Source organism: Bacillus cereus (assembly GCF_002564555.1).
Classification (GTDB): Bacteria; Bacillota; Bacilli; order Bacillales; family Bacillaceae_G; genus Bacillus_A; species Bacillus_A cereus_K.
Map to the genome: position 1 here is coordinate 57,672 of NZ_NUVD01000017.1, position 57,671 is coordinate 115,342.

The window sequence follows — 57,671 nt, forward strand, 5'->3', positions numbered from 1 at the left end:
CCAGATTTTGAGCTGCTTTCATATCGATTAGATCCGAGTTAAACCGTCAAGGAGAGGATACGATGACAGAGAATAATGATATAAAAATGGTAATTATTACAGGAATGTCTGGAGCTGGAAAAACAGTAGCTTTGCAAAGTTTTGAAGATTTAGGATATTTTTGTGTAGATAATTTACCACCGATGTTATTGCCAAAGTTTATTGAGCTTATGGCAGATTCACAAGGGAAAATGAATAAAGTAGCACTTGGCATTGATTTACGTGGCCGAGAGTTTTTCGAACATTTATGGGGAGCACTTGATGATTTATCAGAACGTACATGGATCATTCCTCATATTTTATTTTTAGATGCGAAAGATAGTACGCTTGTAACTCGTTATAAGGAAACGAGACGTTCGCATCCACTTGCGCCAACTGGTTTGCCGTTAAAAGGAATCGAAGCGGAGCGTAGTTTATTAACAGATATGAAGGCACGAGCGAATATTGTGCTGGATACATCGGAATTAAAACCGAAAGAATTACGTGAAAAAATTGTTCAGCTGTTCTCAACGGAAACTGAGCAAGCATTTCGTGTCAATGTTATGTCATTTGGATTTAAGTACGGTATTCCAATTGATGCAGATTTAGTATTTGATGTTCGTTTTTTACCAAATCCATATTACATTCCACATATGAAGCCATTAACAGGACTAGATGAAGAAGTTTCATCGTATGTACTGAAATTTAATGAGACACATAAGTTTTTAGAGAAATTGACAGATCTCATTAGTTTCATGCTGCCTCATTATAAAAGAGAAGGCAAGAGTCAACTTGTAATTGCAATTGGATGTACAGGTGGACAGCATCGTTCTGTTACGCTTACAGAATACCTTGGGAAACATTTGAAACCAGAGTATAGCGTTCATGTATCTCATCGTGATGTGGAGAAGAGAAAGGGCCATTAAGGGATGAAAAAAGAGAGAAAACCTAAAATTGTCATCATGGGAGGAGGAACTGGACTATCTGTTTTATTACGAGGATTAAAGCAATATCCTGTTGATATTACAGCAGTTGTTACAATCGCTGATGATGGTGGCAGTTCGGGTAGATTACGTGATGAGCTGGAAATTCCACCCCCAGGTGATATTCGTAACGTGCTTGTTGCGTTATCGGATGTAGAGCCACTGGTGGAAGCTTTATTTCAGCATCGTTTCACAAATGGAGACGGGCTGAAAGGTCATGCGTTAGGAAATCTATTACTAGCAGGTATGACCTCGATTACAGGAGACTTTTTTCATGCGATTACGGAAACGAGTAAAGTATTAAATGTCAGAGGACGTGTATTACCGGCAGCAAATCAAAGTGCGGTACTTCATGCGGAACTAGAGGATGGAGAAATTGTGACAGGTGAGTCAAAGATTCCTTATTACGGAAAGAAGATTAACCGTGTCTTTTTAACTCCAGAAGATGTAGAGCCATTGCATGAAACGTTGGCTGAGATTAAACGAGCTGATTTACTTGTTTTCGGTCCAGGAAGTTTGTATACGAGTATATTGCCGAATTTAGTTGTTAACAAAATTGGGGACGCTGTTCTTGCTGCAAAAGCGAAGAAGGTATATGTATGTAATGTTATGACGCAAGCGGGTGAAACGATGGGGTATACTGCGTTTGATCATGTGCAGGCGTTGCATGATCATTTAGGTAAACCATTTATCGATACCGCAATTGTAAATAATCGTGATATTCCTTGTGAATTACGTGAGTTATATGAGGAAGAAATGTCGGGACCGGTAGTAGTGGATGAAGACCGTTTTGCTGAAAATAATATTGATGTAATTCAAGATAAATTAGCGAAGTATGATGAGCGTGTTGTAAGGCATGATACATTGAAGTTAGCTTCTATTTTATATTCATTGTTATAAATGTGCGTTGCCTCGTTTGAGGTAACGCTCCTCATTCATATAGGACAAGAATTTTGTTCCAGAGTAATAGTATAAGGAGGTGTTGACTGTGTCATTTGCATCAGAAACAAAGAAAGAGTTGACGAATCTTGAAATGAAGGAATGCTGTGAGAAAGCTGAATTATCAGCGTTACTTCGAATGAACGGATCGCTTTCTTTTTCAAACCGTCGTCTATCTATCGATATTCAAACGGAAAATGCAGCTATCGCAAGAAGGATTTATACGCTTTTGAAAAAAGGATATGACGTGACGGTAGAATTACTTGTTCGTAAAAAAATGCGCTTGAAGAAGAATAATGTATATATTGTGCGGCTTGTTGAGAAGTCTCGTGAAATATTAGCAGATCTTCATATCGTCCGCGACGACTTTTCATTTATTCGAAATATATCACAAGAATTAATTGAGAAGAAATGTTGTAAACGATCATATTTACGCGGTGCATTTTTAGCAGGTGGTTCAGTAAATAACCCAGAAACATCATCTTATCATTTAGAAATCTTTTCGTTATATAAGGAACATAATGATGCTATATGTGAACTGATGAACGGATTTGATTTAAATAGTAAGACGTTGGAAAGAAGAAAAGGGTATATTACGTATTTGAAAGAAGCTGAGAAAATTACGGAATTTTTAAATATTATAGGTGCTCATAATGCGCTTTTAAGATTTGAAGACATTCGAATTGTTCGTGATATGCGTAATTCAGTAAATCGTTTAGTGAACTGCGAAACAGCCAATTTGAATAAAACAATTGGTGCAGCGCTAAGGCAGATTGAAAATATCCGCTATATTGATGAGACGGTTGGTCTTGATATTTTGCCGGATAAACTAAGAGAAATTGCACAACTACGAAGAGATTATCAAGATGTAACATTGAAAGAGTTAGGTGAGATGGTATCCGGGGGGAAAATTAGTAAATCGGGTATTAATCATCGTTTGCGTAAAATCGATGAAATTGCAGAGAAATTACGCGCGGGGGAAACGGTAGCAAAAAAATAAGAGGGTAAAGGGGAGAGGGAGCTGTGGTTCAAAAACAGGTTAAAGTTTCATTAAAAAACGGCTTACAAGCACGTCCGGCTGCGTTGTTTGTACAAGAGGCAAATCGCTTTCATGCGGATATCTTCATCGAGAAAGATGGAAAGACAGTAAATGCAAAGAGCATAATGGGGATTATGAGCTTAGCAATTGGAACTGGTAGCATGATAACAATTACAACAGAAGGTTCAGATGCAGAAGAGGCTTTAGAAGCATTAGCTGCATATGTACAATAAAATGGCTATCGCATATGTGCGATAGCTTTTTTATTTTGCTGTTTGTGGGTAATTTGGTTAGTGGGGGCAATCGGTGGGGTATGTGGATGGAGGTACATAATCATAAAAAAGCGCCCTGTTATAGGGCGCTTCTGCTTTTAAATGTATCCAGCTCCAGCGGCTAGCTCTTCGTGTCTAAGAACCTTCCGCATAAGAAGGCAAAAAGCGCCTTTTATGCGAAAGAACCTTAGCCAGTCAGAGCTGAACGAGCCGCTTCTGCTTTTAAGTATTAACGATTTGTAAAGATTTTATCGATTAAACCGTATTCTAGAGCTTTTTCAGCTGTCATGAAGTTATCGCGGTCTGTGTCGCGTTGTAAAACTTCAATTGGTTGACCTGTGCGGTCAGCTAGAATTTGGTTTAATTTTTCACGTAAGAATAAGATACGTTTTGCAGCGATTTCGATTTCAGTCGCTTGACCCTGTGCCCCACCAAGTGGTTGGTGAATCATTACTTCACTGTTAGGAAGTGCATAACGTTTTCCTTTTTCACCTGCTGCAAGTAAGAATGCACCCATAGATGCAGCCATACCGATACAGATTGTTGATACTTGTGGTTTAATAAACTGCATTGTATCATAGATTGCCATACCCGCTGTGATAGAACCACCAGGGCTGTTGATGTAGATGTGAATATCTTTTTCTGGATCTTGAGATTCCAAGAATAAAAGCTGGGAAACGATTGAGTTAGCTACGTTGTCATCAATTGCACTACCAAGCATAATGATGCGGTCTTTTAATAGTCGAGAGTAAATATCGTAAGCGCGTTCTCCACGATTTGTTTGTTCAATTACTGTAGGAATTAAATTCATCTGTTATTTCCTCCTTCTAAAGCTTTCTTAGTCTTATAATACAATTATGGTCAATAAAGGTCAAACGAAACCACTTTAAATCAAAAAAATATGTAGTTGTATCATGAATTATTCGCTATATTTTTGAAATTCCCTGCTTATGTATCTTCAACATCTTAACCGAATTACATAAATTTAAACGTCATAAAAGCTTTAGAAAAAAAGAAAAGAACGCCTTGTGGCTGAAGCGTCCTTTCGAGATCTATTCTTTTAAAAGATAGGTTACTTTATTTAAAATATTTTCGATTTGTTTCGCGTTTTTACTATACATTTCGCTTGCCGATTTCGACTTTGTTTCTAAAGAAAATAGCTCAAGATCAGCGTGACATTTTTTTAAAGATGCAAATAATAAAGGCTTGTTTTGAGGAGAAGGCATTTGGAGTTTATCGTTGTAAATGTCGATAGTAAGTTGTCCGTATGAATCAACTTGACCGAGAAAGACATTTTCGATGACAACGCCAAGTTTTTCTAATTCTGCATGTAACCAAGCACGGTTATGTCCACTAGAGGAAAGAGGTTCATCTAATACATTTCCATCCATAATAACAGTTTGTGGTTCTTTTTCATTCGGTACTTTTAAACCGATGTCTTTTGCTGTGAGTGGTTGGCGATCTTTCTTCAGTAATACATTTAACTCTCCGCTCGGTTCTAATACTGCAAATTCAACATCAGCTACGCTGAACGCATCTTTTCCTCGGAGTAGTTCAAGTAATTCGTCACTTGTATATTTTTCTTTCTTTAAGTTATCTTCGAGTATTTTTCCATCTTTTATTAATACGGTAGATTTCCCTTCAAAGAAGTCCCGAGCTGTTTTGTTCTTTAAGGAGAGGATTCCTGTGAAAAAAGGTACCACAGCGAAAATGAGTATCGCAAAGACGCCGTGGAAAAATTTTGAATCGAGCCCTGTAGATACTTGGGCAGCGATGTCACCGATTGTCATTCCGGCTATGTATTCAAAAAAGGAGAGCTGAGAGATTTGTCTTTTCCCTAACCATTTCGTAATAGCGAATAAAATGATTAATATGAATACAGAGCGAAGAATAACGAGTGTCCATTCGGGCAGGTGAGACATAGTCATTTCCTCCAGTCTACTTAAAACCCTTTATATTGAGGTTCTTCACGTTCTAATACTGAAACTCTATCTTTTAAATCAGCGATGACGCTGTCCATTTCTAGCATACATTCATGAAATACGCGTTTTGATTCTTCATCTGCTGAATTTAACGAAAGGGAGCTTAAGCTTGCTTGAGCTCCCCTTAGACTAGCGAGGCATGTTTTTACACTAGCGATTACAGTCATATAAAAACCCCTTATCCTTTTGGTTTAAATAGTAATGCTCCGATGAAGCCGAAAATGATAGCTGCTGATACACCAGCGCTCGTTACTTTAAACATACCGGTAATTACGCCAACGATTCCGTGTTTTGCAGCTTCTTCCATCGCGCCATGAACGAGGGCATTACCGAAACTCGTAATAGGTACAGTTGCACCGGCGCCTGCAAAGTCGATTAATGGTTCATAAAGGTTGAAGCCGTCTAGTATAGCACCGACAACAACGAGTGTTGCCATTGTATGAGCAGGAGTAAGTTTACCGACATCAAACATAAGTTGACCAATTACACATATGAGTCCACCAATGACAAAAGCCCAGAAAAAAATCATTGCGTTGCACCTCCAAATTCAATCGAAACGGCATGAGCAATACACGGAATCGTTTCTTCTTGTTGGAATGTAATCGGAGATAGTAAAGCGCCTGTCGCAACGACAAGTATTCTTTTGAATTCTCCTCTTTTCATTCGGTTTAATAAGTGACCGTACACGACAGTTGCGGAACATCCAGGGCCACTAGCACCAGCTATGACAGGCTGTCCTTCTCTATAAATAATAATCCCGCAATCTTGAAACTGTTCGCTCGTTACTTTTGTTCCATGTTTATGTAGTAAATCGTAAGCAATTTCACGACCAACATGTCCAAGGTCTCCTGTTACGATTAAGTCGTAATAAGAGGCATCGATTTGGCGCTCACGCAAATGGGCTTCAATTGTATCGACGGCAGCTGGGGCCATCGCACCTCCCATGTTAAAAGGATCTGTTAGTCCCATGTCAATAACCCGACCGATTGTTGCCGATGTTACTTGTGGACCATATCCAGTTTCACTTAAAATAGCTGCGCCTGCACCGGTCACTGTCCACTGTGCAGTAGGAGGCTTTTGACCACCATATTCAGTTGGATAGCGGAATTGTTTTTCCACAGCAGCGTTATGACTTGATGCACCGGTTAATAAATATTTTGCACCTTTTGCATTTACAATACTTGCACCGAGCGCTAAACCTTCCATAGAAGTAGAGCAAGCTCCGAATAATCCGAGATAAGGTGTTCCGAGTGTACGACATGCAAAGCTCGTTGGAGTTATTTGATTAATTAAATCTCCTGCGAGTACGAATTGAATATCGTCTTTACGGAGCTGTGCCTTTTCGGTAGCGCGGCTACAAGCTTCTTCAAATAAAATTTTATGTGCCTTTTCATAAGAATCTTGTCCGAGCCATAAATCTTCATGGAGGATGTCGAAGTCTTCGGGGATATTGCCATTTGCTTCAAATGGTCCACCGACCACCCCGGTTGAGATAATGACTGGTTTGTTTTCGAATACCCATGTTCGGTGTCCTTGTAACATTTATAGCCCTCCCCATTGAAAGAGAATCGTTTTAATAAGTGCGATGACGAAAGCGGAAAATACACCAAACAAAATAACAGATCCGGCTAATTTAAACATATTTCCACCAACACCAAGGACAAATCCTTCCGTTCGGTGTTCGATACACGCAGCAATAACTGAGTTCCCAAACCCAGTAACAGGTACAGCTGTACCTGCGCCAGCGAATTGTCCAAGGCGATCGTATACACCGAATCCAGTCAGTAACATTGAGATGAAAATAAGAGTTGCGACTGTTGGATTTCCTGCTGAGCGCTCAGTAAAATCAAAATATGTGATGTAAAACGTAGAAATCAGCTGTCCGATAAAGCAAATAAACCCGCCGACGAAAAAAGCTTTTATACAATTTTTTAAGACGGGGCGCTTTGGTTCGCGTTCTTGCGCGAATTTTTTATATTCTTGTTGTACAGGGGTTAAATTTTTATCTTTACTAGACATTTCAATCCTTCCTTTTCTATTTGAAAGCTTTAAGTGTTAGATTCCATTTCTGATCCGATAAGTTTTAATTGTTTCTGGATTTCATCTTTATTTACTTCTTTTTTCTTGATTTTGTTCTCAAGTTTCTCGAGTAGCATGAAGATTTTTTTATCTGTACTAACACGAACATCGAAAGTGGGATATTCATCACTTAGTTGCTTTTGAAGTTTCTTGCGCAAAGGTTTTAGACCAAATCTTTCATGATGCTCAGGCTTAACTGCTATGTAGAGGTCTAAATTGGAATTCACTGCTGCGCTTTTTATAATTTCATCCATGGCGAGAGCTTTTTTCTTTGCTCCTTGCGATATAGATTGATTAAAGGATTCTGTGCTCATCTTTGTTAATTTAGGGCCTTTTTCTTTCTCGGTTCGCTTTGCTTCTTCTTTCTTTACTTTCTTATCTAATGGGCTATGATCACAGCCGGTAAAAGAGCTAAATAGAAGTACAAATAACGCGGTTATCAGTCCGATTTGTCGCATAATCATCATTCCATTTCTATTGCATTATGTAATGTGAGAGAAAAAGGATGACTGCATATCATCCTTTTTCTGTTTCACAGCATAACTGGTTTGTTATTGCTGTGTGTATTGTGGTTCTTCTTGTTGGACTTCTTCAACGCGCGGGTTTAAAGAATCGATAATTGTTTGAGTTTGCTGCGCAGCTGTTTCGAAAAGTTGCTTTGCTTGTTGGTTATCCGTATCAAGAGCGAATCCCTCTAAGCTAGCTTGTGCACTTTTTAATCCAGAAACAGTTTGCTTTAGTTTTGTAATTACAGTCATTGAATGAAGCCCCCTTTGGAATATCAATTCAAAGGTTATAATTTGTGAATTGGGGTGAATTTATGATTGGAAAATTTAGGGGAATGATATGTTTTTATATACTCCTAGTTAAGGGGCATAAGGGATTAAGGGGATATTTTTATTGATTTAGATGGATTTTATTGCTATTATTATGAGAAGAAAATGAAGTATATTTTATAATCATGCGCCCATAGCTCAGTCGGATAGAGCGGTGGTTTCCGGTACCACGTCTGTCGGGGGTTCGAATCCCTCTGGGCGCGTCAAAAAGTCCTAACTTACGTTTTGTAGGTTAGGACTTTTTTTATTTCCCTCTTGTTATATCTAGTAATAAGATTTACTATTAGTACTTGATAATAATTTTTGTACCTTATTATTTTCTTTCAATATTATTCAAATTTCGGTTGTAAGTTGTAAATCTCATTAATACATATAAATTAATAATATTTTGGAATGGGTGTCTGTGATAGCATTCTCCTTTTACCAAACTTATTGTACAATAGAAACAAGGGGGAGATTAGTTTGAAGGCAAGTCTTTTACAAGAACAAAGCTTACGTTTGGCAATGACACAAGAGTTAAGGCAAGCGATTACAATGCTCCAGTATAATGTACAAGAATTATCGGAGTTTTTGTATGAGCAATCGTTAGAGAATCCCCTTATTGAGTTAGGTGGTTTTGAGAGGGAGAAGAAAAAGAGCTCTAACACAAGTAAAAGTACCGGCAAACAAGTCGAGAATCAGATGGAGATCTACAGTGTGGATTCAACAACGATTCAGCAACATTTATTAAATCAAATACAGTATTATAAAATAGATGAAGAAGAGCGAAAGGCAGCTTCTTTCATTATTATGAACATGGATGGAAATGGGTATTTACAAGAAACGAATGAAGAGCTAGCAGAGCTTCTTTCTGCGCCAATTGATGTAGTGGACCGTTCTGTAGAACTTGTCCAATCACTCGAGCCAGCGGGGGTAGGAGCACGTAATATTCAGGAATGTCTTATTTTACAATTGAAGCGCTTACAAAGACGGGATGGTTTAGCAGAAGAAGTTGTAGAGGAACACTTTGCTTATTTCGTGAAGAAAGATTGGCGAAAGCTCGTTCAAGTGCTGAAGTGTAGTAATGAGGAATTACAGCAGGCGGTAAATTGTATTACGTCATTACAACCAAAACCAGGTCTTGCATTTTCTTCCGATAAACCACTTTATATCGTGCCTGATATGGCTGTGAAAAAAGATGGGGATCATCTCGTTTTACAGATGAATGAGAGAAATATGCCGAGAATTGAAATTCATTCAGAGTATAGTGCGCTTCTAAATAATAGTGAAAGTGAAGTTGCTTCTTACGTATCCGAGAAGTATCAGCATGTACAATGGATTATGCGCAGTTTGAAACAAAGAAAACAAACACTCTTACAAGTAATGGGCATTATAATGGAAAAACAACGTGATTTCTTCTGGCAAGGTCCAGCGTATTTAAAACCGCTTGCGTTAAAAGAGGTAGCGGAAGAGTTAAGTGTGCATGAATCTACAATTAGTCGTGCAACGCGAAATAAATATGTGCAAACACCACATGGTTTATTTGAGATGAAATCGTTCTTTAGCAATGCTATTTCGACGACAGAAGATGAGGCCGTTTCAACGAAGCGGGTGAAACAGTTTATTCAAACGCTTGTGGAGGCGGAGAATAAGAAAAAGCCACTTTCAGATCAAAAGATTTCAAAATTATTAGAAGAAGAGCACGAAATCGTTATTTCTCGAAGAACAGTTGCGAAATATAGAGAACAAATGCATATTCCAGCTTCGTCTCTAAGAAAAACAATTGGATAGGTGAAGAAGATGAAAGTTGTACTATATACAAAAAAAGATTGTGGTCTTTGCGAAAAGGCGAAACAAGTTTTAAAGGAAGTACAATGTGAATATTCTTTTCAAATTGAGGAAATAGATATATATGAAGATAATGACCTTTTAGAAAAATATCACTTAATGATTCCGGTTGTAGAAATAGGCGGAAAACAGGTGGAATATGGGAACATTCACAAAGGCGTCATAATAAACTATATAAAGAATTCAGTTAATAGTTGAATAAGTTTCTATCTCCTGTTACAATAATACACGTAGCAGGGATTATTTTTTTAACCTATGTGGGACACAAAATGTCACTGCGGGACATAAAGTGACCACAAAGAAAAATGAACCAATGTAGTGAGGAGAAAAGATATGCGCTCATGGATTCAGAACACAAAAAAATTATTACCTGATCTGCTACCTGTTATGCAAACGAGAATGCAAGTACTTCAGCACATTAGGCTTATGCAGCCGATTGGAAGAAGAAACTTATCAGCAAGTCTCGGTATGACAGAACGAGTATTGCGAAGTGAAATTCAAGTTTTGAAAGAACAAAACTTAGTTCACGTCGCTTCTTCTGGAATGACTTTGACAGAAGAAGGAACAGCTTTAGTTCTTGCTTTGGAAGACTTTATGAAAGAAATTTCCGGGTTAAAGGTTTTAGAGAAACAACTTAAGGAAACATTAGACTTGGATGAAGTTTTCGTTGTCCCTGGTGATAGTGATGAATCACCTTGGGTCAAACTGGAGATGGGCCGTGCTTGTGTGACTTGTATAAAAGACCGTCTGACAGCGAATAATATCGTTGCTGTGGCTGGAGGAACTACGCTAGCTGCTGTTGCGGACATGATGCAGCTTGATTGCAAAGATTTACATATGCTATTTGTCCCAGCTCGTGGTGGAATTGGAGAAGGTGTTGAATTAGAAGCCAATACCATTTGTGCCAAGATGGCGCAAAATACGATGAGTAATTATCGCTTATTGTATGTTCCGGACCATGTTAGTAGCGAAGCATATGCGTCTATTGTTACAGAGCCTTCCGTGAAAGAAGTTCTTGAGTTGATTCGATCTTCCAATATCGTCATTCATGGAATAGGTGATGCGTTAACAATGGCACGTCGCAGAAATACTTCAGAAGCAGATTGGTTAAAGATTCAGGCAGGCGAAGCAGTTGGCGAAGCTTTCGGTTACTACTTTAATGAACAAGGCAATGTTGTTCATAAAGTAAGAACAGTTGGTATGCAACTAGAAGATTTACAAAATGTATCTCATGTTGTTGCAGTCGCTGGAGGTTCTTCAAAGGCAAAGGCAATACAGGCTGTAATTAAGCAAGGGCACACTTCAATTCTAATTACAGATGAAGGTGCAGCAAAACAATTAACAAAGGGTATTACCCTTTAATATAATCCCCCAAGGAGGAAATTCAAATGACTAAAATTGGTATTAATGGATTTGGACGTATCGGACGTAACGTATTCCGCGCAGCTCTTAACAACTCTGAGGTAGAAGTAGTAGCAATCAACGACTTAACAGATGCTAAAACATTAGCTCACCTTTTAAAATATGACACAGTTCACGGAACTTTAAATGCAGAAGTATCTGCTAACGAAAACAGCATCATTGTTAACGGTAAAGAAATTAAAGTTATCGCTGAGCGTGACCCAGCTCAATTACCATGGAGCGACTACGGAGTAGAAGTAGTAGTAGAATCTACTGGCCGTTTCACTAAAAAATCAGACGCTGAGAAACACTTAGGTGGATCAGTTAAGAAAGTTATCATCTCAGCTCCAGCTTCTGACGAAGATATCACTGTAGTTATGGGTGTTAACCACGAACAATACGATGCAGCTAACCACAATGTAGTATCTAACGCTTCTTGTACTACAAACTGTCTAGCTCCATTCGCTAAAGTATTAAACGAAAAATTCGGCGTAAAACGCGGAATGATGACAACAATTCACTCTTACACTAACGACCAACAAATCTTAGACTTACCACACAAAGATTTACGTCGTGCTCGTGCAGCGGCTGAAAACATGATCCCAACATCTACTGGTGCTGCTAAAGCTGTAGCATTAGTATTACCAGAACTTAAAGGTAAATTAAACGGTGGCGCTGTACGTGTTCCAACTGCTAACGTTTCTCTTGTTGATTTAGTTGTTGAACTTGACAAAGAAGTAACAGTTGAAGAAGTAAACGCAGCATTCAAAGCAGCAGCTGAAGGCGAATTAAAAGGTATCCTTGGATACAGCGAAGAGCCATTAGTATCTATCGACTATAACGGATGTACAGCTTCTTCTACAATCGATGCATTATCTACAATGGTAATGGAAGGTAACATGGTTAAAGTACTTTCTTGGTACGATAACGAAACTGGTTACTCTAACCGCGTAGTAGACTTAGCAGCATACATGACTTCTAAAGGTCTTTAATTCTTAATTATATAAGTAATCAATGACAAAACGAGGGAGAGGGTTTGTTCCCTCTCTCTCTTCTTTAATTTTAGAAGCAAATGTGTTAAGCTTTTGAATGGGTTTTGTCAATCCTAACTAGTAGTCGGAGGGAAATCCAATGAACAAAAAATCAATTCGTGATGTAGATTTAAAAGGTAAGCGTGTATTTTGCCGCGTTGATTTCAACGTACCTATGAAAGAAGGCAAAATTACAGATGAAACTCGTATCCGTGCAGCTCTTCCTACAATTCAATATTTAGTAGAGCAAGGTGCGAAAGTTATTTTAGCAAGCCACTTAGGCCGTCCAAAAGGTCAAGCAGTAGAAGAATTACGTCTTACTCCAGTAGCAGCACGTTTAGGCGAGCTTCTTGGTAAAGATGTTAAGAAAGCGGACGAAGCATTCGGACCAGTTGCACAAGAAATGGTTGCAGCAATGAACGAAGGCGACGTATTAGTTCTTGAAAACGTACGTTTCTATGCGGGCGAAGAAAAGAACGATGCAGAACTTGCGAAAGAATTTGCAGCTCTTGCTGATATCTTCGTAAACGATGCATTCGGTGCAGCTCACCGTGCTCATGCTTCTACAGCAGGAATCGCAGACTACCTACCAGCAGTATCTGGTTTACTAATGGAAAAAGAGTTAGATGTACTTGGTAAAGCACTTTCTAACCCAGAACGTCCATTCACAGCTATCATCGGTGGTGCGAAAGTAAAAGATAAAATCGGTGTAATTCGTCATCTATTAGACAAAGTAGATAACTTAATCATCGGTGGCGGACTTGCTTACACATTCGTTAAAGCTTTAGGTCATGAAATTGGTCAATCTTTATGTGAAGATGACAAGATTGAACTAGCTAAAGAATTTATGCAACTTGCAAAAGAAAAAGGCGTAAACTTCTACATGCCAGTTGATGTTGTAATCACTGAGGAATTCTCTGAAACTGCAACGACTCAAATCGTTGGTATCGACTCTATTCCTTCTACATGGGAAGGCGTGGACATCGGTCCTAAAACACGTGAAATTTATGCAGATGTAATTAAAAACTCTAAGCTTGTTGTATGGAATGGACCAATGGGTGTATTCGAAATGACTCCATTCGCAGAAGGTACAAAAGCAGTAGGACAAGCATTAGCAGATGCAGAAGATACATACTCTGTTATCGGCGGTGGTGACTCTGCAGCAGCTGTTGAAAAATTCGGTATGGCTGATAAAATGAGCCACATTTCTACTGGCGGCGGTGCGTCATTAGAATTCATGGAAGGTAAAGAACTTCCAGGTGTAGTTTGTCTTAACGACAAATAAGTAGCAGCCAAAGAAAAAGGACGGTGCAAAGCATGCGTAAACCAATTATCGCAGGTAACTGGAAAATGAATAAAACTCTATCTGAAGCAGTTAGCTTCGTAGAGGAAGTTAAAGGTCAAATCCCAGCAGCTTCAGCTGTTGATGCAGTAGTTTGCTCTCCAGCTCTATTCTTAGAGCGCCTTGTAGCAGCAACTGAAGGAACTGACTTACAAGTAGGTGCACAAAACATGCACTTCGAAAAAAATGGTGCATTCACTGGCGAAATTAGCCCAGTAGCACTTAGCGACTTAAAAGTAGGCTACGTAGTACTTGGCCACTCTGAGCGTCGTGAAATGTTTGCTGAAACAGACGAGTCAGTAAACAAAAAGACTCTTGCAGCATTTGAGCATGGTTTAACACCAATCGTATGTTGTGGTGAGACTTTAGAAGAGCGCGAAAGCGGAAAAACATTTGATCTAGTAGCAGGTCAAGTGACAAAAGCACTTGCAGGTTTAACAGAAGAGCAAGTTAAAGCAACTGTTATCGCTTATGAGCCAATCTGGGCTATCGGTACAGGTAAATCTTCTTCTTCTGCAGATGCAAACGAAGTATGTGCGCACATCCGTAAAGTTGTTGCAGAAGCTGTTTCTCCAGAAGCTGCAGAAGCTGTTCGTATTCAATACGGCGGTAGCGTAAAACCAGAAAACATTAAAGAGTATATGGCACAATCTGACATCGACGGCGCTTTAGTTGGCGGTGCTAGCTTAGAGCCTGCTTCGTTCTTAGGTCTTCTGGGGGCGGTAAAATGAGAAAGCCAACAGCTTTAATCATTCTTGATGGTTTCGGACTACGTGAAGAAACTCACGGGAATGCTGTAGCACAAGCTAAGAAACCTAATTTTGATGGTTACTGGAACAAATTCCCTCACACAACGCTTACAGCTTGTGGTGAGGAAGTGGGTCTTCCAGCAGGTCAAATGGGTAACTCTGAGGTTGGTCACTTAAATATCGGTGCAGGCCGCATAGTATATCAAAGCTTAACACGCGTAAACGTTGCAATTCGTGAAGGTGAGTTCGATCAGAACGAAACTTTCCAAAATGCAATTAAAAGCGTAAAAGAAAAAGGTACTGCTCTTCATTTATTCGGTTTACTTTCTGACGGTGGTGTGCACAGTCACATGAACCATATGTTTGCTCTTCTTCGCTTAGCAGCAAAAGAAGGTGTGGAGAAAGTTTATATCCATGCATTCTTAGATGGCCGCGATGTTGGACCACAAACAGCAAAAGGTTATATCGATGCAACAAATGAAGTAATTAAAGAAACAGGAGTAGGACAATTCGCGACTATCTCTGGTCGTTATTACTCCATGGACCGTGACAAGCGTTGGGATCGCGTAGAAAAATGTTACCGTGCTATGGTGAATGGTGAAGGCCCTACTTATAAATCAGCAGAAGAGTGTGTAGAAGACTCTTATGCAAATGGTATCTACGATGAATTCGTATTGCCGTCTGTAATTGTTAACGAAGATGACACGCCAGTTGCAACAATCAATAATGATGATGCAGTTATCTTCTATAACTTCCGTCCAGACCGTGCAATTCAAATTGCTCGTGTATTTACAAACGAAGACTTCCGTGAGTTCGATCGTGGTGAAAAAGTACCTCACATTCCTGAATTCGTTTGTATGACACATTTCAGTGAAACTGTAGATGGTTACGTGGCATTCAAGCCAATGAACCTTGATAACACTTTAGGTGAAGTTGTTGCGCAAGCGGGATTAAAGCAACTTCGCATCGCGGAAACTGAAAAGTATCCGCACGTTACATTCTTCTTTAGCGGTGGTCGTGAGGCTGAATTCCCAGGAGAAGAGCGTATTTTAATTAACTCACCGAAGGTTGCAACTTACGACTTGAAACCTGAAATGAGCATTTACGAAGTAACGGACGCTTTAGTAAATGAAATCGAAAATGATAAACATGATGTTATCATTCTTAACTTTGCGAACTGTGATATGGTTGGCCATTCTGGGATGATGGAACCAACAATTAAAGCAGTAGAAGCAACTGACGAATGTTTAGGAAAAGTTGTAGAAGCGATTCTTGCAAAAGATGGTGTAGCACTTATTACTGCTGACCATGGTAATGCTGATCAGGAGTTAACTACTGATGGCGAGCCGATGACAGCTCATACAACTAACCCGGTTCCTTTCATCGTTACAAAAAATGATGTAGAGCTTCGTGAAGGTGGTATTTTGGGAGATATCGCTCCAACAATGCTTACACTTTTAAATGTGGAACAACCGAAAGAAATGACAGGTAAAACAATTATTAAATAATTTGCTTATATAAAAAGGAGAGAATTTATTATGTCAACAATTATTGATGTTTATGCTCGCGAAGTCCTTGACTCTCGTGGTAATCCAACTGTAGAAGTAGAAGTTTACACAGAAAGCGGCGCATTCGGACGCGCTATCGTACCAAGTGGTGCATCTACTGGTGAGCACGAAGCAGTAGAATTACGTGACGGTGACAAATCTCGTTACCTTGGTAAAGGTGTTGTTAACGCAGTAAACAACGTTAACGAAATTATTGCTCCAGAAATCGCTGGTTTCGATGTAACTGACCAAGCTGGTATCGACCGTGCTATGATCGAATTAGACGGCACTCCAAACAAAGGTAAACTAGGTGCTAACGCTATCCTTGGTGTATCTATGGCAGTAGCTCACGCAGCAGCTGACTTCGTAGGTCTTCCATTATACCGTTACCTTGGTGGATTCAATGCAAAACAATTACCAACTCCAATGATGAACATCATCAACGGTGGTTCTCACGCTGATAACAACGTAGACTTCCAAGAGTTCATGATCTTACCAGTTGGTGCTCCAACATTCAAAGAATCAATCCGTATGGGTGCTGAAGTATTCCATGCACTTAAAGCTGTATTACATGACAAAGGTCTTAACACTGCAGTAGGTGACGAAGGTGGATTCGCTCCAAACCTTGGTTCTAACCGTGAAGCTCTAGAAGTAATCATCGAAGCTATCGAAAAAGCTGGTTACAAAGCTGGCGAGAACGTATTCTTAGGAATGGACGTTGCTTCTTCTGAGTTCTACAACAAAGAAACTGGTAAATATGACCTTGCAGGCGAAGGCCGTACTGGCTTAACTTCTGCAGAAATGGTTGATTTCTACGAAGAGCTTTGCAAAGACTTCCCAATCATCTCTATCGAAGATGGTTTAGACGAAAACGACTGGGATGGTCACAAATTATTAACTGAGCGTATCGGTGATAAAGTACAATTAGTTGGTGACGATTTATTCGTAACTAACACTCAAAAACTTGCTGAAGGTATCGAAAAAGGTATCTCTAACTCAATCTTAATTAAAGTTAACCAAATCGGTACTTTAACTGAGACTTTCGAAGCTATCGAAATGGCTAAACGTGCTGGTTACACAGCAGTTGTATCTCACCGTTCTGGTGAAACTGAAGATGCTACAATCGCTGACATCGCAGTTGCAACTAACGCTGGCCAAATCAAAACTGGTTCTATGAGCCGTACGGATCGTATTGCTAAGTACAACCAATTATTACGCATCGAAGACGAGCTAGGCGAAATCGCTGTTTACGATGGTTTAAAATCTTTCTACAACATCAAACGATAATTGTAGAAAATAACGACAGACCGTGAGAAATCACGGTCTGTTTTTTTGTTAAAATTTTTCACCTGTCATAAGCGACATAAAATGTTTAAAGAAACGGTTATAATCAAAATCAATAAATGGCTTTGGCTGCACTAAAGAGCGAAATTCTCCATTTCTCCATTTTGTAACTTTTCATTTGGGATAATTGGTCCCAATCCTTCTTTCCCGTGAATATTGGTAAAAAAAGCGGGCGTATCTCCATTAAGAGGACCTTCTGAACCACCGAATATTTTCATATCTCTATTTCTTGATTTTCGTTTAAGAAAATGAGCATTTTGTACGGCCATTTCTTTTGGAACATTGCCGTAATCAGCGACAATCCCAACGATTTCAATTTCATCGATAAAGAATGCAAGGAGGAGGGCTATCGTATCATCGATTCCAGGATCACAAAAGATGAGAACTTTTTTAGACATATGTTCACCACCTATCTTGTTATATATATGTGTGCTAGATAGAAGGCAGAATATAAACTGAGTAAAAGGATTTATTTTATTAAAATAGTAACGATTAAAATTCAGAAAATATAAACTTTACATAATAGGTCAAGGTTTTTGACGTAAAATTAGTTCGAAAACGCAGTCATATCAAGGGTGTAAGCGCATAATGTGATGCGTTTTTGCTGTCAAGTTGATAAATTGCAGCTTTTTACAATTTATACTATGATAAAGATATTAACAGAAGATCGTATAAACATGAGGGATGATGAACATGAAATTTACAAAGATTCTTGTCCAAATTGCTGCTCTTTATGTGCTTTATATGGTTGGAACTTGGCTGCAAGAAATGTTAAATATTCCGATTCCAGGAAGCTTAATTGGGATGTTTCTTTTACTTGTTTTACTTAGCCTAAAGGTTCTTCCAGTGAAATGGTTTGATTTAGGAGCAGAAACACTCGTTGCTATTATGCCGTTTTTATTAATTCCGCCAACGCTTGGCCTAATGGATTACGGTGCCTTTTTTATGAGTAAGGGAATTTCTCTTTTTATTACAGTTGTAGCGAGTACGTTTTTAATTATTATTGTCGCAGGGCATACAGGACAGTATCTTGCGAATAGAAAGGAAAAAGAGACACAATGAGCCAAATATTAATCGGAATTGGTTGGGTTCTTTTTACGGTGCTATTATATCAATTATCTAAAAAAATCTATAAATTATTTCCAACGCCATTTACGATTCCAATGCTTGTAGCGACAGGGTTAATGGCATTCTTATTTATCGTGCTTGATATACCATATCAAAATTATATGGAAAGCGGTGGTGGCTGGATTGAGAAGTTACTCGGACCAGGTGTTGTAGCATTTGCAATCCCGCTTTATAAGCAGCGCCACGTTCTGCAAAAATATGTTGTACCAATTGCTGGTGGTGTACTAGTAGGTACAACAGTTGCGATTGCAAGTGATATGGCTATCGCCACACTTATGGGAACAGATAAAAGTTTAATTTTATCTTCATTACCAAAATCAGTGACAATGCCGGTTGCGATGAGCGTTTCTGAACAAGTTGGTGGAGTTCCATCCTTAACAGCCGCTTTCGTTGTTATTGCAGGTATTACTGGAACGATCACGGGGCCAATTTTGTTAAAATGGAGCCGCGTTACAAACTCAGTTGGTAGAGGTATTGGGTTTGGATGTGCTTCTCACATTATGGGTGTTATGAGGGCGATGAAAAATAACGAGCATGAAGGTGTTATTGGATCGGTAACAATGACATTAACAGCAATTTTAACATGTGTGCTCGGGCCGTTATTTGCAATGATGTTCATGTAATAGAAGAAAAGCGAGAGCGACTCTATAGCTCTCGCTTTTCTATAGGATTTATGCTAACATTTAAACTAACTGAATCTTTGTAGGAGGTACGCCAAGTGCATACGTTTTTATCAGTTTTACTTATTATTGTATCGATTTTAATGATTGTTATGGTACTTATGCAGTCTAGTAATAGCTCAGGACTTTCAGGCGCTATTTCAGGTGGTGCAGAGCAATTGTTTGGTAAGCAAAAAGCACGCGGAATTGAAGCGGTATTAAACCGTATTACAATTATTTTAGCTGTGCTATTCTTCACGCTGACAATTGGTGTTACGTACTTAAATTTATAAAGTGAAGGCTTTTACGGGCGGTTATCTCCCATTTAACTTCCTCGTATTAGCTGAATTACTGCCCGTTAAAGCGGGATAAAATGAAAAGAAGAAGCATTGGCTGATTGTGCTAATGCTTCTTCTTTTTTTATTTTGTTATTTGAAAAAAGTTTCTAATTAGATTATAGAAATATAAATATGGTACACTAGGATATAGAAAGAATACGACTAGATTACAGAAGAGAAAGAGGAGAAGTACATGATGAAATTAGCATCTCCGAAACCATTTACATTTGAAGGTGGAGACCGCGCTGTTTTATTATTACATGGATTCACAGGGAACTCAGCTGACGTACGCATGCTTGGACGTTTTTTAGAGAAGAAAGGCTATACTTGTCATGCGCCAATTTATAAAGGGCACGGTGTACCACCAGAGCAGCTTGTTCATACAGGTCCTGAAGATTGGTGGAAAGATGTAATGAATGCCTACCAGCATTTAAAAGATCAAGGTTACGAGAAAATAGCTGCGGTCGGATTATCTTTAGGCGGAGTATTCTCATTAAAACTTGCTTATACATTACCAATTTTAGGTGTTGTACCAATGTGTGCACCGATGTACATTAAAAGTGAAGAAATTATGTACCAAGGTATATTGGCATATGCCCGCGAATATAAAAAGCGTGAACAAAAATCACCAGAGCGAATTGAGCAGGAAATGTTTGAATTTAAACAGACGCCGATGAATACATTAAAAGCATTACAAGAGTTGATTCGTGACGTACGCAATAATGTTGATATGATCTATGCACCAACATTTGTTGTACAAGCACGCCATGATGAGATGATTAATACAGATAGTGCTAACATTATTTATAACGGTGTAGAATCAACTTTAAAGGACATTAAATGGTATGAAGACTCTACGCATGTCATTACACTTGATAAACAGCGTGAAGAGCTACATGAGGATGTATATAACTTCTTGGAGCAACTAGATTGGTAAGATCTAGTTGCCTCTTTTTTTCATAAGGAATTTTTTGTCCCGCTTTAACGGACGGGCAGGAGATTAACTCCCGTAAAACCAGTGGGATGGACAAAAAAACACTGATAAAAGTTTCACTTTATGAAAACTGTAAAAATCATTAGGGGAGGATTAAAGTTTCGCTTTATACATCCCCCATCTTTCGGATACACTAAATAATATAAGGGTTTAAAGGAGGTATTTTTGCTTGGAAGAAATCATACAAGAACATATTGATAAGTTGTTATTATTTATGAGAGAAGAAGCGTATAAACCGTTAACGATACAAGAATTAGAAGCGGCATTTGGAATTGAAGGTTCTGAAGGCTTTAAGGATTTTGTAAAGGCACTTGTAATGATGGAAGAGAAGGGGCTTGTTATTCGTACACGTAGCAATCGCTATGGTCTTCCTGAAAAGATGAATTTAGTGCGCGGTAGGTTAATCGGACACGCACGTGGCTTTGCTTTCGTCGTGCCAGAAGAGAAGAAAACAGGGGATGATGATCTTTTCATTCCGCCTACAGAATTAAACGGCGCACTTCATGGTGATACAGTATTAGCGCGTGTTAGCTCACAATCAAGTGGATCACGTCAAGAAGGCGCGATTGTTCGTATTTTAGAGCGTGGAACGAAGGAACTAGTTGGTACATATACAGAATCAAAAAACTTTGGATTTGTTATACCTGATAATAAACGCTGGACAAGTGACATTTTTATCTTGAAAAGTGCATCTATGGGCGCTGTAGAAGGTCATAAAGTAGTTGTGAAAATTACGAGCTACCCAGAGAACCGTTTAAGCGCAGAAGGTGAAGTTATTCAAATTCTAGGTCATAAAAATGATCCAGGGGTAGATATTTTATCTGTTATTCATAAACATCATTTACCTTTAGCGTTCCCTGAAGAAGTGATGGAACATGCAAACAGTGTACCAGAAACGATTTCAGAAGAAGATTTAAAAGATCGCCGTGATTTGCGTGATCAAATGATCGTTACAATTGACGGCGCAGATGCGAAGGACTTAGATGACGCAGTTACAGTAACGAAGCTTGAGAACGGAAATTATAAGCTTGGCGTTCATATTGCGGATGTAAGTCATTACGTTCAAGAAGGTTCTCCAATTGATGTGGAAGCAGCAGAGAGAGCAACGAGTGTATATCTTGTTGACCGTGTAATTCCGATGATTCCGCATCGTCTATCTAACGGTATTTGTTCATTAAATCCGAAAGTAGACCGTCTGACACTATCTTGTGAAATGGAAATCAACAATTTAGGTGATGTTGTCAAACACGAGATTTTCCAAAGTGTGATTAAAACGACAGAGCGTATGACGTATGCTGACGTAAGAAGCATTTTAGAAGATGAAGACGAAGAATTAATTAAGCGCTATGAGCCGTTAGTACCGATGTTCAAAGAAATGGGCCAACTAGCTCAGATTTTACGTGAGAAGCGTATGAGACGCGGTGCGATCGACTTTGACTTTAAAGAAGCGAAAGTATTAGTAGATGAAGAAGGAAAACCGACTGACGTTGTAATGCGTGATCGTTCTGTTTCCGAGAAATTAATTGAAGAATTTATGCTTGTTGCGAACGAAACAGTAGCAGAGCACTTCCACTGGATGAACGTACCATTCATGTACCGTGTCCATGAAGATCCGAAAGAAGATAAGCTGGAGCGTTTCTTCGAGTTTGTAACGAACTTCGGATACGCAGTAAAAGGACGTGCGAATGAAATACATCCACGTGCGTTGCAGCAAATTCTTGAAATGGTTCAAGGGCAACCAGAAGAAGTAGTAATCTCAACAGTTATGCTTCGTTCAATGAAGCAAGCACGTTACGATTCGGATAGCTTAGGACATTTCGGTTTATCAACGGAGTTCTATACGCACTTCACATCACCAATTCGTCGTTACCCAGATACGATTGTTCATAGATTGATTCGTGAATACATCATTAACGGTAAAGTCGACAACGAAACACAAGCAAAATGGCGTGAAAACTTACCTGAGATTGCAGAGCACTCTTCTAATATGGAGCGTCGTGCTGTTGAAGCTGAGCGTGAAACAGACGAAATGAAAAAAGCAGAGTATATGGTTGATAAGATCGGTGAAGAGTATGACGGTATGATTAGCTCTGTAACAAACTTCGGTTTATTCGTAGAGCTTCCAAATACTATTGAAGGTCTTGTACACGTTAGCTACTTAACGGATGATTATTACCGCTATGACGAGCAGCATTTCGCAATGATCGGGGAACGTACAGGTAACGTATTCCGCATCGGTGACGAAATTACAATTCGTGTTATTAACGTAAACAAAGACGAGCGCGCAATCGACTTTGAAATCGTTGGCATGAAAGGTACACCGCGCCGTAAGTTCAAAGATCGTCCGGTCGTTATCGAACAGCCAAGAACAGGCAGAAAGAAACGCGGTGGACGTAGCGAACGTAGTAATGAGCGCGGCGGTGAACGTGGCACAGGTAGAAAATTTGACCGTGATGGCAAAGGAAAAGGCAAAGGAAGAGGATCAGCATCCGCATCCGCATCCGCATCCGCTAGTCAGCCAGGGAAAAAAGATGGTAATGGTAAGAAGAAAAAAGGCTTCTTCGAAAATGTACCAGGATTCAAGAAGAAAAAGAAAAAGCGTAAGTAAGAAGAGAGTGGCTTCGCTTTGATGAAAAGCGGGGCTTTTTCTTTTTTGTTGGAATCCAGCTACAGTGGCTAGAATGTTCGGCGGCTTCGCTTCTTCCCCAGAGGCAAAGAGCGCCTCAAGGTCAGAAGCTCCATCCCCCTCACATTCTGAACGAGCCACTTTCGCTTTTTATTGGAATCCAGCTACAGTGGCTAGAATCTATTGGCCATTTCACTCCCTCGTATGAAGCAAAAAGCGCTTCTCTGTCGGGAGCTAGGGTGTCCAAAGATTCTGAGCGAGCCACTTTCGCTTTTTATTAACATTTGTTACAATAGTAAAAATAGAGGAGGGACGTTATATGCCAAAAGGTTCAGGTAAGGTTATTGCACAAAATAAAAAAGCATTTCATGATTATTTCATCGAAGAAACATACGAAGCAGGGCTTGTCCTTCAGGGAACGGAAATTAAGTCGATTCGCGCTGGACGCGTGAACTTGAAAGATGCGTTTGCACGTGTACATAACGGTGAAGTATGGGTTCATAATATGCATATTAGTACGTATGAACAGGGGAATCGTTTCAATCATGATCCACTTCGTACGAGAAAATTACTTCTTCATAAAAAAGAAATTGATAAGCTAGCGGGAGCTGCAAAAGAAACAGGATATTCATTAGTTCCACTTAGAATCTATTTGAAAAATGGATTTGCTAAAATGGCACTTGGTTTAGCAAAAGGTAAGAAGCAATTTGATAAGCGTCACGATTTAAAAGAGAAAGAAGCTAAACGTGAAATTGCACGCGCGTTCCGCGATCGTCAAAAGATGTAATACAGATATTTACATTTGTAAAACGGCACGCGTATGTTATAATAACTTATGTAAGATTGTTGCACATTGAAAAACAGCTCTTAGTAGCTATCACGATATTTCTTCGTATGCTCCATTTCTATCATGGGGACGTTACGGATTCGACAGGGATAGTTCGAGCTTAGGTTGCGAGTCGAGGGGATCGGCCTCGTTAAAACGTCAAAGCCTATAATTGGCAAACAAAACAATCTTTCTTTAGCTGCTTAATTGCACTAAAGGTTCCTCCCTCCATCGTCCATGTGGTAGGGTAAGGGACTCAAACTAAGTGGACTACGCCGGAGTTCGCCGTCTGAGGGCGAAGGAAGAGAACAATCAGACTAGCAACTTGGAAGCCTGTCGATAGGCCGAAGAGTTCGCGAAATGCTAATATATCGACTACACTCGTAGAAGCTTAAGTGCCGATATTTTTGGACGTGGGTTCGACTCCCACCGTCTCCACCAATACATATTTGGTGGTTTTTTTATTTTTGTATATAACAAGAAGCATAAGATGGCCGTTTTGGCCAACTTATGCTTCTTTTAGTTTATGGCCAACTTATGCTTCTTGATTTGGAAATTTAAGATAATTCCAATATCTCGGCTGTCCCCCTAAAAAATCGACACAAAAATTAAAGCGCTTGCATAATTAAAAATCCGAGTTATAATACTTGTATACAAGTATACTTGATTAACATGAGAAGGTGACGTTATGACGGAATCAATGGAATTTCTTTATCCTGAAAAATGGCTTTCAAAAGCTTCTACGGGTGATCGTGTTGCGAGCGAACTTAGAATGCGTATTATTGCAGGTAAAATTGAAAACGGTACCATTCTATCAGAAAATAAATTAGCTGCCGATTTTTCTGTAAGTCGGTCACCTGTTCGTGAAGCATTAAAAGTACTGGCCTCAGAAAATATCATTCGCTTAGAAAGAATGGGCGCAGTTGTCATCGGTTTAACCGAAAAAGAAATTGAAGAAATATACGATGTTCGTTTACTCATAGAAACGTTTATCTTTGAACGGCTTGTAAAAATGGACACGAATGAGTTAGTAAAGGAACTGAATAAAATTATAGAAATGATGAAAATCGCCATTAAATATCATGATGCTGATGAGTTTTCTTATCAAGATGTCTTATTCCATGAAACGATTATTCGCACTATTCATCATTCCCATATCCTGATGATGTGGAATAATTTAAAGCCTGTTATGGAAAGCTTAATCCTTTTATCAATGCGTACCCGTTTCAAGGAAAAATACGAAGACTTTGAACGGATTATCAAAAATCATGAGCTTTATATAAAAGCGATTGAATCAAAAGATCGAGCCCTCATGATTGAGGCCTTACATCAAAACTTTGATGATGTTCAAGGGAAAGTTGAAGATTTCTGGATGTCACAACAAATGTTATCTAAAGGAGTAGAGTAAGAACATGAGTAGCTATATGTTAGGTATAGATATCGGTACAACAAGTACCAAAGCAGTATTATTTACTGAAAAAGGCGAAGTCGTCCAAACAGAGAATATTGGTTACCCACTTCGCACACCGGATATATCCACAGCGGAACAAGATCCAGAAGAGATTTTTCAAGCTGTTTTGCGAGCAATTTCAAATATAACGAGACATCATTCAGATAAAAAACCATCGTTTATTTCATTTAGTAGCGCCATGCACAGTGTCATTGCCATGGATGAAAATGACCATCCGCTGACACCTTGTATCACCTGGGCAGATAATCGCAGTGAGGCATGGGCACATAAAATCAAAGATGAACTGAATGGCCATGAAGTTTATAGACGAACAGGAACACCCATTCACCCCATGTCACCATTAAGTAAAATTACTTGGCTTGTGAATGACCATCCTGAAATCGCAGTCAAAACGAAAAAATATATCGGAATAAAAGAATATATCTTTAAAAAATTCTTTGATCAATATGTTGTGGATCACTCCCTTGCTTCATGCATGGGGATGATGAATCTACAAACACTAGATTGGGATGAAGAAGCTTTAAAAATTGCTGGTGTAACACCTGCTCAATTATCTGAGCTCGTACCAACCACCCAAATATTTAGCAACTGCAATCCGGATTTAGCTAAAAAGATTGGTATCGATTCACAAACACCGTTTGTCATTGGTGCCAGTGATGGAGTGCTTTCTAATCTAGGTGTGAATGCAATTAGAAAAGGCGAGATTGCAGTCACAATCGGGACAAGTGGTGCCATTCGAACCATCATTGACAAGCCGCAAACAGATGAAAAAGGAAGAATATTCTGCTATGCCTTAACGGAAAAACATTGGGTAATTGGTGGACCGGTAAACAATGGAGGGATGGTCCTTCGCTGGATTCGCGATGAACTTGCTTCATCAGAAGTAGAAACTGCGAAAAGACTAGGAATTGATCCATACGATGTATTAACCAAAATTGCTGAACGAGTGAGACCTGGCGCAGACGGATTATTATTCCATCCATACCTCGCAGGTGAACGTGCGCCATTATGGAATCCAGACGTACGTGGCTCATTCTTTGGCTTAACTATGTCACATAAGAAGGAACATATGATTCGTGCAGCCTTAGAAGGCGTTATTTATAATTTATACACCGTATTTTTAGCATTAATTGAATGCATGGACGGCCCTGTGACCCGCATTCAAGCAACAGGAGGCTTCGCAAGGTCTGACGTTTGGCGACAAATGATGTCCGATATTTTCTCATCTGAAGTCGTTGTTCCAAAAAGCTACGAAAGCTCCTGTCTAGGTGCATGTATATTAGGTCTCTATGCTACAGGAAAAATTGATTCTTTTGAAATCGTTTCGGAAATGGTTGGCAGCACATACAAACACACACCGAAAGAAGAAGCAACAAAAGAATATAGACAATTACTACCGATATTTATCAACCTATCAAGAGTATTAGAAGACGATTATACACGAATTGCTAATTATCAAAGAAATTTAATAAAGTAAAACTTTCATCAGTGATCCCCACGCCTCGTCTCTCTTTACATTTTGAGGTTGGGGGTTACTACCAAAAAAATAGGGGATAAACACAAATACAGCTAATATTAGGGGGGAATTACGATGCCATTAGTCATTGTAGCCATTGGGATTTTAGCATTACTTTTACTGATAATGCGCTTTAAATTAAATACCTTTATTTCATTAATCATTGTATCGTTCGGTGTTGCTTTAGCACTTGGAATGCCGCCAGAAAAAATTGTTAAAACCATTGAAGCAGGATTAGGCGGAACACTTGGTCATTTAGCTCTCGTTTTTGGACTTGGTGCGATGTTAGGTAAGTTGCTTTCAGATTCTGGGGGCGCACAACGCATTGCCATGACCCTTGTGAAGAAATTCGGTGAAAAGAACATTCAATGGGCTGTTGTGACTGCCTCATTTATTATCGGTATTGCATTATTTTTTGAAGTAGGATTAGTATTATTAATTCCGATTGTATTTGCTATTTCAAGAGAATTAAAAGTTTCTATCTTATATCTCGGTATACCGATGGCAGCAGCTTTATCTGTAACACACGGATTTTTACCGCCACACCCAGGACCAACTGCTATCGCTGGTGAGTTACATGCAAACATCGGTGAAGTATTACTTTATGGTTTTATGATAGCGGTTCCAACAGTTATTTTAGCTGGCCCTGTATTTACTAAAATTGCAAAAAAACTAGTACCTGAAGCATTCACAAAAACTGGTAATATCAAATCTTTAGGCGAGCAGAGAGTATTTAAACTTGAAGAAACTCCTGGCTTTGGAATCAGTGTTTTTACCGCTTTACTGCCTGTTATTTTAATGGCAATCGCTACAATTATTACTTTGCTGCAAAAAACAATAGGATTTAAAGATAATAGTTTACTAGCAGCGATCCAGTTTATTGGGAATGCGGATACTGCCATGTTGATATCCTTATTAGTTGCGATCTATACAATGGGATTGGCAAGAAATATTCCAATCAAAAACGTGATGGAATCTTGTACAGCAGCGATCTCAAATATTGGGATGATGCTCTTAATTATTGGCGGAGGCGGAGCCTTCAAACAAGTATTAATTGATGGCGGCGTTGGTAACTATGTAGCCGAATTATTCAAAGGAACTTCATTATCACCGATCTTGCTCGCATGGATTATCGCTGCCATCTTGCGTATTTCATTAGGGTCTGCTACGGTTGCTTCATTAACAACTGTCGGTTTAGTGATCCCGATGTTAGGTCACTCTGACGTTAACCTTGCTTTAGTTGTCCTTGCAACAGGAGCTGGTAGTTTAATTGCTTCACACGTGAACGATGCGGGTTTCTGGATGTTCAAAGAGTACTTTGGTTTAAGCATGAAAGAAACATTTGCAACATGGACCTTGCTTGAGACTATCATTTCCGTAGCCGGATTAGGATTTACTTTATTACTAAGCTTATTTGTATAGACCTTTCTAGACAGTAAAAGGGGTACGGAAGTTGGATGATGTGATTTTTTATGATTAATTGATAAGGATGGAAGTTTCTCTTTATTTTTTAACTTGATGACGATGTGCCGTGTTCCCATGACCTTTTGCACGCATTTTGGCGGAGAATATTGAAATGAATAAGATGGATTATTTGATTAAAGTTTTACTTTAGGTATATATACTATAATATAGACAGAGTAACATGCATAGAAAGGAACGATGAAATATGCCAAAGCAACAAATTGGAGTTGTTGGTGTGGGCGTTATGGGAAAAAGCCTCGCACTTAACTTTGAAAGTAAAGGGTATTCTGTTGCCCTATATGATATTTCAAAGGAAAAAGTAAATGAAATTATTGAGGAAAACCGTGGTAAAAACATGGTTGGTACTCATGTGGTTGAAGATTTTGTTAACTCACTTGAATCACCTCGAAAAATTTTGTTAATGGTTAATGCAGGGGAAATTACAGATAAGGCGATTGATTCTCTGCTTCCTCACCTCGATAAAGGTGATATTTTAATTGACGGCGGTAATACATACTTTGTCGATACAATTCGCCGAAACAAACGTCTTGCCGAAGAAGGAATCAATTTCATTGGAGCAGGTGTGTCAGGCGGAGAAGAGGGTGCATTGAAGGGACCGTCTATTATGCCGGGCGGACAGAAGGCTGCATACGAAAAAGTGAAGGATATGCTTGAAAATATCTCTGCAAAAGTGAATGACGAGCCTTGCTGTTCTTATATCGGACCTAATGGAGCGGGCCACTATGTAAAGATGGTTCACAACGGTATTGAGTATGGAGATATGCAATTAATTTGTGAAGCATATTTCTTCTTGAAACAAACACTTGATTTGACTGCAGAAGAGTTTCATGAAATATTTGCTGAATGGAATAAGGGCGAACTGAACAGTTATCTAATCGAGATTACAGCAGACATTTTCACGAAGAAAGATGAAGAAACTGGAAAGCCATTAGTGGATGTTATTCTTGATACTGCCGGACAAAAGGGCACAGGGAAATGGACAAGTCAAAGTGCACTTGATTTAGGTATTTCTCTTCCGATTATCACAGAATCTGTATTCGCACGTTGTATTTCTGCTTTAAAAGAAGAGCGTGTGCATGCAAGCAAATTATTATCTGGCCCTAAAGATAAACCAGCGCTTGGAATTGAAAAAGCAGAATTAATTGAAGCAGTGCGCCAAGCTTTATATATGAGTAAAATTTGTTCTTATGCGCAAGGATTCACGCAATTAAAGGCAGCTTCTGAGGAATATGACTGGAACCTTGATTTTGGTAGCATTTCTATGCTTTGGAGAGGCGGATGTATTATTCGTGCAGCCTTTTTAGAGAACATTAAAGAAGCTTATGAGAAGAACACTGACTTACCGAATCTTTTACTTGACCCATACTTTAAAGAAATTGTGGAGTCATACCAAGGCGGATTACGTCAAATTATCTCATTGGCTGTACAACAAGGTATTCCGGTACCTGCATTTTCAGCAGCGATTTCTTACTATGACAGCTATCGTACTGCAACACTACCTGCAAACTTGTTACAAGCGCAGCGCGATTATTTTGGAGCACATACGTATAAACGAGTAGATAAAGAAGGTACATTCCATACGAAATGGATATAAAATAAAAAATGGACCAAGATTTCAATCTTGGTCCATTTTTTTATTCTGCATTAACGGGCAGTTTCATTTTATTGAAATAATAACACACGCGCTGGTGCTGCATCTGTACCCATTAGTTTTAATGGGGCTGCGACCATAAAGTATGTTCCTGCTTCTACTTCTTTAAATGTTAATCCTTCGATTACAATAATATCGTGTGCAAATAGTGTTTTATGAGTTGGATGGCCTTCTTGTGCACGTTCAACACCTAATGCATCAATACCAACACCGCGAATGCCTTTTTCAGCAAGTAGCTTCGCACCGCTTTCAGCTAAATAAATAAAATCAAAGTTAAATCCTTCATCAAAGGAGTTCTTTGTTTTAAATAAGACAAAATCACTTTTTTGAATATCAAAATCTTTCAGGTCTTCAGCAGTAATACCGCCTTCAACATGTGTCAGGTCAAAAACCTTTGTTTCGCCCACCAATTTCTCGATATCAAGTGTTTCAAACGTGTCTCCGTCATTGATCATATGTAAAGGCGCATCAATATGCGTTCCTGTATGAGCATCCATTTTTAATGTGGATTCTGTTACATGACCGTTTGTAACTTTAGAAAGTTGAGGTTGTTTTTCCGGTTTATTTTTATATACAGGCATTCCTTCGTAAATAGGTACTGTAATGTCATATACTTTTTTCATAAAAATTCTCCTTTTGCTTTTGCTATGATTAGATTGAGTAGTCACTATCATCTGAAATTGGCCACCAATGGAAGCTGTTTTCTGCAAGTAAATCATCTGAAGCTTGAGGTCCCATTGATCCTGATTCATAAGTAAGTAAATCGGTTGATACATCCTGTTTCCATGCTTTAGAAATAACATCAACAAATTTCCATGATAACGCTACTTCATCCCAGTGAGTAAAGTTTGTTGCATCGCCTTGAATTGCATCATATATCAGCTTCTCATAAGCTTCTGGTGTATTTACTCCGTCTACGCAGTCATTGCAGTAATCAAGTTTAAATGGTTTCGTCTTTTCAGAAGTACCGATTTTCTTACCATTTAAAACAAGAGAAATTCCTTCATCCGGCTGAATATGAATAATAAGCAGGTTCGGATGAACGCTGTTTTCTGATTTAGAATATAAATTCATTGGCAATTCTTTAAACTGAATAACGATTTTTGTTGATTTCTCTTGCATGCGTTTACCTGTACGAATGTAGATCGGCACACCAGCCCAGCGGAAATTATCTATTAATAATTTACCCGCCACAAATGTTTCCGTTCTTGAGTTTGGATCCACTTTATTTTCGCTTCTGTACCCAGGAACTTCTTTTCCGTTGATTGCTCCTGGACCATACTGACTTCGCACAAAATATTGATCCACTTCGTCTACTGCTATTGGTCGAAGTGAACGTAATGCTTTAATTTTTTCGCTTCGGATTTCTTCTGTTGTTAAACGAATTGGCGGTTCCATTGCCAGTAAAGCAACCATTTGTAACATATGGTTTTGTATCATATCTCTTAAGGCACCGGAATTGTCATAGTACCCGCCGCGATCTTCTACACCTAAAGATTCACTGGATGTAATTTGAATATTAGAGATGTATCTATTATTCCACAATGATTCAAATATTGCGTTTGCAAAACGAATAACGCCAATGTTTTGAACCATTTCTTTTCCTAGATAATGGTCAATACGATAAATTTCATCTTCCGCAAATGCGTGACGAAGTTCTTCATTTAATTTTTGTGCGGATGGCAAGTCATGTCCAAAAGGCTTTTCGATAATCAATCGATTCCAGCCGCTTGAGTTTGTCACGCCCTCTGATTTCAAGTAAGAAGCAATTGTTCCAAAGAATTCAGGAGCCATCGCCATATAAAACATTCTGTTTCCTGGAATATTGAATTGTTCTTCAAGGTTAGTAATTAATGCATTCAAATCTTGGTATGAAGCAGTATTCGTAACATCAAACGCTAAGTAGCGGAAATGAGTTAAAAATTCATCTAAATCATTCCCTGGTTCAATTTTTGATTCTTGAATAGAGGTTAATACATTTTCACGAAATACATCGTCACTCCATTCACGTCTCGCTACACCAACAACAGCAAAATTTTTAGAGAGCTGCCCTTTTTTATATAGGCTATATATAGAAGGAAATAATTTTCTCTTCGCTAAATCTCCTGTTGCTCCAAATATAACCATAGTGCAATATGTATTGTTGTTATTGTTCACTGGGTACCCTCACCTTTATTAATGTATATTGAATAGTATCTCACAAAATTTTAACACAATTTGCAAGAAGTCTCCTACTTTTAAGTATGTGTAGGAAAGCAGAAATAAATCTTTTATTAAGGCGAAGGCTATAGAAAATCAAAAGAAAAAGCACGAAATCATCTCTACCATGTAATTGTAAACATAAAGTAACTCCAAAATATACAATAAAAGTTGATTTTGAGGTTATTTTTTGTTTACTTCACTTTTTTCGGCACTCTGCAACTAGATGGTAAATTCTTTGACCAACATGAAGCGTATTTTCAAGCTTCATCATTACATTACGCTCCGCTTGTTTTTTAATGTATTTTTGTGAATGTCTGTGATTAACTTTTAGAGTAATAACATTTTGTTATATAAATTCATATATATTATGATCGGAAGGCATAATTGAATAAATTAGAGAATCCGTAAAGTATGAAATAAACATAAAGTAAACCAGCTACGTTTGTAGCTGGTTTATTTTATGTTGTGTCTGTTTTTTACACTGAATATGAATTAAGAAGTTGTCTTATTTGTTCTAGAAAATAATGATGGTGTATATTATTTTTTGATACTCGACTAGCCATAATAACTCCCTGCATAGAAGAAGAAGAAAATCATTTAGAGAACCCGAAGGAAGAAAAGCCTGAGGTAAAAGAAGAGGTAAAACCTTCAGAGAACCCAAAAGAAGAAAAACAAACACCTGAAAAATCAGAAGGGGCTGGAAAACAGTTACCGCAGACTGGTGGTCATAAAGCATATGAACCATTTTTAGGTGGAGTTTTGATTGTATTTGGATTACTGATGTTAGTGATGAATAAAAGAAGATATAATTAAGGGAAATTGGTTTTTAAAACAGACTGTTATAGGAACATAACGGTCTGTTTTTGTGTTTGGGAGTAATAGAATAAAAACCATAACTTTGCCAAAGTGGCGAGGTTATGGTTTTTTTGTTTGAGGCTTTCCTCAATCGATATATTTTTTAGTAATTATATGATTACTATTACATGTCTGTTGACTCAATTTCTGTTACTTCCTTTGTTTTTGGGTCTATCGCAAACCATCCAATTAACATTGTACCACCAGTGTGACCGACGAATTCTGGATTATTTCTTGCGGTATATTTTTCTCTTCCATCTTTCGTTTTCCCGTAATTTTTTATATTGATTAATTCAGGTGGATTCATACCAAGGAAATTAGCTATTAATTTTCTAGCGTCTGTGTCTGTAATGGTGCTTGTTACTTCCGGTTCAGACTTTTCCACAGGTTTAGACTGGTCTTGTTGTTGCGGCTGTGTAGCTTCTTTTTTGTCAGTAATGTTCCCTGCTTCTTTTGGTTCAGATTTTTCCACAGGCTTAGACTGGTCTTGTTGTTGTGGTTGTGGTTGTGTAGTTTCTTTTTTGTTAGTAATGTTCCCTGTTTCTTTTGGCTCAGATTTTTCCACAGGCTTAGACTGATCTTGTTGTTGCGGCTGTGTAGCTTCTTCTTTGTCAGTAATGTTCCCTGTTTCTTTTGGCTCAGATTTTTCCACAGGTTTAGACTGATCTTGTTGTTGTGTAGCTGTTTCTTCTTTGTCAGTAATGTTTCCTGTTTCTTTTGGCTCAGATTTTTCCACAGGCTTAGATTGATCTTGTTGTTGCGGTTGTGTAGCTGTTTCTTCTTTATTACTACAGGCAACTAATAAACTAACAGATAAAGAAATTGTAATAAGTGCTGTTCCTACTTTTTTTAACATTTATACCATGCCCCCTATAGTATAATTATACATTATTTACATAAAAATGTAAGTCTGAAAAATTTTTATAAATAATAGGATAGGTGAGAATACAGTAATGGTTTTCTCCGCCTTTCTTTTTATCCCGCTATTTGTGGGCAGTAAAACTCCCGCCTCAAAATTCAGTTGGAGCAAAGAAGTTAGGTGGGATTCGGGCTGCCTGTAAACGCCCAATTGGTGTGGGCTAATAATTAGTGGGGATGGACACCCCCCACTGATTATAATTTTGCTATAATAAATAAGTATTTACATGAAGGGAAGTGTGGAAGTGAAATTTAATATCGATCATTATATTGCCAGTGTTTTGCAGTGGATATTGAATATAGCATTAATCATATTATCCATTGTCTTATCTATCTTTTTAATTAATGAGACAATCACATTTATTCAATACATATTTTCAGCGAAGAAATATACATCGTATAAATTAGTTGAAAGTATCATCGTATATTTCTTATACTTTGAGTTTATCGCATTAATCATTAAGTATTTCAAATCGAATTACCATTTTCCGTTACGCTATTTTATTTATATCGGGATTACGGCTTTAATCCGATTAATTATCGTGTCTCACGATGAACCGTTTGAGACGTTGTTATATGCAGGATCCATTCTTGTTTTAGTTATTGCTTTATACATATCAAATTTGAGAGATTTGAGAAAAGAGTAGTAGTGTGGACATAAGTTTGCACTATTTTTTTACATCTTGACCTTCAAGTTGCTTGAAAGTTTACAATGTAAATAGGGCGTTTGAAATTGAAAAAAATTGAGAAATTAAGTGAAGAGGTTTCTTTTACTTGGAGGTTATAGGAATGAATCAGGAGTTGAAATTACGTCCATTAGAACGAGAAGATTTGAAGTTCGTACATGAGCTTAATAATAATGCACATATTATGTCTTATTGGTTTGAAGAGCCGTACGAGGCATTTGTAGAACTACAGGATTTATATGATAAACATATACACGATCAAAGTGAACGCCGATTTATTGTGGAGAAAGATAATGAGATGGTTGGATTGGTCGAGTTAGTAGAAATAGATTATATTCACCGTAGAACAGAATTCCAAATTATTATTGACCCGAATTATCAAGGTCATGGATATGCAGCGGAAGCGACACGTTTGGCGATGGATTACGCTTTTTCTGTGTTAAATATGCATAAACTCTATTTAGTTGTTGATAAAGTGAATGAAAAGGCTGTACATGTTTATAAAAAGGTTGGGTTTGCAGTTGAAGGTGAGCTGCAAGATGAGTTTTTCGTTGACGGTAACTACCATAATGCGATAAGAATGTGTATGTTCCAAAAAGCGTATTTTGGATCCAAATAATTGAGTGAAGAGGCTATAGACAATGATTTGTCTGTAGTTTTTTTTATTGTGATAAACAGTAAATGTTTATTGTAAAACGATAAAAAATTGTTGACTTATAATGTGAATGAATCTATTATGAGGGTAGTAAGAATAGTGAAAAGGAATACAAAAAAATTAATTATGAAATTGAAGGAGAATATATTATGAAAAATAAATTTTTATTAGCCTCTAGTCCAATATTTTTAGGAGTGTTATGTATCATTATGTTTAATATAATTGGTTCCGAAGTGAAGCCGGATGGAACTTTAGTGGAACCATTTTTCTTAATTCCATTAGCTTATTTATTTGTTTTCATTGGAATTATTGCGATTTTATTCGTGGCTATTTTGTCGGTGTTTCGAAAAAATAAAGCATAATAAAGTGAAAAGACCNNGGTCTTTTCACTTTATTATGAAGTAGTCGCTTTTTTATATTCCACCGAGTTTCATTCCAAGGAATGCGAAGAGGATGCCAACTATGTAAGTAGTACTTATATATATAAGAAATGTACCAAACTTTTTACGCTTGAAAAGCTGGATTGACTCTAACTTAAACGTCGAAAATGTCGTAAATGCTCCCATAAAACCCGTACCTAATAAAAGTTGCCAGCCTGTAGATATTCCTACTCCAATTATATACCCGAGTAAAAAAGCACCTGTTATATTAATGAGGAATGTAGCAATTGGAAATGCAGTTGGATAATTATTTTTAAACCAATTGCTAATTGCAAAGCGTGTAATCGCACCGAAGAATCCTCCAGTTGCCACTAAGAAGACTTCTATCATGAGTAATCACCTTCCGTAAGCTGTTTCTTAATTAAGGAATCTCCAAGTGTATAGCCAAGGCCAGACATAATGAGACCACCGAGTATGCTACATGATACATATAAGAAGGCCATGCTCCATTCGGAATGATTGATTAATTGTACAGTTTCTACACTGAATGTTGAAAACGTTGTAAACGAGCCGATAAATCCGGTTCCGATTCCGGTGATTATTTCAGAAGGAAGGATATTTAGACGAGAAATGTAAGTTGTCAGCCATGCCAATAAGAAGCAGCCGATCAAGTTAATAAGTAATGTAGCTAATGGAAACGAATGATGCCAAAATACATGAATATTAAGACCTAAATAATAACGGGAAAGGGCTCCTAATATACCGGCTATACCAACGATAATATAAATCAATTTCCTCACCTCTTACATAGTTTGTTCAAAAAAATAGACTCCTACCAGCAAGTATACTGATAGGAGTCATTAGCTAAATAGCAGTTGTGGCGAACTCCATCGCCTATGATTATTACATATAGTGTACTAAATCTTGCCGTTAAATTTCAATGAAAATTTCGAGGTGATTACAACTTATATAAATTGCTTAAAACCTAAATATAATGATGTGATTTTTTTAGTGTGGTAAAATATTTCTTGCGTTTGTCATTTTGTTATAATTAACTGAAAATAAAGAAGAATGAATTGTGTTTCTAGAAAAGGGGTCGTTTGTTTGAAGAAGTTTTTAAAAGTAATACTTATATTCATTTTAGTAGGAGCAGGCATTTTAGGTGGATTTTTAGGATATATGACACTTACAAAAGAACAGCCGGCTGATGTTATAAGTTTGAAGATGGAAAACAATAAGGAGCGCGTATTAGAGCAAGGAAATGAATTTAAAGTCACGACATTCAATATTGGCTATGCTGGATTAGATAAGGATCAAGATTTCTTTATGGATGGGGGAAAGGGATCTGGTTCAAGTAGTAAAGAACAGACTGAAGTTAACTTAAAGAATATGCTTTCGTTTTTACAAAGTGAGAATAGTGATTTTACTTTATTACAAGAAGTAGATATCAAATCGCTTCGTTCATTTGATATAAATGAACATGAATTTTTGAAAAAAGGATTACCTGATTATGCTTCGTCATTCGGAAAGAACTATGATACAAAATGGGTTCCTGTACCAATTACAAGTCCAATGGGATATGCGGAGGCTGGACTAAGTACGTTTTCTAAATATAAAGTTCAAACAGCGAAGAGGTTCCAATTACCAGGAATGGAGCCTTGGCCAAAGCGTTTATTTGATTTAGATCGAGCGATTGTTGAATATAAAATACCGGTTAATAATGGGAAATATGTTAGGCTCGTAAACTTACATTTGTCTGCTTATGATGAAGGTGGAAAAATTAGAAAGCAGCAAGCAGAGTATTTAAAAGAGTATATGAACAAGTATTATCAAAATGGTGATTATGTAATAATGGGCGGAGACTGGAATCAATTAATTTCTAACGCTCAGCTAAGTGATCCGAAATTTGTGAAAGAACGCCCGGAATGGTTAGTAGAGTTGCCGAAAGGTTTTACTGATGGAGGATTTAAGTGGGCTGTAGACCCTTCTGTTATGACTGTGAGGGATGATGTGAAGAAATATGTAGAAGGCGAAAATTTTGTCACAATTATTGATGGTTTTATCGTTTCGCCGAATGTTGAGATTGTAAATGTAAAAGGGACAGACTTGAAGTTTGAAAATAGTGATCACAACCCAGTGAGTGCGGTATTTAAATTGAAGTAATTGATACGTAGAGATTTATGGAATATTTTAAAGAATGTTCCACAAGGTCAGCTAACAAGTAAAATTGTTAGAAGATATTTTAGAAAAATAATATTGTTTTAAAAGGGCACAAATGATGTGCTCTTTTGCATTTAACGAATACTGGGTAGGAATTTAATTGCTTTTCTCCGCGTTTTCTGCCAAGCTTAAGGAGATAAAATACTTCAAAGAAAGAATTATATAGGTGACTTATATGATCGAAGTTAAGACTTCTGAACTTAGTGATGGAGAATTTAATAGAGGTGTATTTGCAACTCGTGATATTAAAAAGGGTGAGTTAATACACGCAGCACCAGTTATCTCTTATCCGAATGAACAGCATGAACACATTGAGAAAACGTTACTTGCTGACTACGCATTTGAGTATGGGATAAATCATACAGCAATTCTTTTAGGCTACGGTATGTTATTTAATCATTCATATACGCCGAATGCAACGTATGATATCGTTTTTGAGAATCATACGTTTAACTTCTTCGCTTATAAGGATATAAAAGCGGGAGAAGAGATCTTAATCAATTATAATGGTGAAGTTGATGATGATGAGCTGTTATGGTTTGATAAAGAAAAAGAAGAGAACGAAAAGTAAATTAACGAGTATAAAAAGAGCGCATTCTGTTGTTGGATGTGCTCTTTTTTTGTTAAAGAAAATAAAGTAAAGATTACAAAAAAATACCACTTTATTTTCGTATGGTATAGTAAGATACTGAGGGATAGTGCTTTGTATAAGGCATATATTTTACAAATTGTTGTCTTTCTGATGACATGTCAAGTTTAGTGGCCTATTTGGGTTGCTTTATTATGCAATATATATTTTAATATGAGTGGCACCTCTTATAATTTAAGAGGTTTATAGGTGTCTCGAATTGATTTTAGGTACACTGTATCTACCACTTTAGGTTTATGTATGTGGGGATATTATGGGCCCGTATAACGGGATAAAAAGATTATAGAAATAGAGGAATCGTAAAATGAATATGCAAGAGGTTTATAAATATTTAAGTACGGTATTGCCTGAAGGTCATGTGAAGCAAGATGAAATGTTAAAGAATCATACGCATATTAAAGTTGGCGGAAAAGCAGATGTGTTCGTTGCGCCTACAAATTATGATGAAATTCAAGAAGTTATCAAGTATGCGAATCAATATAAGATTCCAGTTACGTTTTTAGGAAATGGATCGAATGTCATTATTAAAGATGGTGGTATTCGCGGGATTACAGTAAGTTTAATTCATATTACAGGTGTTACTGTAACAGGAACGACGATTGTAGCGGGGTGTGGTGCAGCAATTATTGATGTATCACGAATTGCATTAGATCACAATTTAACAGGTCTTGAGTTTGCTTGTGGTATTCCAGGTTCAGTTGGTGGAGCATTATATATGAACGCTGGTGCATACGGTGGTGAAGTAGCGTTTGTATTAACGGAAGCTGTTGTAATGACGGGTGATGGAGATTTATGCACTTTAACGAAAGATGAATTTGAATTTGGATATCGTAAGAGTATATTTGCGAACAATCATTACATTATTCTTGAAGCGAAGTTTGAACTTGAAGACGGTGTGCGTGAAGAAATCAAAGAAAAAATGGATGATTTAACGTATAAACGTGAGTCAAAACAGCCTCTAGAATACCCTTCGTGTGGTAGCGTATTTAAGCGCCCACCAAATAACTTTGCTGGTAAGTTAATTCAAGAATCAGGACTACAAGGAAAACGAATCGGTGGTGTAGAAGTTTCAACAAAACATGCTGGATTTATGGTGAATGTTGATAACGGAACGGCACAAGATTACATCGATTTAATTCATTTCGTACAAAAAACAGTTGAAGAGAAATTCGGTGTGAAGTTAGAGAGAGAAGTAAGGATTATTGGAGAAGATAAAGAATAAAGAATAAAGAAATACGTATGAAGATGTGAATTATTTCAAAATAATATTTAGGTATTGTTGACAATTTGTTTGCAATTCAATATAATGACTAGTAATTTAACATATAATATACGTTGAAAGAGCCCAGTAGCAGTTTGTCACTGTTATCAAAGAGAGCTAGGGGTGCTGGAACCTAGCACAAACAAACTTGTGAATTACACTCTGGAGTATCTTAGGTAACGCTAAGCGGATTAGCAATCGATATTATTGCTAAGAGTGGTATGAATAGCTATGCTATTTATACAAACTGGGTGGTAACACGGTGAATAATCGTCCCTATGTCTATCGTAGACATAGGGGCTTTTTTGTTTTTAAAAAATAAAGGGGATGAAATAAGATGAATATCATTGATGAATTAGAGTGGCGCGGCGCTGTGAATCAGCAGACAGATGAAGAAGGTTTACGTAAGTTAGTAGAAGAGAAAAAGATTTCACTATACTGCGGAGTTGATCCGACTGGTGATAGTATGCATATCGGACATTTGATTCCGTTTATGATGATGAAGAGATTCCAGTTAGCTGGCCATCATCCTGTTATTTTAATTGGCGGGGCAACAGGAACAATTGGTGACCCAAGTGGACGTCAATCAGAGCGTCAACTGCAAACGTTAGAAGTAGTACAGCATAATGTGGATGCGTTAACAGCGCAAATGAAAAAGCTATTTGATTTCGGTGGGAATAGCGAAGTGAAGATGGTAAATAACTACGACTGGACACATGAAATAAACATTATTGAGTTTTTACGTGATTACGGCAAAAACTTTAGTATTAATAGCATGTTAGCGAAAGATATTGTAGCAAGTCGTTTAGATACGGGGATCTCTTTCACGGAATTCACGTACCAAATTTTGCAAGCGATGGATTTCCATCATTTATACACGAAAGAAGATGTCCAACTGCAAATTGGTGGTAGTGACCAATGGGGGAATATTACGAGCGGTTTAGATTTAATTCGTAAGCTAGAAGGACATGAGGCGAAAGTATTCGGATTAACAATTCCGTTATTATTAAAATCAGATGGTACGAAATTTGGTAAATCAGCAGGCGGTGCGGTTTGGCTTGATCCTGAAAAAACGACACCGTTTGAATTCTACCAGTTCTGGGTGAATACGGATGATCGTGATGTAGTTAAATACTTGAAATACTTTACGTTCTTAACGAAAGAACGCATAGATGAATTGGCAGCGAAGGTAGAAACAGAGCCTCATAAACGTGAAGCGCAAAAAGTATTAGCGGAAGAAATGACGAAATTCGTTCATGGAGAAGAAGCATTCCTGCAAGCTGTAAAAATTACAGCAGCGTTATTTAGCGGAGATATTAAATCGCTAACAGCTGATGAAATTGAACAAGGCTTTAAAGAAATGCCGACATTCGATTCTTCAAAAGAGAAGAAAAATATTGTAGAGTGGTTAGTTGATTTAGGAATTGAACCATCTAGAAGACAAGCACGTGAGGATATTAATAACGGTGCAATTTCTATGAATGGTGAAAAAGTAACGGATGTAGCTACGGATGTGACTGTAGAAAATTCATTTGATGGAAGATTTATTATTATCCGTAAAGGGAAGAAGAACTACAGTTTAGTGAAATTGGGATAATAGTTTTTGTGAAAGAGTGGAATTCATCTATTTCCACTCTTTTCATATATAATTTCTGTAAAAAAGTCAGTATATTTCGATAATTAAAAGGATTATATTATTCTTCTGCCGAATACAAGTAAGTAGAGACAATTACGGATAAAAATAGCCCGAATCATGCAGGGCATGATTCGGGCTTATATTCAGATTAGTAAGCTAAGCTGAATAGACCTTTAATGTGTGATAAGTAACGAACGTTACTTGCTTCTTTCATTAATGATGCTGGTAGGCCTTTAAGTGGAGTATTGCTTGCTCCGATTGTAGCAACAGCATCTTTACGTCCTAGACTAGCAAGTGTTCCAGAGTTAACAGGTGCGAACTCTTCGAATGCTTTGCCTTCTAGTGCTGCGTATAAGTTGTATCCAATTAACTCACCCATTTGCCAAGCGATCTGTGCAGTTGGTGGGTATGGACGTCCGTCTGGAGCGAAGACAACAGCGCTGTCTCCAGCAACGAATACGTCTTTGTGAGAAGTAGATTGTAGGTATGCATCAACTGTTGCACGACCACGGTTTACTTCAAGACCTGATTCACCGATTAATGGGTTACCTTGTACGCCGCCTGTCCAAACGAATGTGTTAGCAACAAGTTTTTGACCGTCTTTTAAGTCGATTTCATTGCCAGCAACGTTTGTTACAGGAAGACCAGTTAAGAATGTAACACCGCGTGCTTCTAAGCTAGTAGTTGCACGTTCGATTAAGTGGTCTGGTAATACTGGAAGAATTTTTGGACCTGCTTCAACAAGAAGAAGTTTAACTTCTTTTGGATTTACGCCGTGGCTTTTTGCAAGTTTAGGCATAATGTCAGCAAGCTCACCAACTAGCTCAACGCCAGTTAATCCGCCACCACCGATTACGATTGTAGCATCAGCTTCGTTTTTCGTTTTCGCGTATTCACGAATACGGTCTTCAACGTGTTTGTAGATTTTGTTTGCATCAGCAGCAGATTTTAATACCATGCTGTTTTCTTCTAGTCCTGGAATACCGAAGTAAGCAGTTTTACTTCCTAAAGCAACTACAAGTGCATCGTAAGATAAAGTAGTGCCACCAGCTAGTTTGATTTCTTTGCTATCAACAGAGAATGACTCAACTGTTGCAATTTTAAGATCGATGTCTTTACCTTTGAAAAGCTTTGTAAGTGGCATTGCAATTGCTTGCTCAGCAACGTTACCAGCTGCAAGGCGGTGTAGTTCAGTGATGATTTGGTGTGTTGGGTATTGGTTAATCACTGTAACTTGTGCTTCTGATTTGCTGTAGTATTTACGTACGTTTAAAGCGGCAAGAAGACCGCCATAACCAGCGCCTAAGATGACAATTTGTTTTGACATAGTATGATATCCCCCGTCTTTACTAATTGTTGTTATAATTTTAATTATTTATTGTTACGTTCTGCACTAATTTGAAGATATGCGTTCACAAAGCGGAACATTTTTTGTGCTTGTGGGTCTTTTAGTAATTTTAACAGACCGAATAGGCCGATAACTTCAGTGCTTTCGTCAGCACGATCTTTCGCTTCGATTGCAGTTGCAGCCATGCTTTTTACTGTATCTTTTACAGGTTCTACAAGCTCTGTGATTGCACCAACAGTGTCGCTTTTTAGTACTTCATCAGTAGCAACAGTTTGAGCGAAGTCATAAGATTTAGTTAAAATGTTAACAAGCTCAGTTAATTTTGGAAGCTGTTCTACTAGTGTAGTTAATGATTCTTGTACCTCAGGTTTTAACAACTGATCAAGTACATCAAGTTGTCCTTGGCTAGCAGAAATTTGTACAGTTTCTTGTTCTGGCTTTGTTTGAGTCATAGTTTCTGGCATCTCCAATTCTCCTTTACGATAGCAATACTCTTATTTTTTATAAGTAAGATAGTAAACGTTTACGAAACTTTATACAAAGTTTCACAAAACACAATAAAATGCCTTTAAATTTATGGCAGCAAATATGCTGAAATCATAAATCTAAAACCATAACGTCTTACCTATTATTTATGAACTGTCCAATACATGGCTTGTCCGCATAATGGAAAAGCTCCCTTATCGGAAAGTGTATATAATATATATCCTATATTATATACTATATACACCTATGTTAACATAAAAATGATTCCTAATTATTTGATATTAAACGTATAACCTAGTACTGACAAGGCGTGAAAGCGCATAAAATATTTTGTTTCAGCTCGAAATGTACATATATATAAAGAAAAAAAGGGAAAAATGAACAAATTACTGTTCTTTTTTTCCTTTTTCTTATTGTTCAGCCTCTGTAATGAGCATCGATGAGTTACCGCTTTTTTCAAGATGGCATTCGCCCCAAGTGCAAAGAGAATCAAGAATCGATTCTAATGAACATCCGTAGTCAGTAAGGGAATATTCTACTTTTGGTGGTACTTGGTTGTATATTTTTCTTTGAATAACCCCGTCTACTTCTAACTCGCGTAATTGCTGAGTTAACATTTTTTGCGTAATACCAGGCATTAAACGTTTTAGTTCACTCGTTCTCTTAGTCCCTTTCTGTAAGTGGCAAAGAATAACGACTTTCCATTTTCCACCGATGACCTCTAAAGTTGCCTCTACCGGAATATTGTATTTCTTCATATGAAAATCTCCTTTGATGAATATGGATTTCAATTTTTCAACGAAAGAAGCTAAATAATGTAAATGTTACTTTTTAGTGCCTATAGCACTTTAAAGTACGTACTTTTTATCATGTTGAATATGTTTCATAATAGCATACGTAAGAGGCAAATGAGTAGTACGGTACTAAAAAGTGCCTATGTTACTTTTTAGTGCCTATCGTACTTTAAAGTACGTTCTTTCAAAAAGGAATGAAACCATTCATAATAGCATTTGTAGAGAGTAAATATATTTTTTAGAAGATAAAAGGGCCTTTTTATCGCACTATTATGATTGGATTTCTTGTAATAAGGAGGAATTCAATTGAGTTCATATACAGTAGCTTCTTCAGCAACAGAGACGAATAGAAGGAGTATGTTCGCTTTGTTAGCACTAGCGATTAGTGCATTTGGAATAGGAACGACTGAATTTATAAGTATTGGTTTATTACCATCTATTTCGGAAGATTTACATGTTTCTGTTACAACAGCGGGTTTAACCGTTTCTTTATATGCGTTAGGGGTAGCGTTTGGTGCGCCAGTGTTAACGTCGTTAACAGCTAGTATGTCGCGAAAGACGTTATTAATGTGGATTATGATTATTTTCATTATCGGTAATGGAATTGCGGCTGTGGCAACAAGTTTCACTGTGTTACTTATCGCGAGGGTTGTATCTGCTTTCGCACACGGCGTTTTTATGTCAATCGGATCCACAATTGCAGCTGCACTTGTACCAGAGAATAAACGAGCTAGCGCAATTGCTTTTATGTTTACTGGTTTAACTGTGGCGACGATTACAGGTGTACCAATTGGAACTTTTATTGGTCAACAATTTGGCTGGAGAGCATCGTTTATGGTAATTGTGGTAATTGGAATCGTTGCCTTAATCTCAAACAGTATGCTAATTCCATCTAATTTAAAAAAGGGTACACGAGTATCATTTCGTGATCAATTTAAACTTATCACGAATGGAAGACTATTACTTGTTTTCATTATTACTGCATTAGGGTATGGCGGAACATTCGTAACATTTACGTATTTATCACCACTATTACAAGAAGTAACAGGATTTGAAGCAAGTACTGTTACTATCATTTTGTTAGTATACGGGATTGCAATTGCGATAGGGAATATGGTTGGTGGTAAGTTATCAAATCATAATCCAATTCGAGCATTATTTTATATGTTTTTCATTCAAGCGATTGTATTGTTCGTACTAACATTTACAGCACCATTTAAAGTAGCAGGGCTCATTACGATTATTTTCATGGGACTATTCGCATTTATGAATGTTCCTGGATTACAAGTATATGTCGTTATATTAGCTGAACGATTTGTGCCGAGTGCTGTCGATGTAGCATCAGCAATGAATATTGCCGCATTTAACGCAGGGATTGCTCTTGGTGCTTATTTGGGCGGTATTGTAACGAACTCGTTAGGTTTACTTCATACAGCTTGGGTAGGCGGCATCATGGTAGTAGGTGCTGTTATTTTAACAGCGTGGAGTATGGCATTAGAAAAAAGAGATCAAACAAAATAAAGGAGAGAAAATATAATGAAAAATTTACAACGTACAACAACATTGCATAACGGTGTAGGAATGCCTTGGTTCGGCTTAGGTGTATTTAAAGTAGAAGATGGACCAGAACTTGTAGAGGCTGTAAAGTCGGCGATTAAAGCTGGATACCGCAGCATCGATACAGCTGCAATTTATGGGAATGAAAAAGCTGTAGGTGAAGGAATCCGTGCAGGTATTGAAGCAACTGCTATTTCAAGAGAAGATTTATTTATCACTTCAAAAGTGTGGAATGCAGATCAAGGGTATGAAACGACACTTGCTGCATATGAAGAAAGCTTAAAAAAATTAGAACTAGATTATTTAGATCTATATCTTGTTCACTGGCCTGTAGAAGGAAAATATAAAGATACATGGAGAGCGCTAGAAACACTTTATAAAGAAAAGCGCGTACGTGCGATTGGTGTAAGTAACTTCCAAATCCATCACTTACAAGATGTAATGAAAGATGCGGAAATTAAGCCGATGATTAACCAAGTAGAATACCACCCTCGTTTAACACAAAAAGAATTACAAGCTTTCTGTAAAGAACAAGGTATTCAAATGGAAGCATGGTCACCACTTATGCAAGGTCAATTATTAGATAACGAAACATTACAAGCAATTGCTGAGAAACATGGTAAAACGACAGCGCAAGTTATTTTACGTTGGGATCTGCAAAATGGAGTAATCACAATTCCAAAATCAACGAAAGAACACCGCATTATTGCAAACGCTGATGTATTTAATTTTGAATTAACAAAAGAAGATATGGAAAAAATCGATGCGTTAAACGAAAATCACCGCGTTGGTCCAGATCCTGATAACTTTGATTTCTAAGTTTATAGTGGAGAGAGAAGAGTGCAAAGTGCAAACAGTTTGCACTCTTTTTTATTTTGTCTATGCATAAAAAACATTTCTTACTAAATAATAAAGAGTAGTAAATTTGTTATTTTATAAGGGGTTGTAGACATGAATATAAAACGATCGTTCAAGCTAATGGCAGCTTTTTTGAGTGTTTTATTTGTATTTGCGAACTTATTATTCCCACTTCAAAAGGCATCCGCAGAAGTTATGGATCACACGAAGTATGAAATGAATTGGAGTTATAGTAAGTCAAAGAAAAAACCGATTCGAACAGAGCTTATTAAAACAGCCGATGGCAAAATTGCTTTTTGCTTAAATGTAGATTTGAAATCGCCAAGCGGCCAAGACTTACCGGAAATGGGCAAAGTAGATATTAACGTGTATCGCGTACTATTAAACGGATATCCACAGAAGAGCCCGCAAGAATTAGGCGTTTCTGATTGGAGAGATGCACATTACGCAACGCAGCTTGCAGTGTGGAATGCGTTAAAACAAATTGATATTAATGATTTAGATTTCCGTAATAAAAATGTAGAAAAAGTCACGAAAGACATAGTTGAGAAAGCCAATGCTAGTGAAGAGTTACAAGAAATTACGATGAGTGTAACGCCTACAGAAGAACAAGTAGCTGTATTAAAAGATGAGTTTTTTGAAACAGGTTTATATACTGTACAAACAAACGCGAAAAGCGGAACATATAAAGTACAAGCAACAGGTGCACCAGAAGGCGTGAAGTTTGTAAATGAAAAAGGTGAAGCGAAAGCCGAATTTAATGTGGGAGAGAAATTCCGCATTTTAATTCCGAAACAAACGCCAGCGGGTGGATTTAGCTTTAAAGTATCAGGCAATTTGACGAAATTACAAGGAATTGCGCATAAAGGAACACCGACGATTCAAAATGCGGTTGTGTTACTTGAGCGTAGTGAAGAGAAAACAAGTCCGGAGTTAGCGGTAAGTTGGAAAAAAGCAAATGGTCATGATAATAAACCAAATAAACCTTATACACCAAATGAACCACATAAACCGAATCAATATAACAGATGATGAAAAAAACTCGTAAACACTATGTTTACGAGCTTTTTTATTACTCAGCTTCAGAAACTACTGTGAAGCGTTCGTTTACATGTTTTGGAGTTTCGATTTCATCAAGTGCTGCTACTGCGAAGTCTTCGTAACTTACGTAGCTATCGCCTTTTGAGTTAACAAGAAGATTGTCTTTACCAGCTGTATAAGAGCCAGTACGTTTTCCTAATGCGAATAGTGCAGAAGGGCTGATGAATGTCCAAGTGATATCGTTTGTTTGCTTTAGAATTTCTAAGTTTTTACCTTGGTTTTGAGCAGTTGCAAGGTATTCATTTGGGAATCCTGGTGTATCAAATACACGTGTTGTTTTCTCTTCGTCTACAAATAAGCTACCAGCGCCGCCGACTACAAGTAATTTCGTATTAGGTGCACCTTTCATAGCTTCAATTAGTACATTTCCTGCATCTACATGAAGATGTTCCTGTCCTGCTGGAGCACCGAATGCATTTACAACTACATCAAATGCCCCTAGGTCGTTAGATGTAAGAGAGAATACATCTTTCTCTAAAACTTTTACGTTTTCTTCTGTAATTTTTGCAGCGTTTCTTACGATTGCAGTTACTTCATGTCCACGATCTAATGCCTCTTTTAAAATACGACTTCCTGCTTTACCAGTTGCTCCGATAATTCCGATTTTCATAATGAATCCCTCCAAAGTGTTTTATTAAAGTGTATATCTGAAAGTAAATGAATGTATTGTAATTGGGTTTGTTACAACTTGTTGTAATCATTATAGTTACAGGTTGATATTTTTGTCAATGGGGTTGTTTGTGAATTTATTTTTTGTTTTAGTATGTGTAGTTGAGGAAACGTAAGTCATAAAAAACATAGTTGATCTACAAAACCCCTAGTATTTGGAAAAGGGAAAATTGTCGAAAAATGTTGATTTTTAAATATTTTTTAAATATAATTCGTTTTATGAATAAAAGGAGGGGGTTAATTGTATGAATATTTTAGAACAATTCGTTTCATCAACGAATACAATTCTTTGGTCGTATGTTCTTATTGCAATGTTAATTGGTTTAGGTCTTTATTTTTCTATTAAATTGAAATTCGTACAAATTACTCATTTAGGGGAAATGGTTCGACTAATGAGTGATGGGTTAACTGGTAAGACACGTAAAAAAGGAAGCGTATCATCATTCCAAGCTTTCTGTATGAGTTCAGCAGCTCGTATTGGGATCGGGAACTTAGCTGGCGTAGCGTTAGCTATTTCTATGGGAGGACCCGGAGCTGTATTTTGGATGTGGGTGATTGCGATTATCGGGGCGTCTTCAAGTTTCGTAGAAAGTACGCTTGCGCAAATTTATAAAATAAAAGATGGCAGTGGCTTCCGTGGTGGTCCTGCTTATTATATGGAAAAAGGTTTAAATAAACGTTGGATGGGGATTTGGTTCTCTATTCTAATCACAATTAGTTACGGTTTAATTTTCAACTCAGTACAAGCAAATACAGTTACATTAGCATTTGAAAATGCATTTGGTATTGAGCGTTATGTTGTTGGAATCGTATTAGCGGTATTAGTAGCGGTTATTATTTTTGGTGGCGTGAAAAGTATTGCGCGTATGTCAGAAATGATTGTTCCACCAATGGCACTTCTTTATATTGCAGTAGCTATTTTCGTTGTTATTAAAAATTATTATTTAATACCGGACATGTTTACAGAAATCTTTAAAGGTGCATTTGGTTTAGATTCAGCTGTAGGTGGCGGTATTGGTGCTGCGATGAAATATGGTATTCAGCGCGGATTATTTGCGAATGAAGCAGGTATGGGTAGTGCGCCAAACGCGGCAGCAACAGCGGATGTAACACATCCAGCGAAACAAGGGTTTATTCAAACAATTGGAGTTTTAGTAGATACATTCTTAGTATGTACATCAACAGCGTTTATCGTACTATGTTCTGGTGCATATAAGGCAACAAATTTAGAAGGTATTGAATTAACGCAAGTGGCGTTAAGTTCACAAATCGGTTCATGGGCAAGTAGCTTCTTAGCGATCATCATTTTCTTATTTGCTTTCAGTTCACTTCTAGGAAACTACTATTATGGTGAAACGAATATTGAATTCATTAAACAAAGTAAAACTTGGTTAACAATTTACCGTATTGCGGTAGTGGCAATGGTATTATTCGGTTCTGTCGCGACACTTAAAGTCGTATGGAGTATGGCAGACTTATTTATGGGGCTAATGGTAATTACAAACTTAATTGCGATTACGTTTCTTGGCCGATTTGCGTATGCTGCGTTGGCAGACTATGTAAGACAAAAGAAACAAGGGAAAGATCCAGTTTTCAGTGCAGATTCTATTCCTGGCTTAACGAACACAGAGTGTTGGGATAAGTCAGTGGTAGTGGATAAAGAAAAAGCTGTGTAATGAAAAAAGAGCATCGAGATGAATTCGATGCTCTTTTTTTGTTGTAATAAATGATGTGAAAAACACGCATGTAAGGAATTGTGACATGGTTATGTTAAAAAAACTTACATTTTTGTCGGAAATTCTTGATTGCTAAAAGTTTTTAGAATATAATTTTCTTATTGTAAGGAATAGGGGGCAATACAATTATGGATTTTTTAACTAATGTAATTGGGGATATAAATAATGTCCTTTGGTCATATATCATTATTGCGATGTTAATTGGGTTAGGACTTTACTTTTCATTTCGTGTGAAATTTGTCCAAATTCGTTACTTCGGTGAAATGATTCGCTTGCTTGGGGATGGGGCGAGTTCAAAGACAAGAAAAGCGCAAAAAGAAAAAAGTGGTGTATCATCATTCCAAGCATTTTGTATGAGTACAGCTTCTCGTGTAGGTACTGGTAACTTAGCTGGTGTAGCTATTGCAATTTCCATGGGAGGACCTGGAGCTGTATTTTGGATGTGGTTAATCGCGGTAATTGGGGGTGCTTCTGCATTTGTAGAGAGCACGTTAGCACAAATTTATAAAGTAAAAGATGGGAATACATTCCGTGGGGGCCCAGCGTATTATATGGAAAAGGGTTTAAAGAAACGCTGGTTAGGTATTATTTTCTCTGTTCTAATAACAGTTAGCTTCGGATTAATTTTTAATGCTGTACAATCAAATACTGTAGCGGCAGCCTTTGATGAGGCATTTAAAACAGATGGCAGACTTGTTGGTGTTGTTATGGCTGGTTTACTTGCAATCATTATTTTCGGCGGGGTTAAGCGAATTGCACGTGCAGTTGAAATGATTGTTCCAGTAATGGCAATTATATATGTAGCAGTTGCATTATTCGTTGTTGTAACAAACATTACGGCAATTCCGCATGTATTTAAAGAGATTTTCTTACATGCTTTCGGAATTAAAGAAGTAGTGGGTGGGGGATTAGGAGCTGCGATTTTACTAGGAGTAAAACGTGGATTATTCTCAAATGAAGCTGGTATGGGTAGTGCGCCGAACGCAGCAGCGACTGCAAACGTAACGCACCCAGTTAAACAAGGTTTCATTCAAACTTTAGGGGTATTTACAGATACATTATTAATTTGTAGTTGTACAGCATTCATCATTTTATTATCTGATGTACCTGGTGCAGCTGATTTAAATGGAATTCAATTAACGCAACAAGCGTTAAGTCAACACATTGGACCATGGGCATCTATATTTGTAGCAGTTGCAATCTTCTTATTTGCATTTAGTTCACTAGTAGGTAACTACTACTATGGTGAAACAAATATTGAATTCTTAAATGGAAGTAAAGTGTTACTAAATGTTTATCGAATTGCTGTACTTGGTATGGTTATGTTAGGTTCTGTAGCAACGATTCAAATCGTTTGGGACTTAGCAGATTTATTCATGGGTATTATGGCTGTTATTAACTTAGTTGCGATTGTATTCCTTTCTAAGTATGCTTTCGCGGCACTATCAGATTATGTGAAGCAAAAGAAACAAGGAAAAGATCCAGTCTTTTATGCGGAGTCTATTCCAGGATTGAACAATACAGAGTGTTGGGATAAGCCAGTAGCGGAGAAAGAAAAAGCGGTATAATGAGATGAGCATCAAGTGAAACTTGATGCTCATTTTTTTTATTACATAATGAAAAAGACGAACATTAATGAAGGTTTTATAATAAAATGTAATTTTTTAAAGGAAAGTGCAGATATGAGTTGTGATTTATGTTAGAATGGAAAATGCCTTTGAGACAAGAGGTTTTATGATCTTTTCCATCTAATCAATGGTTTTTGAGGAGAAGTGGAAAGTTCGGATTATTTCTTATTTCGAGTGGTCAGACGTTCAACGTTAATGAAGAGTTAAATGGAGGATTTTATTCATGAAGTTTGTTATGTTTCTTGTAGGATTACTCGTTGTATTCGCACTAGGTTTTCTTATAAGTTCTGATCGTAAGAAGATTAAGTATAAACCAATCGCAATCATGCTTGTTATTCAGCTAGCGTTAACGTATTTCTTATTAAATACGCCAATTGGCTATATTTTAGTAAAAGGAATTTCAGATGGATTTGGAGCACTTCTTGGATATGCGGAATCTGGAATCGTTTTCGTATTTGGTGGCCTTGTTAATAAAGGAGAGGTTTCATTCTTCTTAACAGCTTTATTACCAATCGTATTCTTTGCCGTTTTAATTGGAATTCTGCAACACTTTAAAATTTTACCGATATTTATTCGTGCTATTGGTACTTTGTTAAGTAAAGTAAATGGTTTAGGGAAATTAGAATCATATAATGCAGTAGCGGCTGCAATTGTTGGACAAGCAGAAGTATTTATTACAGTAAAAGATCAATTAAGTAAAATCCCAAAACATCGTTTATATACATTATGTGCATCTTCCATGTCGACAGTGTCGATGTCAATTGTTGGTTCTTATATGAAAATGATCGAACCGAAATATGTAGTAACAGCACTTGTATTAAATTTATTTAGTGGTTTCATTATCATTCATATTATTAATCCGTACGATATTACAGAAGAAGAAGATACACTGCAGTTAGAAAATAAGAAGAAACAATCATTCTTTGAAATGCTGAGCGAATATATTATGCTCGGTTTCACAATCGCGATAACAGTAGCAGCAATGTTACTTGGTTTCGTAGCATTAATTACAGCAATCAATAGCTTGTTTGATTCAGTGTTCGGTATTACATTCCAAGCTATTTTAGGATATATTTTCTCACCATTAGCATTCGTAATGGGAATTCCGCAATCAGAGATGGTAACAGCGGGACAAATTATGGCAACAAAATTAGTATCAAACGAGTTTGTTGCAATGCTTGATCTTGGGAAATTAGCTGGTGAGTTATCAGCTCGTACAGTCGGTATTCTTTCTGTATTCCTTGTATCATTTGCGAACTTCTCATCTATCGGAATTATCGCAGGTGCAACGAAAGGTATCGATGAAAACCAATCAAATGTTGTATCATCATTCGGTTTACGCCTTGTGTACGGTGCGACATTAGTAAGTCTTTTATCAGCGATTATCGTTGGTGTTATGTTATAAAGTGAAACTTTAATCAGTGGGGGTTTTCTTCATCCCCCACTGATTATTAGCCTTCACCAATCGGGCTTTTACGGGCAGTTGATTCCCCACCTAACTTCTTTGTTTTCGCTGAATTTTGAGGTGGGGTCTTACTGCCCGTTAATGCGGGATAAAAAGGATGGTCCTAGCTCCAAGCTAGGACTATTTTTTATGGTAAATTTTCATGAAAAAACCAATTAAGTAGGAATATATTAACATATAAAAATCTTTTAAAATTTATATTGCATTTCGGTTAGATAACGCTTACAATTTGATTTGTAGGTGGTATCAATTTCAGACTTTCGATTATGGTAGGAGAGAAGAAGCTACCTTTTATAAATTGCAATTTATGTAAACGCTTACTGATTTTAGATAACAGTGGAATAGTATTTAGGGGTTTTAAATTTTTTTAACATCAATGGTCAGACGTCATTCGTTATACGACCGATAACTCGTGGGAGAAGTGGAGGATTCACATATGAAAATAGTAATGTTTCTAGTCGGTTTACTTGTAGTGTTTGTACTAGGTTTCCTTATAAGTTCAGATCGTAAGAAAATTAAATATAAACCAATTGCACTTATGCTTGTTATTCAATTGGTACTTGCGTATTTCTTATTAAATACAAAGATCGGATTTGTATTAGTAAAAGGGATTGCAGATGGGTTTGGCGCTATTTTAAAATTTGCGGAAGCTGGGGTTAATTTCGTATTTGGTGGTTTAGCGAATGATGGACAAGCACCATTCTTCTTAACAGTATTATTACCAATTATTTTCTTAGCAGTATTAATCGGGATTCTGCAACATATTAAAATTTTACCGATTATCATTCGTGCAGTCGGTTTCGTATTAAGTAAAATTAACGGTTTAGGAAAACTAGAATCATATAATGCGGTAGCAGCTGCAATTGTTGGTCAAGGTGAAGTATTCATTACAGTAAAAGATCAATTAAGCAAATTACCGAAAAATCGTTTATACACACTATGTGCATCTTCAATGTCAACAGTATCGATGTCAATCGTCGGTTCTTATATGAAAATGATTGATCCAAAATATGTAGTAACAGCACTTGTACTAAACTTATTCAGTGGATTCATTATCGTTCATATCATTAATCCATATGATGTGAAAGAAGAAGACGATATTTTAGAATTACAAGAAGATAAGAAACAAACATTCTTTGAAATGTTAGGCGAATATATTATGCTTGGTTTCTCTATCGCTGTAACAGTAGCGGCGATGTTAATCGGTTTCGTAGCATTAATTACAGCAATTAACGGTGTATTCGATTCTATTTTCGGAATCACATTCCAAAGCATTTTAGGTTACATCTTCTCACCATTAGCATTCATAATGGGTATTCCAACATCAGAGATGCTAACAGCAGGACAAATTATGGCAACGAAATTAGTAACAAACGAATTTGTTGCGATGCTTGATTTAGGCAAAGTAGCTGGTGAGTTATCAACTCGTACAGTAGGTATTTTATCAATCTTCCTTGTATCATTTGCGAACTTCTCATCTATCGGAATTATCGCAGGTGCAACGAAGAGTATCGATGGCAAACAAGCAAATGTTGTATCATCATTCGGACTAAAACTTGTATACGGTGCAACGTTAGTAAGTATATTATCAGCGATTATCGTTGGGGTTATGCTTTAATAAATAAAGAAAAGCAATGAGCGCGGGCTCATTGCTTTTTTTTATTCAGCTGGAGGCGTAAATGTACGTTTCTCTAATTCAGCATCTAACATAAATAGCGCATTTGAATCGCTTGTAATACGTTTTAACTTTTGGATGATGCTATCGAATGAAGCTTCTTCTTCTACTTGCTCGTCAACGAACCATTTTAAAAATGTAATTGTTGCGTGTTCACGCTCATCCCAAGCGATATCAGATAAGTTGTAAATACGTTTCGTTACTTCACGCTCGTGCTCAAGTGCCACTTCAAAAGCGTTCAGTACAGATTCGTATTCGTTGTTAGGATTATCAAATCCAGTAATAATAGCGCGCTCGCCGCGGTCATTAATGTAGTTGTAAAGTTTCATTGCGTGGAAACGCTCTTCTTCAGCTTGTACAAGGAAAAAGTTAGCGAATCCATCATAGCTTTCTGCTGTACAGTAAGCAGCCATTGCCATATAAGCATGAGCGGAATAGAATTCAAAGTTCATTTGATCGTTTAGTGCGTCGTGCAATTTTTTAGATAACATAAAATCCCCCTTATATTGTGACAAGAATATTATACCATAATTGATAATATTCTCATTTGGATACCTCGAACCTTTTTGAAAGCTTTGTGACGTGTGTGTCCATAATGTCTTGCAGGTCTAAATCATATTTTTGCGAAAGAATAATAAGGTTAGATAGTACATCACCAAGTTCTTCTTTTAGTTCTTGTTTTAGCTCTTCTTCTGTTTTCGCGTCTTCATCAGGACGATCACGGCCGATTTCAATTGCGCGAACAACGCGTGAAACTTCCCCAACTTCCTCAGTTAAGAAATTTAAGCGAATAAAGGAGTTATGCTGTGACCAGCTTCGTTTTTCGTAAAATTCCTCAACCCATCTTTGAAATGCAACGATATCCATTTCTTTCTCATCCCCTCAATATGTTGTACAATATCAATTGTATCATGACAATATATAGTTTTGGGGTGTAGGAATGAGAAAGATTTGTGTGTTTGCAGGTTCAAATTTAGGGGAGAGACCAGAGTTTAAAGAGCAGGCAATCCAGCTAGGGAAAATGTTTGTTGAGAACGACTATGAGCTTGTATACGGTGGTTCATGCGTTGGATTAATGGGAGAAGTAGCGAATGAAGTTCTTCGTTTAGGCGGGCGTGTGACAGGGGTTATGCCGCGCGGTTTATTCCGAGGAGAAATTGTACATACAGGATTAACAGAACTAATTGAAGTAGAGACGATGCATGAGCGTAAAGCAAAAATGGCAGAGCTTGCAGATGCTTTCATTGCACTACCAGGCGGATATGGAACGTTTGAAGAATTATTTGAAGTTGTATGTTGGTCACAAATTGGTATACATAATAAGCCAGTTGGTTTATTAAACATTAAAGACTTTTACGGACCGATTTTACAAATGGTTGAACGTGCTGCGGATGAAGGGTTTATGAATCCATCAAATAAAGAGTTGATCGTTTCAGCTGAGACGGCAGATGAATTAATTCATGAAATCCAAAATTATGAGCGTCCTGTTTTGGGAACAAAGTGGAAGCAACTATCATAATACAATTTTATAGAGATTTGCGGAAACACATGTCGTTTTAATTGAAAATGGCATGTGTTTTTAATTTGGTTAAATATGTTAATGTTGAGATGTAATGTTTTTTTGAAAAGGAGAAATAGATGGAGGAGTTTGTATATTTACGACCTGTTTTTAAAAGTATTTTAGCTGCAACTATTCTTGTTTTGCTAATTGTTTTAAGACAGAAGAAAGAGTTAATTAATGAGTTTTCGCTTTGGTTTATTTCGATATTATGTATCGGTGTTTCGGCGATAACACTGTTTATGTCTGGGTTTATTGTTGATGAGTATAATCTCGGTGGAGATGGACAATCATTTTGTATGTTTATAGCGATTGGCTGTATTAGCGGTTTGAATTTCATTATTTATTATAGACGGCATTAAAAATAAGGCATTCCGTATTACTTTGGAATGCCTTTATCATTTTGATTACTTTGTTTTTTATACAGGTACCAGCCACCCCAGCCGCCACCAACTGCTACAACAACGAGGAAAGCATAGTCTTTAACCTCGACACGTATATTGAAAATAGTAGCTATAAGTAAGACAATCCCAACTGTTATTAACGCAAAAAATGCTCTAATTAAGTAGTCTTTCAACTGAACCACTCCCGTCATTTAAGTAGTAAATGATGAATTTGGAAAAGCTTTTTGGATCTAATTACTAAAGGGTGTTTCCTATATTTTAACATAAAAGGGATTGTAATATATTGATAAAAGTAGGGGAGAGGGACGCTATTATTGTCGTTATTTGTTGGTAAATCGATATTCTTTGTCGAATCGTTGATATATTGCGAGTTGTGATCGATATATTTGAAAAATCGTTGATATAATTTCATGTACCGTCATACGGGAACAACCAATAGAAAAAAGCGACTCTGTGTGAGCCGCTTCCGCTTTTAAATATTATCTAGCTTCAGCGGCTAGAATCTCCGGTCATTTCGCTCTCTCGCTCGAAGCAAAAAGCGCTTCAAGGTCGAGAGCTCCAATGCCCTGCGATTCTGAACGAGCCGCTTCCGCATTTAAGTCTATTATTGATTCAAGAACGCACGTAGCATCCAAGCGTGTTTTTCTAGTTCTGTGTAGATGCCTAGTAGTAGGTCAGATGTCATTTCGTCATCAGAATTTTGAGCGATTTCCATGCCTTTTTTCAGTTCGCCTAGCATCATTTCGTAGTCTTTCATGATTGCTTCGACCATCCCTTCTGCAGTTTCTCCGTAAGCTGCTTCTTGAATAGAAGATAGTTCTAAGTATTCTTTCATTGTTCCTACTGG

General features: G+C 37.4%; 61 protein-coding genes, 1 tRNA gene, 1 other RNA gene, 3 pseudogenes, 1 riboswitch and 1 other annotated feature (2 of these 68 cut by a window edge). Of the genes and pseudogenes, 42 read left to right on the top strand and 24 right to left on the bottom strand.

The genetic code is table 11. The features are described 5' to 3' along the window. From COI75_RS09190 to COI75_RS09210, 5 genes are all read left to right on the top strand, one after another. Positions 1-42 carry the final stretch of an NUDIX hydrolase gene (locus tag COI75_RS09190; RefSeq protein WP_001190083.1) on the top strand. The gene continues 417 nt to the left of window position 1, outside the view, so 42 of the gene's 459 nt are visible here — the last part of the coding sequence; its start codon lies beyond the left edge, outside the window; it ends in the stop codon at positions 40-42. 20 nt (positions 43-62) lie between these two features. Next, positions 63-944, top strand: coding sequence for an RNase adapter RapZ (rapZ, locus tag COI75_RS09195; RefSeq protein ID WP_000138466.1), 882 nt, complete (start codon positions 63-65; stop codon positions 942-944). 3 nt (positions 945-947) lie between these two features. After that, positions 948-1,901: a gluconeogenesis factor YvcK family protein gene (locus tag COI75_RS09200; RefSeq protein ID WP_000712171.1), complete on the top strand. Its 954-nt coding sequence runs from the start codon at positions 948-950 to the stop codon at positions 1,899-1,901. An 88-nt stretch (positions 1,902-1,989) separates the two neighbouring features. Beyond that, a complete protein-coding gene (gene whiA / locus COI75_RS09205; protein ID WP_000006563.1) occupies positions 1,990-2,940 on the top strand; it encodes a DNA-binding protein WhiA in 951 nt (316 codons plus the stop codon). A 23-nt stretch (positions 2,941-2,963) separates the two neighbouring features. Beyond that, complete coding sequence (locus COI75_RS09210) at positions 2,964-3,212, top strand: HPr family phosphocarrier protein (RefSeq protein WP_000250298.1); 249 nt, start codon at positions 2,964-2,966, stop codon at positions 3,210-3,212. Between the two features lie 268 nt (positions 3,213-3,480). Here COI75_RS09210 and clpP read toward each other — a convergent pair whose 3' ends face one another. The 8 genes from clpP to COI75_RS09250 form a co-directional block, all read right to left on the bottom strand. After that, on the bottom strand, positions 3,481-4,062 hold the full coding sequence (gene clpP / locus COI75_RS09215; RefSeq protein WP_001049161.1) for an ATP-dependent Clp endopeptidase proteolytic subunit ClpP: 582 nt from the start codon (positions 4,060-4,062) through the stop codon (positions 3,481-3,483). A gap of 241 nt (positions 4,063-4,303) precedes the next feature. Continuing rightward, positions 4,304-5,173 carry a DUF421 domain-containing protein gene (locus COI75_RS09220; RefSeq protein WP_000018903.1) on the bottom strand — a complete coding sequence of 290 codons (870 nt, stop codon included), beginning with the start codon at positions 5,171-5,173 and terminating at the stop codon, positions 4,304-4,306. 20 nt (positions 5,174-5,193) lie between these two features. After that, positions 5,194-5,400: a DUF1657 domain-containing protein gene (locus COI75_RS09225; protein ID WP_000215892.1), complete on the bottom strand. Its 207-nt coding sequence runs from the start codon at positions 5,398-5,400 to the stop codon at positions 5,194-5,196. An 11-nt stretch (positions 5,401-5,411) separates the two neighbouring features. Beyond that, positions 5,412-5,762 carry a stage V sporulation protein AE gene (gene spoVAE, locus COI75_RS09230; RefSeq protein WP_000575922.1) on the bottom strand — a complete coding sequence of 117 codons (351 nt, stop codon included), beginning with the start codon at positions 5,760-5,762 and terminating at the stop codon, positions 5,412-5,414. After that, positions 5,759-6,775, bottom strand: a complete 1,017-nt coding sequence (gene spoVAD, locus COI75_RS09235) for a stage V sporulation protein AD (protein WP_098448331.1) — start codon at positions 6,773-6,775, stop codon at positions 5,759-5,761. Before spoVAD ends, spoVAE begins: the two co-directional genes overlap by 4 nt. Then, positions 6,776-7,252: a stage V sporulation protein AC gene (gene spoVAC / locus COI75_RS09240; protein ID WP_000095398.1), complete on the bottom strand. Its 477-nt coding sequence runs from the start codon at positions 7,250-7,252 to the stop codon at positions 6,776-6,778. It lies immediately after the preceding gene. Between the two features lie 29 nt (positions 7,253-7,281). Beyond that, positions 7,282-7,770, bottom strand: a complete 489-nt coding sequence (locus tag COI75_RS09245; protein WP_001248901.1) for a YhcN/YlaJ family sporulation lipoprotein — start codon at positions 7,768-7,770, stop codon at positions 7,282-7,284. 93 nt (positions 7,771-7,863) lie between these two features. Next, the gene (locus tag COI75_RS09250; RefSeq protein WP_000216159.1) at positions 7,864-8,070 is read right to left on the bottom strand and encodes a DUF1657 domain-containing protein; all 207 of its coding nucleotides are present in this window, start codon (positions 8,068-8,070) and stop codon (positions 7,864-7,866) included. 205 nt (positions 8,071-8,275) lie between these two features. On the opposite strand from COI75_RS09250, the gene COI75_RS09255 reads away from it, so the two are divergent. From COI75_RS09255 to eno, 9 genes are all read left to right on the top strand, one after another. After that, a tRNA-Arg gene (locus COI75_RS09255) sits at positions 8,276-8,351 on the top strand. A gap of 259 nt (positions 8,352-8,610) precedes the next feature. Further along, positions 8,611-9,918, top strand: coding sequence for an RNA polymerase factor sigma-54 (gene rpoN, locus COI75_RS09260; RefSeq protein ID WP_000647975.1), 1,308 nt, complete (start codon positions 8,611-8,613; stop codon positions 9,916-9,918). 9 nt (positions 9,919-9,927) lie between these two features. Continuing rightward, entirely contained in the window at positions 9,928-10,173 is a 246-nt protein-coding gene (locus COI75_RS09265) for a glutaredoxin family protein (RefSeq protein WP_000869724.1), read from the top strand. Between the two features lie 135 nt (positions 10,174-10,308). Further along, positions 10,309-11,337, top strand: coding sequence for a gapA transcriptional regulator CggR (cggR, locus tag COI75_RS09270; RefSeq protein WP_001258191.1), 1,029 nt, complete (start codon positions 10,309-10,311; stop codon positions 11,335-11,337). A gap of 26 nt (positions 11,338-11,363) precedes the next feature. Beyond that, positions 11,364-12,368 carry a type I glyceraldehyde-3-phosphate dehydrogenase gene (gene gap / locus COI75_RS09275; RefSeq protein WP_000161232.1) on the top strand — a complete coding sequence of 335 codons (1,005 nt, stop codon included), beginning with the start codon at positions 11,364-11,366 and terminating at the stop codon, positions 12,366-12,368. 139 nt (positions 12,369-12,507) lie between these two features. Continuing rightward, complete coding sequence (locus COI75_RS09280) at positions 12,508-13,692, top strand: phosphoglycerate kinase (protein ID WP_001036335.1); 1,185 nt, start codon at positions 12,508-12,510, stop codon at positions 13,690-13,692. 32 nt (positions 13,693-13,724) lie between these two features. Further along, complete coding sequence (gene tpiA, locus COI75_RS09285; protein ID WP_001231042.1) at positions 13,725-14,480, top strand: triose-phosphate isomerase; 756 nt, start codon at positions 13,725-13,727, stop codon at positions 14,478-14,480. Beyond that, positions 14,477-16,006, top strand: a complete 1,530-nt coding sequence (gene gpmI / locus COI75_RS09290) for a 2,3-bisphosphoglycerate-independent phosphoglycerate mutase (protein ID WP_001231140.1) — start codon at positions 14,477-14,479, stop codon at positions 16,004-16,006. Before tpiA ends, gpmI begins: the two co-directional genes overlap by 4 nt. A gap of 30 nt (positions 16,007-16,036) precedes the next feature. Beyond that, a complete protein-coding gene (gene eno, locus COI75_RS09295) occupies positions 16,037-17,332 on the top strand; it encodes a phosphopyruvate hydratase (protein ID WP_000103952.1) in 1,296 nt (431 codons plus the stop codon). Between the two features lie 140 nt (positions 17,333-17,472). On the opposite strand, the pseudogene COI75_RS09300 reads toward eno, so the two are convergent. Next, positions 17,473-17,787: pseudogene (locus tag COI75_RS09300) on the bottom strand (nucleoside hydrolase); the annotation flags it as partial. Positions 17,788-18,082: 295 nt separating this feature from the next. Between COI75_RS09300 and COI75_RS09305 the strand changes: the two are divergent. The 11 genes from COI75_RS09305 to gndA all read left to right on the top strand — a co-directional run bounded on the left by COI75_RS09305 (position 18,083) and on the right by gndA (position 30,026). After that, a complete protein-coding gene (locus tag COI75_RS09305) occupies positions 18,083-18,451 on the top strand; it encodes a CidA/LrgA family holin-like protein (RefSeq protein WP_000673226.1) in 369 nt (122 codons plus the stop codon). Then, positions 18,448-19,140 (top strand): LrgB family protein, encoded by a 693-nt coding sequence (locus tag COI75_RS09310; RefSeq protein ID WP_000078305.1) that lies wholly within the window; start codon positions 18,448-18,450, stop codon positions 19,138-19,140. The genes COI75_RS09305 and COI75_RS09310 overlap by 4 nt, the downstream gene beginning before the upstream one ends. Before the next feature lie 95 nt (positions 19,141-19,235). Then, a complete protein-coding gene (secG, locus tag COI75_RS09315) occupies positions 19,236-19,469 on the top strand; it encodes a preprotein translocase subunit SecG (RefSeq protein WP_000556761.1) in 234 nt (77 codons plus the stop codon). A gap of 241 nt (positions 19,470-19,710) precedes the next feature. Next, complete coding sequence (locus COI75_RS09320) at positions 19,711-20,451, top strand: alpha/beta hydrolase (protein WP_000761988.1); 741 nt, start codon at positions 19,711-19,713, stop codon at positions 20,449-20,451. Between the two features lie 226 nt (positions 20,452-20,677). Then, complete coding sequence (gene rnr, locus COI75_RS09325) at positions 20,678-23,116, top strand: ribonuclease R (protein WP_000391074.1); 2,439 nt, start codon at positions 20,678-20,680, stop codon at positions 23,114-23,116. 337 nt (positions 23,117-23,453) lie between these two features. Then, positions 23,454-23,921, top strand: a complete 468-nt coding sequence (smpB, locus tag COI75_RS09330; RefSeq protein ID WP_001123903.1) for an SsrA-binding protein — start codon at positions 23,454-23,456, stop codon at positions 23,919-23,921. 125 nt (positions 23,922-24,046) lie between these two features. Then, positions 24,047-24,401: a transfer-messenger RNA gene (gene ssrA, locus COI75_RS09335) on the top strand. A 247-nt stretch (positions 24,402-24,648) separates the two neighbouring features. After that, complete coding sequence (locus tag COI75_RS09340; protein WP_000140394.1) at positions 24,649-25,368, top strand: GntR family transcriptional regulator; 720 nt, start codon at positions 24,649-24,651, stop codon at positions 25,366-25,368. Positions 25,369-25,372: 4 nt separating this feature from the next. Next, positions 25,373-26,908, top strand: coding sequence for a gluconokinase (gntK, locus tag COI75_RS09345; RefSeq protein ID WP_000100551.1), 1,536 nt, complete (start codon positions 25,373-25,375; stop codon positions 26,906-26,908). Positions 26,909-27,022: 114 nt separating this feature from the next. Next, positions 27,023-28,369: a gluconate permease GntP gene (gntP, locus tag COI75_RS09350; RefSeq protein WP_001131714.1), complete on the top strand. Its 1,347-nt coding sequence runs from the start codon at positions 27,023-27,025 to the stop codon at positions 28,367-28,369. Between the two features lie 247 nt (positions 28,370-28,616). Then, complete coding sequence (gene gndA / locus COI75_RS09355) at positions 28,617-30,026, top strand: NADP-dependent phosphogluconate dehydrogenase (RefSeq protein WP_098448332.1); 1,410 nt, start codon at positions 28,617-28,619, stop codon at positions 30,024-30,026. Between the two features lie 68 nt (positions 30,027-30,094). Here the strand turns inward: gndA and COI75_RS09360 are convergent, their stop codons facing one another. The 4 genes and pseudogenes from COI75_RS09360 to COI75_RS09370 all read right to left on the bottom strand — a co-directional run. Further along, entirely contained in the window at positions 30,095-30,706 is a 612-nt protein-coding gene (locus tag COI75_RS09360) for a cyclase family protein (protein ID WP_000758426.1), read from the bottom strand. Positions 30,707-30,734: 28 nt separating this feature from the next. Beyond that, positions 30,735-32,210 (bottom strand): glucose-6-phosphate dehydrogenase, encoded by a 1,476-nt coding sequence (zwf, locus tag COI75_RS09365; RefSeq protein ID WP_000234253.1) that lies wholly within the window; start codon positions 32,208-32,210, stop codon positions 30,735-30,737. Positions 32,211-32,508: 298 nt separating this feature from the next. Beyond that, positions 32,509-32,592, bottom strand: a pseudogene (locus COI75_RS27630) (GNAT family N-acetyltransferase); the annotation flags it as partial. 169 nt (positions 32,593-32,761) lie between these two features. Continuing rightward, a pseudogene (locus COI75_RS09370) lies at positions 32,762-32,878 on the bottom strand (TetR/AcrR family transcriptional regulator); the annotation flags it as partial. Between COI75_RS09370 and COI75_RS27635 the strand changes: the two are divergent. After that, complete coding sequence (locus tag COI75_RS27635; protein ID WP_368665678.1) at positions 32,862-33,098, top strand: LPXTG cell wall anchor domain-containing protein; 237 nt, start codon at positions 32,862-32,864, stop codon at positions 33,096-33,098. The pseudogene COI75_RS09370 and the gene COI75_RS27635 overlap by 17 nt on opposite strands. Before the next feature lie 166 nt (positions 33,099-33,264). On the opposite strand, the gene COI75_RS09380 is transcribed toward COI75_RS27635, so the two are convergent. Then, complete coding sequence (locus COI75_RS09380; RefSeq protein ID WP_000915086.1) at positions 33,265-33,996, bottom strand: hypothetical protein; 732 nt, start codon at positions 33,994-33,996, stop codon at positions 33,265-33,267. A 289-nt stretch (positions 33,997-34,285) separates the two neighbouring features. Here COI75_RS09380 and psiE point away from each other — a divergent pair, with 289 nt between their 5' ends. The 3 genes from psiE to COI75_RS09395 all read left to right on the top strand — a co-directional run bounded on the left by psiE (position 34,286) and on the right by COI75_RS09395 (position 35,761). Further along, on the top strand, positions 34,286-34,705 hold the full coding sequence (gene psiE, locus COI75_RS09385; protein WP_033657056.1) for a phosphate-starvation-inducible protein PsiE: 420 nt from the start codon (positions 34,286-34,288) through the stop codon (positions 34,703-34,705). Between the two features lie 142 nt (positions 34,706-34,847). Next, positions 34,848-35,363 carry a spermidine N1-acetyltransferase gene (gene speG, locus COI75_RS09390; protein ID WP_001071082.1) on the top strand — a complete coding sequence of 172 codons (516 nt, stop codon included), beginning with the start codon at positions 34,848-34,850 and terminating at the stop codon, positions 35,361-35,363. A gap of 185 nt (positions 35,364-35,548) precedes the next feature. Beyond that, positions 35,549-35,761 carry a DUF3955 domain-containing protein gene (locus COI75_RS09395; RefSeq protein ID WP_000790786.1) on the top strand — a complete coding sequence of 71 codons (213 nt, stop codon included), beginning with the start codon at positions 35,549-35,551 and terminating at the stop codon, positions 35,759-35,761. 51 nt (positions 35,762-35,812) lie between these two features. On the opposite strand, the gene crcB (COI75_RS09400) is transcribed toward COI75_RS09395, so the two are convergent. Next, a complete protein-coding gene (gene crcB, locus COI75_RS09400; protein WP_000573560.1) occupies positions 35,813-36,169 on the bottom strand; it encodes a fluoride efflux transporter CrcB in 357 nt (118 codons plus the stop codon). Further along, positions 36,166-36,570, bottom strand: a complete 405-nt coding sequence (crcB, locus tag COI75_RS09405; RefSeq protein ID WP_000639311.1) for a fluoride efflux transporter CrcB — start codon at positions 36,568-36,570, stop codon at positions 36,166-36,168. Before crcB (COI75_RS09405) ends, crcB (COI75_RS09400) begins: the two co-directional genes overlap by 4 nt. A gap of 53 nt (positions 36,571-36,623) precedes the next feature. Continuing rightward, positions 36,624-36,683, bottom strand: a riboswitch (Fluoride riboswitch). Positions 36,684-36,883: 200 nt separating this feature from the next. On the opposite strand from crcB (COI75_RS09405), the gene COI75_RS09410 reads away from it, so the two are divergent. The 4 genes from COI75_RS09410 to tyrS all read left to right on the top strand — a co-directional run bounded on the left by COI75_RS09410 (position 36,884) and on the right by tyrS (position 41,506). Beyond that, on the top strand, positions 36,884-37,942 hold the full coding sequence (locus COI75_RS09410; protein WP_000714063.1) for an endonuclease/exonuclease/phosphatase family protein: 1,059 nt from the start codon (positions 36,884-36,886) through the stop codon (positions 37,940-37,942). 232 nt (positions 37,943-38,174) lie between these two features. Then, the gene (locus COI75_RS09415; protein WP_000573648.1) at positions 38,175-38,570 is read left to right on the top strand and encodes an SET domain-containing protein; all 396 of its coding nucleotides are present in this window, start codon (positions 38,175-38,177) and stop codon (positions 38,568-38,570) included. Positions 38,571-38,952: 382 nt separating this feature from the next. Continuing rightward, positions 38,953-39,870 carry a UDP-N-acetylmuramate dehydrogenase gene (gene murB, locus COI75_RS09420; RefSeq protein ID WP_001057108.1) on the top strand — a complete coding sequence of 306 codons (918 nt, stop codon included), beginning with the start codon at positions 38,953-38,955 and terminating at the stop codon, positions 39,868-39,870. 104 nt (positions 39,871-39,974) lie between these two features. Then, positions 39,975-40,190: a binding site (T-box leader), on the top strand. 56 nt (positions 40,191-40,246) lie between these two features. Next, positions 40,247-41,506, top strand: a complete 1,260-nt coding sequence (tyrS, locus tag COI75_RS09425; protein WP_001021103.1) for a tyrosine--tRNA ligase — start codon at positions 40,247-40,249, stop codon at positions 41,504-41,506. Between the two features lie 187 nt (positions 41,507-41,693). On the opposite strand, the gene COI75_RS09430 is transcribed toward tyrS, so the two are convergent. From COI75_RS09430 to COI75_RS09440, 3 genes are all read right to left on the bottom strand, one after another. Beyond that, on the bottom strand, positions 41,694-42,872 hold the full coding sequence (locus COI75_RS09430) for an NAD(P)/FAD-dependent oxidoreductase (protein ID WP_000043194.1): 1,179 nt from the start codon (positions 42,870-42,872) through the stop codon (positions 41,694-41,696). Positions 42,873-42,916: 44 nt separating this feature from the next. Next, positions 42,917-43,357 (bottom strand): DUF1641 domain-containing protein, encoded by a 441-nt coding sequence (locus COI75_RS09435; protein ID WP_001115310.1) that lies wholly within the window; start codon positions 43,355-43,357, stop codon positions 42,917-42,919. A 432-nt stretch (positions 43,358-43,789) separates the two neighbouring features. Beyond that, positions 43,790-44,137, bottom strand: a complete 348-nt coding sequence (locus tag COI75_RS09440; protein ID WP_000760466.1) for a winged helix-turn-helix transcriptional regulator — start codon at positions 44,135-44,137, stop codon at positions 43,790-43,792. 393 nt (positions 44,138-44,530) lie between these two features. Between COI75_RS09440 and COI75_RS09445 the strand changes: the two genes are divergently transcribed. The 3 genes from COI75_RS09445 to COI75_RS09455 all read left to right on the top strand — a co-directional run bounded on the left by COI75_RS09445 (position 44,531) and on the right by COI75_RS09455 (position 47,620). Then, positions 44,531-45,694 carry an MFS transporter gene (locus COI75_RS09445; protein ID WP_176535578.1) on the top strand — a complete coding sequence of 388 codons (1,164 nt, stop codon included), beginning with the start codon at positions 44,531-44,533 and terminating at the stop codon, positions 45,692-45,694. A 15-nt stretch (positions 45,695-45,709) separates the two neighbouring features. Continuing rightward, a complete protein-coding gene (locus COI75_RS09450; RefSeq protein WP_000793524.1) occupies positions 45,710-46,549 on the top strand; it encodes an aldo/keto reductase in 840 nt (279 codons plus the stop codon). A 132-nt stretch (positions 46,550-46,681) separates the two neighbouring features. Next, on the top strand, positions 46,682-47,620 hold the full coding sequence (locus COI75_RS09455; RefSeq protein WP_001022615.1) for a thioester domain-containing protein: 939 nt from the start codon (positions 46,682-46,684) through the stop codon (positions 47,618-47,620). A 40-nt stretch (positions 47,621-47,660) separates the two neighbouring features. On the opposite strand, the gene COI75_RS09460 is transcribed toward COI75_RS09455, so the two are convergent. Continuing rightward, positions 47,661-48,299 carry an NAD(P)-dependent oxidoreductase gene (locus COI75_RS09460; RefSeq protein WP_000689889.1) on the bottom strand — a complete coding sequence of 213 codons (639 nt, stop codon included), beginning with the start codon at positions 48,297-48,299 and terminating at the stop codon, positions 47,661-47,663. 304 nt (positions 48,300-48,603) lie between these two features. Here COI75_RS09460 and COI75_RS09465 point away from each other — a divergent pair, with 304 nt between their 5' ends. From COI75_RS09465 to COI75_RS09480, 4 genes are all read left to right on the top strand, one after another. Beyond that, on the top strand, positions 48,604-50,034 hold the full coding sequence (locus tag COI75_RS09465; RefSeq protein WP_001022957.1) for an alanine/glycine:cation symporter family protein: 1,431 nt from the start codon (positions 48,604-48,606) through the stop codon (positions 50,032-50,034). Positions 50,035-50,222: 188 nt separating this feature from the next. Continuing rightward, positions 50,223-51,662: an alanine/glycine:cation symporter family protein gene (locus COI75_RS09470; protein WP_000346987.1), complete on the top strand. Its 1,440-nt coding sequence runs from the start codon at positions 50,223-50,225 to the stop codon at positions 51,660-51,662. Between the two features lie 283 nt (positions 51,663-51,945). Continuing rightward, positions 51,946-53,127, top strand: coding sequence for a NupC/NupG family nucleoside CNT transporter (locus tag COI75_RS09475; protein WP_000673836.1), 1,182 nt, complete (start codon positions 51,946-51,948; stop codon positions 53,125-53,127). A gap of 496 nt (positions 53,128-53,623) precedes the next feature. Further along, a complete protein-coding gene (locus COI75_RS09480) occupies positions 53,624-54,805 on the top strand; it encodes a NupC/NupG family nucleoside CNT transporter (RefSeq protein WP_000706844.1) in 1,182 nt (393 codons plus the stop codon). A gap of 41 nt (positions 54,806-54,846) precedes the next feature. On the opposite strand, the gene COI75_RS09485 is transcribed toward COI75_RS09480, so the two are convergent. Continuing rightward, positions 54,847-55,353, bottom strand: a complete 507-nt coding sequence (locus tag COI75_RS09485) for a ferritin (protein WP_000949392.1) — start codon at positions 55,351-55,353, stop codon at positions 54,847-54,849. Between the two features lie 52 nt (positions 55,354-55,405). Beyond that, positions 55,406-55,729 carry a MazG nucleotide pyrophosphohydrolase domain-containing protein gene (locus tag COI75_RS09490; protein WP_000355740.1) on the bottom strand — a complete coding sequence of 108 codons (324 nt, stop codon included), beginning with the start codon at positions 55,727-55,729 and terminating at the stop codon, positions 55,406-55,408. Between the two features lie 88 nt (positions 55,730-55,817). Between COI75_RS09490 and COI75_RS09495 the strand changes: the two genes are divergently transcribed. Together COI75_RS09495 and COI75_RS09500 are read left to right on the top strand one after the other, a co-directional pair. Beyond that, entirely contained in the window at positions 55,818-56,381 is a 564-nt protein-coding gene (locus COI75_RS09495) for a TIGR00730 family Rossman fold protein (protein WP_002095161.1), read from the top strand. Positions 56,382-56,500: 119 nt separating this feature from the next. Then, positions 56,501-56,782 carry a hypothetical protein gene (locus COI75_RS09500; RefSeq protein WP_000390922.1) on the top strand — a complete coding sequence of 94 codons (282 nt, stop codon included), beginning with the start codon at positions 56,501-56,503 and terminating at the stop codon, positions 56,780-56,782. A 17-nt stretch (positions 56,783-56,799) separates the two neighbouring features. Here the strand turns inward: COI75_RS09500 and COI75_RS09505 are convergent, their stop codons facing one another. Together COI75_RS09505 and COI75_RS09510 are read right to left on the bottom strand one after the other, a co-directional pair. Further along, positions 56,800-56,997: a hypothetical protein gene (locus COI75_RS09505; RefSeq protein ID WP_000656336.1), complete on the bottom strand. Its 198-nt coding sequence runs from the start codon at positions 56,995-56,997 to the stop codon at positions 56,800-56,802. Between the two features lie 431 nt (positions 56,998-57,428). After that, positions 57,429-57,671 carry the 3' portion of a Dps family protein gene (locus COI75_RS09510; protein WP_001041899.1) on the bottom strand. 198 nt of this gene lie beyond the right edge of the window, so the window shows 243 of its 441 coding nt (coding positions 199-441); its start codon lies beyond the right edge, outside the window; it ends in the stop codon at positions 57,429-57,431.

Bases quoted from the DNA above. Each gene is read 5' to 3' on its own strand.
- COI75_RS09415 (WP_000573648.1), top strand. From the start codon at position 38,175: ATGATCGAAGTTAAGACTTCTGAACTTAGTGATGGAGAATTTAATAGA.
- COI75_RS09475 (WP_000673836.1), top strand. From the start codon at position 51,946: ATGAAGTTTGTTATGTTTCTTGTAGGATTACTCGTTGTATTCGCACTA.
- COI75_RS09340 (WP_000140394.1), top strand. From the start codon at position 24,649: ATGACGGAATCAATGGAATTTCTTTATCCTGAAAAATGGCTTTCAAAA.
- gap (WP_000161232.1), top strand. From the start codon at position 11,364: ATGACTAAAATTGGTATTAATGGATTTGGACGTATCGGACGTAACGTA.
- COI75_RS09225 (WP_000215892.1), bottom strand. From the start codon at position 5,400: ATGACTGTAATCGCTAGTGTAAAAACATGCCTCGCTAGTCTAAGGGGA.
- gpmI (WP_001231140.1), top strand. From the start codon at position 14,477: ATGAGAAAGCCAACAGCTTTAATCATTCTTGATGGTTTCGGACTACGT.
- murB (WP_001057108.1), top strand. From the start codon at position 38,953: ATGAATATGCAAGAGGTTTATAAATATTTAAGTACGGTATTGCCTGAA.
- COI75_RS09455 (WP_001022615.1), top strand. From the start codon at position 46,682: ATGAATATAAAACGATCGTTCAAGCTAATGGCAGCTTTTTTGAGTGTT.
- speG (WP_001071082.1), top strand. From the start codon at position 34,848: ATGAATCAGGAGTTGAAATTACGTCCATTAGAACGAGAAGATTTGAAG.
- COI75_RS09280 (WP_001036335.1), top strand. From the start codon at position 12,508: ATGAACAAAAAATCAATTCGTGATGTAGATTTAAAAGGTAAGCGTGTA.
- crcB (WP_000573560.1), bottom strand. From the start codon at position 36,169: ATGATAGAAGTCTTCTTAGTGGCAACTGGAGGATTCTTCGGTGCGATT.
- spoVAE (WP_000575922.1), bottom strand. From the start codon at position 5,762: ATGATTTTTTTCTGGGCTTTTGTCATTGGTGGACTCATATGTGTAATT.
- spoVAD (WP_098448331.1), bottom strand. From the start codon at position 6,775: ATGTTACAAGGACACCGAACATGGGTATTCGAAAACAAACCAGTCATT.
- COI75_RS09395 (WP_000790786.1), top strand. From the start codon at position 35,549: ATGAAAAATAAATTTTTATTAGCCTCTAGTCCAATATTTTTAGGAGTG.
- COI75_RS09470 (WP_000346987.1), top strand. From the start codon at position 50,223: ATGGATTTTTTAACTAATGTAATTGGGGATATAAATAATGTCCTTTGG.
- gntK (WP_000100551.1), top strand. From the start codon at position 25,373: ATGAGTAGCTATATGTTAGGTATAGATATCGGTACAACAAGTACCAAA.
- gndA (WP_098448332.1), top strand. From the start codon at position 28,617: ATGCCAAAGCAACAAATTGGAGTTGTTGGTGTGGGCGTTATGGGAAAA.
- tyrS (WP_001021103.1), top strand. From the start codon at position 40,247: ATGAATATCATTGATGAATTAGAGTGGCGCGGCGCTGTGAATCAGCAG.
- cggR (WP_001258191.1), top strand. From the start codon at position 10,309: ATGCGCTCATGGATTCAGAACACAAAAAAATTATTACCTGATCTGCTA.
- COI75_RS09200 (WP_000712171.1), top strand. From the start codon at position 948: ATGAAAAAAGAGAGAAAACCTAAAATTGTCATCATGGGAGGAGGAACT.
- COI75_RS09430 (WP_000043194.1), bottom strand. From the start codon at position 42,872: ATGTCAAAACAAATTGTCATCTTAGGCGCTGGTTATGGCGGTCTTCTT.
- COI75_RS09480 (WP_000706844.1), top strand. From the start codon at position 53,624: ATGAAAATAGTAATGTTTCTAGTCGGTTTACTTGTAGTGTTTGTACTA.
- COI75_RS09320 (WP_000761988.1), top strand. From the start codon at position 19,711: ATGAAATTAGCATCTCCGAAACCATTTACATTTGAAGGTGGAGACCGC.
- gntP (WP_001131714.1), top strand. From the start codon at position 27,023: ATGCCATTAGTCATTGTAGCCATTGGGATTTTAGCATTACTTTTACTG.
- clpP (WP_001049161.1), bottom strand. From the start codon at position 4,062: ATGAATTTAATTCCTACAGTAATTGAACAAACAAATCGTGGAGAACGC.
- COI75_RS09220 (WP_000018903.1), bottom strand. From the start codon at position 5,173: ATGTCTCACCTGCCCGAATGGACACTCGTTATTCTTCGCTCTGTATTC.
- COI75_RS09460 (WP_000689889.1), bottom strand. From the start codon at position 48,299: ATGAAAATCGGAATTATCGGAGCAACTGGTAAAGCAGGAAGTCGTATT.
- COI75_RS09305 (WP_000673226.1), top strand. From the start codon at position 18,083: ATGAAATTTACAAAGATTCTTGTCCAAATTGCTGCTCTTTATGTGCTT.
- spoVAC (WP_000095398.1), bottom strand. From the start codon at position 7,252: ATGTCTAGTAAAGATAAAAATTTAACCCCTGTACAACAAGAATATAAA.
- COI75_RS09440 (WP_000760466.1), bottom strand. From the start codon at position 44,137: ATGAAGAAATACAATATTCCGGTAGAGGCAACTTTAGAGGTCATCGGT.
- COI75_RS09500 (WP_000390922.1), top strand. From the start codon at position 56,501: ATGGAGGAGTTTGTATATTTACGACCTGTTTTTAAAAGTATTTTAGCT.
- zwf (WP_000234253.1), bottom strand. From the start codon at position 32,210: ATGGTTATATTTGGAGCAACAGGAGATTTAGCGAAGAGAAAATTATTT.
- tpiA (WP_001231042.1), top strand. From the start codon at position 13,725: ATGCGTAAACCAATTATCGCAGGTAACTGGAAAATGAATAAAACTCTA.
- COI75_RS09450 (WP_000793524.1), top strand. From the start codon at position 45,710: ATGAAAAATTTACAACGTACAACAACATTGCATAACGGTGTAGGAATG.
- COI75_RS09265 (WP_000869724.1), top strand. From the start codon at position 9,928: ATGAAAGTTGTACTATATACAAAAAAAGATTGTGGTCTTTGCGAAAAG.
- COI75_RS09490 (WP_000355740.1), bottom strand. From the start codon at position 55,729: ATGGATATCGTTGCATTTCAAAGATGGGTTGAGGAATTTTACGAAAAA.
- eno (WP_000103952.1), top strand. From the start codon at position 16,037: ATGTCAACAATTATTGATGTTTATGCTCGCGAAGTCCTTGACTCTCGT.
- COI75_RS09245 (WP_001248901.1), bottom strand. From the start codon at position 7,770: ATGCGACAAATCGGACTGATAACCGCGTTATTTGTACTTCTATTTAGC.
- COI75_RS09380 (WP_000915086.1), bottom strand. From the start codon at position 33,996: ATGTTAAAAAAAGTAGGAACAGCACTTATTACAATTTCTTTATCTGTT.
- COI75_RS09445 (WP_176535578.1), top strand. From the start codon at position 44,531: ATGTTCGCTTTGTTAGCACTAGCGATTAGTGCATTTGGAATAGGAACG.
- COI75_RS09250 (WP_000216159.1), bottom strand. From the start codon at position 8,070: ATGACTGTAATTACAAAACTAAAGCAAACTGTTTCTGGATTAAAAAGT.
- COI75_RS09485 (WP_000949392.1), bottom strand. From the start codon at position 55,353: ATGTTATCTAAAAAATTGCACGACGCACTAAACGATCAAATGAACTTT.
- smpB (WP_001123903.1), top strand. From the start codon at position 23,454: ATGCCAAAAGGTTCAGGTAAGGTTATTGCACAAAATAAAAAAGCATTT.
- COI75_RS09435 (WP_001115310.1), bottom strand. From the start codon at position 43,357: ATGCCAGAAACTATGACTCAAACAAAGCCAGAACAAGAAACTGTACAA.
- COI75_RS09310 (WP_000078305.1), top strand. From the start codon at position 18,448: ATGAGCCAAATATTAATCGGAATTGGTTGGGTTCTTTTTACGGTGCTA.
- psiE (WP_033657056.1), top strand. From the start codon at position 34,286: ATGAAGGGAAGTGTGGAAGTGAAATTTAATATCGATCATTATATTGCC.
- COI75_RS09360 (WP_000758426.1), bottom strand. From the start codon at position 30,706: ATGAAAAAAGTATATGACATTACAGTACCTATTTACGAAGGAATGCCT.
- rapZ (WP_000138466.1), top strand. From the start codon at position 63: ATGACAGAGAATAATGATATAAAAATGGTAATTATTACAGGAATGTCT.
- COI75_RS09465 (WP_001022957.1), top strand. From the start codon at position 48,604: ATGAATATTTTAGAACAATTCGTTTCATCAACGAATACAATTCTTTGG.